Source organism: Weizmannia acidilactici (genome assembly GCF_008974225.1).
GTDB lineage: Bacteria > Bacillota > Bacilli > Bacillales > Bacillaceae_C > Weizmannia > Weizmannia acidilactici.
In genome coordinates this window covers 1-46,856 of the sequence record NZ_BKZR01000028.1, presented here as the reverse complement: position 1 = coordinate 46,856, position 46,856 = coordinate 1, and the positions used below count along the sequence as shown (strand labels likewise).

At 46.0% G+C, this 46,856-nt stretch carries 51 protein-coding genes and 3 pseudogenes; 31 read left to right on the top strand and 23 right to left on the bottom strand.

The annotated features are described in order from the left end of the window. On the bottom strand, positions 1–208 hold a 208-nt coding region (locus GBH70_RS16980), incomplete at its 3' end, for a hypothetical protein (protein ID WP_216643884.1). Between the two features lie 219 nt (positions 209–427). Here GBH70_RS16980 and GBH70_RS11150 point away from each other — a divergent pair. From GBH70_RS11150 to pgmB, 3 genes are all read left to right on the top strand, one after another. Next, complete coding sequence (locus tag GBH70_RS11150; protein WP_151681114.1) at positions 428–1,834, top strand: SLC45 family MFS transporter; 1,407 nt, start codon at positions 428–430, stop codon at positions 1,832–1,834. A 19-nt stretch (positions 1,835–1,853) separates the two neighbouring features. Beyond that, complete coding sequence (locus GBH70_RS11145) at positions 1,854–4,136, top strand: glycoside hydrolase family 65 protein (RefSeq protein WP_269467541.1); 2,283 nt, start codon at positions 1,854–1,856, stop codon at positions 4,134–4,136. Positions 4,137–4,364: 228 nt separating this feature from the next. Further along, complete coding sequence (gene pgmB / locus GBH70_RS11140; RefSeq protein WP_013858479.1) at positions 4,365–5,054, top strand: beta-phosphoglucomutase; 690 nt, start codon at positions 4,365–4,367, stop codon at positions 5,052–5,054. Between the two features lie 232 nt (positions 5,055–5,286). Here pgmB and GBH70_RS11135 read toward each other — a convergent pair whose 3' ends face one another. The 6 genes and pseudogenes from GBH70_RS11135 to GBH70_RS11110 all read right to left on the bottom strand — a co-directional run bounded on the left by GBH70_RS11135 (position 5,287) and on the right by GBH70_RS11110 (position 9,980). Next, positions 5,287–6,267: an aldo/keto reductase gene (locus tag GBH70_RS11135; protein WP_151681112.1), complete on the bottom strand. Its 981-nt coding sequence runs from the start codon at positions 6,265–6,267 to the stop codon at positions 5,287–5,289. Positions 6,268–6,415: 148 nt separating this feature from the next. Further along, positions 6,416–7,156, bottom strand: a complete 741-nt coding sequence (locus tag GBH70_RS11130; RefSeq protein WP_151681111.1) for an SDR family oxidoreductase — start codon at positions 7,154–7,156, stop codon at positions 6,416–6,418. Between the two features lie 108 nt (positions 7,157–7,264). Further along, positions 7,265–7,498: a cupin domain-containing protein gene (locus GBH70_RS17815; protein WP_371862169.1), complete on the bottom strand. Its 234-nt coding sequence runs from the start codon at positions 7,496–7,498 to the stop codon at positions 7,265–7,267. A 22-nt stretch (positions 7,499–7,520) separates the two neighbouring features. After that, on the bottom strand, positions 7,521–8,156 hold the full coding sequence (locus GBH70_RS11120) for an SDR family oxidoreductase (RefSeq protein ID WP_151681110.1): 636 nt from the start codon (positions 8,154–8,156) through the stop codon (positions 7,521–7,523). A 119-nt stretch (positions 8,157–8,275) separates the two neighbouring features. Beyond that, a pseudogene (locus GBH70_RS11115) lies at positions 8,276–8,886 on the bottom strand (NAD(P)H-binding protein). Positions 8,887–8,990: 104 nt separating this feature from the next. Beyond that, entirely contained in the window at positions 8,991–9,980 is a 990-nt protein-coding gene (locus tag GBH70_RS11110) for an aldo/keto reductase (protein ID WP_151681109.1), read from the bottom strand. A gap of 163 nt (positions 9,981–10,143) precedes the next feature. Between GBH70_RS11110 and GBH70_RS11105 the strand changes: the two genes are divergently transcribed. Further along, entirely contained in the window at positions 10,144–10,689 is a 546-nt protein-coding gene (locus GBH70_RS11105) for a TetR/AcrR family transcriptional regulator (protein ID WP_151681108.1), read from the top strand. Positions 10,690–10,795: 106 nt separating this feature from the next. Here GBH70_RS11105 and GBH70_RS11100 read toward each other — a convergent pair whose 3' ends face one another. Further along, positions 10,796–11,203: a MerR family transcriptional regulator gene (locus GBH70_RS11100; RefSeq protein ID WP_151681107.1), complete on the bottom strand. Its 408-nt coding sequence runs from the start codon at positions 11,201–11,203 to the stop codon at positions 10,796–10,798. A 134-nt stretch (positions 11,204–11,337) separates the two neighbouring features. Here GBH70_RS11100 and GBH70_RS11095 point away from each other — a divergent pair, with 134 nt between their 5' ends. From GBH70_RS11095 to GBH70_RS11075, 5 genes are all read left to right on the top strand, one after another. Continuing rightward, complete coding sequence (locus GBH70_RS11095) at positions 11,338–12,189, top strand: aldo/keto reductase (RefSeq protein ID WP_151681106.1); 852 nt, start codon at positions 11,338–11,340, stop codon at positions 12,187–12,189. Between the two features lie 279 nt (positions 12,190–12,468). Beyond that, positions 12,469–13,077: a TetR/AcrR family transcriptional regulator gene (locus GBH70_RS11090; RefSeq protein ID WP_151681105.1), complete on the top strand. Its 609-nt coding sequence runs from the start codon at positions 12,469–12,471 to the stop codon at positions 13,075–13,077. A gap of 20 nt (positions 13,078–13,097) precedes the next feature. Beyond that, complete coding sequence (locus GBH70_RS11085) at positions 13,098–13,979, top strand: ABC transporter ATP-binding protein (RefSeq protein WP_151681104.1); 882 nt, start codon at positions 13,098–13,100, stop codon at positions 13,977–13,979. Positions 13,980–13,984: 5 nt separating this feature from the next. Continuing rightward, positions 13,985–14,788, top strand: coding sequence for an ABC transporter permease subunit (locus GBH70_RS11080; RefSeq protein ID WP_151681103.1), 804 nt, complete (start codon positions 13,985–13,987; stop codon positions 14,786–14,788). A gap of 27 nt (positions 14,789–14,815) precedes the next feature. Beyond that, positions 14,816–15,610, top strand: a complete 795-nt coding sequence (locus tag GBH70_RS11075; protein ID WP_151681102.1) for an ABC transporter permease subunit — start codon at positions 14,816–14,818, stop codon at positions 15,608–15,610. A 147-nt stretch (positions 15,611–15,757) separates the two neighbouring features. On the opposite strand, the gene GBH70_RS16790 is transcribed toward GBH70_RS11075, so the two are convergent. Then, positions 15,758–16,066, bottom strand: coding sequence for a hypothetical protein (locus GBH70_RS16790; RefSeq protein WP_172967479.1), 309 nt, complete (start codon positions 16,064–16,066; stop codon positions 15,758–15,760). Between the two features lie 211 nt (positions 16,067–16,277). Between GBH70_RS16790 and GBH70_RS11065 the strand changes: the two genes are divergently transcribed. The 3 genes from GBH70_RS11065 to GBH70_RS11050 all read left to right on the top strand — a co-directional run bounded on the left by GBH70_RS11065 (position 16,278) and on the right by GBH70_RS11050 (position 18,704). After that, entirely contained in the window at positions 16,278–16,709 is a 432-nt protein-coding gene (locus GBH70_RS11065) for a MarR family winged helix-turn-helix transcriptional regulator (protein ID WP_151681101.1), read from the top strand. 19 nt (positions 16,710–16,728) lie between these two features. Beyond that, on the top strand, positions 16,729–17,541 hold the full coding sequence (locus GBH70_RS11060) for a class I SAM-dependent methyltransferase (protein WP_151681100.1): 813 nt from the start codon (positions 16,729–16,731) through the stop codon (positions 17,539–17,541). Positions 17,542–18,311: 770 nt separating this feature from the next. Next, a complete protein-coding gene (locus GBH70_RS11050) occupies positions 18,312–18,704 on the top strand; it encodes a CBO0543 family protein (RefSeq protein ID WP_216643883.1) in 393 nt (130 codons plus the stop codon). A 515-nt stretch (positions 18,705–19,219) separates the two neighbouring features. Here the strand turns inward: GBH70_RS11050 and GBH70_RS11045 are convergent. The 5 genes from GBH70_RS11045 to GBH70_RS11025 all read right to left on the bottom strand — a co-directional run bounded on the left by GBH70_RS11045 (position 19,220) and on the right by GBH70_RS11025 (position 22,920). Further along, positions 19,220–19,510, bottom strand: a complete 291-nt coding sequence (locus GBH70_RS11045) for a pentapeptide repeat-containing protein (protein ID WP_151681098.1) — start codon at positions 19,508–19,510, stop codon at positions 19,220–19,222. A gap of 24 nt (positions 19,511–19,534) precedes the next feature. Continuing rightward, a complete protein-coding gene (locus tag GBH70_RS11040; protein ID WP_151681097.1) occupies positions 19,535–20,518 on the bottom strand; it encodes an aldo/keto reductase in 984 nt (327 codons plus the stop codon). A gap of 71 nt (positions 20,519–20,589) precedes the next feature. Continuing rightward, a complete protein-coding gene (locus tag GBH70_RS11035) occupies positions 20,590–21,570 on the bottom strand; it encodes an aldo/keto reductase (protein ID WP_151681096.1) in 981 nt (326 codons plus the stop codon). A 253-nt stretch (positions 21,571–21,823) separates the two neighbouring features. Next, a complete protein-coding gene (locus GBH70_RS11030) occupies positions 21,824–22,150 on the bottom strand; it encodes a carboxymuconolactone decarboxylase family protein (protein WP_151681095.1) in 327 nt (108 codons plus the stop codon). Between the two features lie 26 nt (positions 22,151–22,176). After that, positions 22,177–22,920 carry an SDR family oxidoreductase gene (locus tag GBH70_RS11025; protein WP_151681094.1) on the bottom strand — a complete coding sequence of 248 codons (744 nt, stop codon included), beginning with the start codon at positions 22,918–22,920 and terminating at the stop codon, positions 22,177–22,179. 170 nt (positions 22,921–23,090) lie between these two features. On the opposite strand from GBH70_RS11025, the gene GBH70_RS11020 reads away from it, so the two are divergent. After that, on the top strand, positions 23,091–23,627 hold the full coding sequence (locus tag GBH70_RS11020) for a TetR/AcrR family transcriptional regulator (protein WP_259370050.1): 537 nt from the start codon (positions 23,091–23,093) through the stop codon (positions 23,625–23,627). A gap of 3 nt (positions 23,628–23,630) precedes the next feature. On the opposite strand, the gene GBH70_RS11015 is transcribed toward GBH70_RS11020, so the two are convergent. Both GBH70_RS11015 and GBH70_RS11010 read right to left on the bottom strand, forming a co-directional pair. After that, the gene (locus tag GBH70_RS11015) at positions 23,631–24,230 is read right to left on the bottom strand and encodes a glycerol-3-phosphate acyltransferase (protein WP_151681117.1); all 600 of its coding nucleotides are present in this window, start codon (positions 24,228–24,230) and stop codon (positions 23,631–23,633) included. After that, positions 24,230–25,327: a glycosyltransferase family 2 protein gene (locus tag GBH70_RS11010; RefSeq protein WP_151681093.1), complete on the bottom strand. Its 1,098-nt coding sequence runs from the start codon at positions 25,325–25,327 to the stop codon at positions 24,230–24,232. The genes GBH70_RS11015 and GBH70_RS11010 overlap by 1 nt, the downstream gene beginning before the upstream one ends. A 433-nt stretch (positions 25,328–25,760) precedes the next feature. Here GBH70_RS11010 and GBH70_RS11005 point away from each other — a divergent pair, with 433 nt between their 5' ends. The 7 genes and pseudogenes from GBH70_RS11005 to GBH70_RS10985 all read left to right on the top strand — a co-directional run bounded on the left by GBH70_RS11005 (position 25,761) and on the right by GBH70_RS10985 (position 29,809). Then, a complete protein-coding gene (locus GBH70_RS11005) occupies positions 25,761–26,636 on the top strand; it encodes an SDR family oxidoreductase (protein WP_151681092.1) in 876 nt (291 codons plus the stop codon). A 174-nt stretch (positions 26,637–26,810) separates the two neighbouring features. After that, positions 26,811–27,221 carry a YfmQ family protein gene (locus tag GBH70_RS11000; protein ID WP_151681091.1) on the top strand — a complete coding sequence of 137 codons (411 nt, stop codon included), beginning with the start codon at positions 26,811–26,813 and terminating at the stop codon, positions 27,219–27,221. Positions 27,222–27,560: 339 nt separating this feature from the next. Then, the gene (locus tag GBH70_RS16785; protein ID WP_172967481.1) at positions 27,561–27,707 is read left to right on the top strand and encodes a hypothetical protein; all 147 of its coding nucleotides are present in this window, start codon (positions 27,561–27,563) and stop codon (positions 27,705–27,707) included. A gap of 146 nt (positions 27,708–27,853) precedes the next feature. After that, positions 27,854–28,371, top strand: a pseudogene (locus tag GBH70_RS10995) (PaaI family thioesterase). Between the two features lie 66 nt (positions 28,372–28,437). Further along, positions 28,438–28,542, top strand: coding sequence for a DUF1232 domain-containing protein (locus GBH70_RS17640; RefSeq protein ID WP_308689680.1), 105 nt, complete (start codon positions 28,438–28,440; stop codon positions 28,540–28,542). Next, a complete protein-coding gene (locus GBH70_RS17635; protein ID WP_308689682.1) occupies positions 28,530–28,748 on the top strand; it encodes a hypothetical protein in 219 nt (72 codons plus the stop codon). Before GBH70_RS17640 ends, GBH70_RS17635 begins: the two co-directional genes overlap by 13 nt. 125 nt (positions 28,749–28,873) lie before the next feature. Further along, complete coding sequence (locus GBH70_RS10985; RefSeq protein WP_151681090.1) at positions 28,874–29,809, top strand: DMT family transporter; 936 nt, start codon at positions 28,874–28,876, stop codon at positions 29,807–29,809. Positions 29,810–29,825: 16 nt separating this feature from the next. Here the strand turns inward: GBH70_RS10985 and GBH70_RS10980 are convergent, their stop codons facing one another. The 5 genes from GBH70_RS10980 to GBH70_RS10960 all read right to left on the bottom strand — a co-directional run bounded on the left by GBH70_RS10980 (position 29,826) and on the right by GBH70_RS10960 (position 34,441). Further along, positions 29,826–30,140 carry a DMT family transporter gene (locus GBH70_RS10980; protein ID WP_151681089.1) on the bottom strand — a complete coding sequence of 105 codons (315 nt, stop codon included), beginning with the start codon at positions 30,138–30,140 and terminating at the stop codon, positions 29,826–29,828. Continuing rightward, entirely contained in the window at positions 30,140–30,481 is a 342-nt protein-coding gene (locus GBH70_RS10975; RefSeq protein WP_151681116.1) for a DMT family transporter, read from the bottom strand. The genes GBH70_RS10980 and GBH70_RS10975 overlap by 1 nt, the downstream gene beginning before the upstream one ends. Before the next feature lie 149 nt (positions 30,482–30,630). Beyond that, a complete protein-coding gene (locus GBH70_RS10970; RefSeq protein ID WP_151681088.1) occupies positions 30,631–31,413 on the bottom strand; it encodes a TSUP family transporter in 783 nt (260 codons plus the stop codon). A gap of 636 nt (positions 31,414–32,049) precedes the next feature. Continuing rightward, complete coding sequence (locus tag GBH70_RS10965; protein ID WP_151681087.1) at positions 32,050–33,513, bottom strand: MFS transporter; 1,464 nt, start codon at positions 33,511–33,513, stop codon at positions 32,050–32,052. A 37-nt stretch (positions 33,514–33,550) separates the two neighbouring features. Beyond that, a complete protein-coding gene (locus GBH70_RS10960; protein WP_151681086.1) occupies positions 33,551–34,441 on the bottom strand; it encodes an ATP-binding protein in 891 nt (296 codons plus the stop codon). Positions 34,442–35,091: 650 nt separating this feature from the next. On the opposite strand from GBH70_RS10960, the gene GBH70_RS10955 reads away from it, so the two are divergent. Together GBH70_RS10955 and GBH70_RS10950 are read left to right on the top strand one after the other, a co-directional pair. Beyond that, positions 35,092–35,658, top strand: a complete 567-nt coding sequence (locus tag GBH70_RS10955) for a DUF2238 domain-containing protein (protein ID WP_172968305.1) — start codon at positions 35,092–35,094, stop codon at positions 35,656–35,658. 17 nt (positions 35,659–35,675) lie between these two features. Then, entirely contained in the window at positions 35,676–36,242 is a 567-nt protein-coding gene (locus GBH70_RS10950; protein ID WP_151681084.1) for a DUF2238 domain-containing protein, read from the top strand. A gap of 99 nt (positions 36,243–36,341) precedes the next feature. On the opposite strand, the gene GBH70_RS10945 is transcribed toward GBH70_RS10950, so the two are convergent. Next, entirely contained in the window at positions 36,342–37,370 is a 1,029-nt protein-coding gene (locus tag GBH70_RS10945) for a sugar ABC transporter substrate-binding protein (RefSeq protein WP_151681115.1), read from the bottom strand. A gap of 35 nt (positions 37,371–37,405) precedes the next feature. Beyond that, positions 37,406–39,112, bottom strand: coding sequence for a methyl-accepting chemotaxis protein (locus tag GBH70_RS10940; RefSeq protein WP_151681083.1), 1,707 nt, complete (start codon positions 39,110–39,112; stop codon positions 37,406–37,408). A gap of 196 nt (positions 39,113–39,308) precedes the next feature. On the opposite strand from GBH70_RS10940, the gene GBH70_RS10935 reads away from it, so the two are divergent. From GBH70_RS10935 to GBH70_RS10895, 9 genes and pseudogenes are all read left to right on the top strand, one after another. Next, entirely contained in the window at positions 39,309–40,028 is a 720-nt protein-coding gene (locus tag GBH70_RS10935) for a YebC/PmpR family DNA-binding transcriptional regulator (RefSeq protein ID WP_151681082.1), read from the top strand. Between the two features lie 362 nt (positions 40,029–40,390). Continuing rightward, on the top strand, positions 40,391–40,600 hold the full coding sequence (locus GBH70_RS17245) for an STAS domain-containing protein (RefSeq protein WP_253693776.1): 210 nt from the start codon (positions 40,391–40,393) through the stop codon (positions 40,598–40,600). 228 nt (positions 40,601–40,828) lie between these two features. Then, positions 40,829–41,403: pseudogene (locus GBH70_RS10925) on the top strand (non-oxidative hydroxyarylic acid decarboxylases subunit B); the annotation flags it as partial. Then, positions 41,404–41,754, top strand: coding sequence for a prenylated flavin chaperone LpdD (gene lpdD / locus GBH70_RS10920; RefSeq protein ID WP_151681080.1), 351 nt, complete (start codon positions 41,404–41,406; stop codon positions 41,752–41,754). It begins immediately after the preceding pseudogene. Positions 41,755–41,868: 114 nt separating this feature from the next. Beyond that, positions 41,869–43,113 (top strand): acyl-CoA dehydrogenase, encoded by a 1,245-nt coding sequence (locus GBH70_RS10915; RefSeq protein WP_151681079.1) that lies wholly within the window; start codon positions 41,869–41,871, stop codon positions 43,111–43,113. Next, complete coding sequence (locus GBH70_RS10910; RefSeq protein ID WP_151681078.1) at positions 43,091–43,864, top strand: SDR family oxidoreductase; 774 nt, start codon at positions 43,091–43,093, stop codon at positions 43,862–43,864. The genes GBH70_RS10915 and GBH70_RS10910 overlap by 23 nt, the downstream gene beginning before the upstream one ends. A gap of 71 nt (positions 43,865–43,935) precedes the next feature. Then, positions 43,936–45,549, top strand: a complete 1,614-nt coding sequence (locus tag GBH70_RS10905; RefSeq protein WP_253693773.1) for a long-chain-fatty-acid--CoA ligase — start codon at positions 43,936–43,938, stop codon at positions 45,547–45,549. A gap of 72 nt (positions 45,550–45,621) precedes the next feature. Next, positions 45,622–46,185, top strand: coding sequence for a TetR/AcrR family transcriptional regulator (locus GBH70_RS10900; RefSeq protein ID WP_151681076.1), 564 nt, complete (start codon positions 45,622–45,624; stop codon positions 46,183–46,185). 11 nt (positions 46,186–46,196) lie between these two features. Beyond that, complete coding sequence (locus GBH70_RS10895) at positions 46,197–46,601, top strand: acyl-CoA thioesterase (RefSeq protein ID WP_151681075.1); 405 nt, start codon at positions 46,197–46,199, stop codon at positions 46,599–46,601. Positions 46,602–46,856: the final 255 nt, after the last annotated feature.

Genomic DNA, 46,856 nt, shown 5'->3' with positions numbered 1-46,856 from the left:
CATATATAATAAAGATGTTCGATGCAGAAGACCCAAAATGATGAACATGTTCATTTTTTATTGCCTGTAATGCAATCGATTGCGCAATCCCCTGCCATGAGGTTTTAATAAGATTAAATCTATAACTACTAGCAGGAACTAAGAAATCTGGAAGAAAATTTGTTGGGGCTTCCAATAAATATGGAAAGCGATAGTACATTGGTGGCAAAAATGCAACCGGTTGCGCATTGAAAAGGGGGAATTACGATGAGGATTACCCAAAAATAAGGGAATAAAACTTATGCTGGAACGAACCAATATGGATCTTCAAAGTCTGTAATAAATATGGAAGGTGTCTCTGCGTTTACGGGGGAATGCAACCGGTTGTGAACGCAACCAGAAATATCCGGCCTGAGCGCAGGCTTTTAAATAGAATGGAGGAATGATCATGCGAGCAACGGTGAATACCGACGAAAAAAGTATTGGACGGGTAAAATCATCTGCAACTGTTAAAGACGGCAAGAAAATTGGCAGCCACCAATTGCCGGCGCTGCCAATCAGCACGATTTGGATGATTAGTTTTGGTTTTTTAGGTGTGCAAATGGCCTTTTCGCTGCAAAGTTCGAATATGGGGCGCATCTTTCAAACGATTGGCGCCGATCCGACAAAATTAGGTTTCTTCTTCATCCTGCCTCCGCTTGCTGGACTTGTTGTCCAGCCGTTGGTCGGTTATTTCTCTGACCGGACATGGATACCGAAACTGGGCCGCCGGATCCCTTATTTGTTGGTAGGGGCCGCTGTGGCTGTGATAGTTATGTGTTTGCTTCCGAATGCCGGAAGTTTTGGCTTTGGGTTCGGATCAATGACAGCGTTGACATTTGGAGCGGTGACTATCTTGTTTATGGATTTATCTTCCAATGTAGCCATGCAACCGTTTAAGATGATGGTCGGCGACATGGTAAATGAAGAACAAAAAGGTTTTGCTTATGCTGTCCAAAGTTTTCTCTCTAACAGCGGTGCAGTACTGGCCTGTATTTTTCCGTTTGTTTTAACGGCATTGGGCGTTTCAAACAGTGCTCCAAAAGGCGTGGTGCCGCAATCGGTTGTGGTCTCGTTTTACAGCGGAGCCGTTATTTTAATTGTGTGCAGCCTGTTTACGGTTTTTAAAGTCAAAGAATATTCCCCGGATGAGTATGCCGTTTATCATGGCATCCAAAATCAAGCACAAAAAGAAAAAATGGGCATGTTTCAATTGCTCCTCAATGCGCCGAAAGAGTTCTGGACGATTACTGTCGTACAATTTTTCTGCTGGATGGGTTTTCAATATTTGTGGACGTATGGAGCGGGGGCAGTGGCCAAAAACGCTTGGAATGCAGTGGATCCGTCAAGCACGGCCTATCAGGAAGCAGCCAACTGGTTCGGCGTTTTATCAGGCGTGTATTCCCTTGCCGCGGTATTTTGGTCTCTTGTGTTAACAAAGGTACCGAAAAATAAACAGAAACCGGCTTATGCGTTCAGCCTAGTGCTTGGCGGGGTTGGTTTCGGTTCAGTTTTCTTTATCCACAACCCGGGCACATTACTTGTTTCGTTTATCCTGATCGGCATTGCATGGGCTGCGATGATGGCATTCCCGTTCACGATTCTGACCAATGCATTATCAGGAGAGAATATGGGAACCTATCTCGGGTTGTTTAACGGCAGCATCTGTTTGCCACAAATTGTGGCTTCCTGCTTAAGTTTTGTGATATTCCCGGCGCTCGGGTCCTCTATGCCGGCGATGATTTTGTTGTCAGGCGTGCTGCTGGTTATTGGGGCGGCTTCTGTTTCGCTGATTAAAAAAACGCAAACAAAGTAAATTTTTATGGAAAAGGGGAATGAATATGAAACGTATTTTTGAAGTACAGCCATGGAATGTTGTCAGCCATGATTTTAACCGGGCAGAAAAAAGGCTGCAGGAATCCATGACCAGTTTAGGCAACGGCTATATGGGCATGCGCGGGTTTTTCGAGGAGAACTACAGCGGAGATACTTTGCCGGGCATTTATTTAGGCGGTGTATGGTTTCCGGACAGGACCCGTGTAGGGTGGTGGAAAATCGGTTATCCTGAATACTTCGGCAAGGTGATTAATGCCATCAATTTTATTAAAATCAATATTGCGTTAAACGGAGAATTTATTGATTTGGCTAAAGATGAGATTACCGGATTCGAACTGAATCTCGATATGAAAAACGCACGTCTTACCCGTTCTTTTACTGTGGAAAAGGGTACGGTAAAAGTTGTGGTTACCTTTGAACGTTTCTTGAGTGTTGCCCAAAAAGAATTGTCAGTCCAGCGGGTTCGCCTAAAAAATCTCGGATCAGATGATGTGGACGTTAAGATCATTTCAGCCATCGATGCGGACGTTAAAAATGAAGATGCAAACTACGGCGAACGCTTTTGGGAAGTATTGCAAACTGATCAAAAAGAACAATCCGGATCACTGGTTGCCATTACGAAAGCCAACCCGTTCGGAACCCCGCGCTTTACGGTCGGGGCGGAAATGCACCATCGGACAGCTTTGCAAGCGAAAGTAGCTGCACCGGCTCATGATAAAGAAGTTGTAAATGGATTTAGCGGTAAATTGGTAGCCGGTTCGGAAATCGATTTTGAAAAGCGCGTGATCGTGGTTACCTCTCGGGATTATCATACTCAAAATAATTTGGTTTCTGCGATGAACGCGATCAGCGAAAAAACTGACAATCTATCCTATGATGAATTATTCGATGCCCATCGTGCGATTTGGGCAGAGCGCTGGGAAAAGTCGGACGTCAAAATTGAAGGCGATGTTGCAGCACAGCAGGGGATCCGTTTTAACCTCTTCCAGATGTTTTCAACGTATTATGGTGAAGACGCCCGCCTTAACATTGGTCCGAAAGGATTTACAGGTGAAAAATACGGCGGTGCCACGTATTGGGATACTGAAGCTTTTGTCCTGCCGTTTTACTTGGGGGTGGCAGAACCAAAAATTTCCAAAAATCTGTTGAAGTACCGTTACCAGCAGCTCGATGGCGCTTATCATAATGCTAAAAAGCAAGGATTAAAGGGCGCTTTGTTCCCTATGGTCACTTTCGATGGCATTGAGTCCCACAATGAATGGGAAATTACGTTTGAAGAAATTCACCGGAACGGGGATATTGCCTTTGCCATTTATAACTACACCCGCTATACCGGAGACAAGTCCTATGTTTTAAACGAAGGCAGCAAAGTGTTGACAGAAATCTCCCGGTTCTGGGCTGACCGCGTGCATTTTTCCAAACGCAAACAAAAATATATGCTGCACGGCGTCACCGGTCCTGACGAATATGAGAATAATGTGGATAATAACTGGTATACCAACTACATGGCCCGATGGACTTTGGCATACACTTTGCAGGTCCTGGAGGAAGTTTCTCAGGAACAGGCAGCTGTTTTAAATGTGACAGAGGAAGAAAAACAGTTGTGGCAGGATATTGTAGACCGCATGTATCTTCCGGAAGATGAAGAACTCGGCATTTTTGTCCAGCATGACGGTTTCCTTGATAAAGATATTAAGCCTGTGAGCGAAATTCCGGCTGATGAATTGCCAATCAATCAGCACTGGTCATGGGATAAAATACTGCGTTCGGCGTATATCAAACAAGCGGATGTATTGCAAGGAATCTGGAATTTTATTGATGAATTTACACCGGAACAGAAAAAACGCAACTTTGATTTTTACGAACCTTTAACCGTGCATGAATCGAGCCTGTCTGCTTCTATCCATGCGATTCTGGCTTCCGATCTGCACGATGAAAACAAGGCGGTGGAAATGTATGAACGGACATCACGCCTTGACTTGGACAACTATAACAATGATACCGAAGACGGGCTGCATATCACTTCAATGACGGGGAGCTGGCTGGCTATTGTGCAGGGATTTGCCGGCATGCGTGTCCGGGATGGCAAGCTGCACTTTGCCCCGTTCCTGCCGAAAAAATGGGACAAATACCAATTCCGCCTGTTGTTCCGAGGCCGTCTGATTGAAGTAGGTGTGGATACAAATGGAGTGTCACTTGAATTGCTGGAAGGCGAACCCTTGACGGTCGGTTTGTATGGAAAAGACGTTGAACTGGTTGCACAATCTTCGGTTTTTGTTTAAATGATTCTCCTTTATGCGAAGATATCGGAGGCATTTTTCCAAAATATTTTCATCCTAAGGCTCGGTTAAATGTTATTGTTGATGGCCGCGGGAGACTCCTGCGGGATAAGCGGGCCAGGCTGGCCCCCTCTTGCTGAGGTATCGGGCAAGAATTGGCAAACGGGCGGATATCGCGGCCATCAACATTGTACACTAACGTAAAAATAGAAAAAGTCTGGGAGATTCCAAATGAGAAGTTTTCATGATATTAAAGGATTTGCTTTTGACCTTGATGGTGTATTGACGGATACCGCCCGTTTCCATGCACAGGCATGGAAGAAAACGGCAGAGGAAGTCGGCACGAAATGGACAGATGAACTGGCTGCGGGTTTAAAAGGAATCAGCCGGATGGATTCCCTGGAAATGATCCTGAAGGCCGGAAACTGTGAGCATTCTTATACACACGAACAGAAAGCACAATTGGCAGATGAAAAAAATGAGTATTATAAAAAGCTGATCGATACATTAACGCCGGAGGATATTTTGCCGGGAATGGCTGAATTTTTAATGGAGGTCAAGCATAAAGGGTACAAGCTTGCCGTCGCTTCGGCTTCCAAGAACGCACCCATCATTTTAGAGAGATTGGGCATCGCTGATATGTTTGATGCGGTTGTTGATCCGGCTGCTTTAAAATCCGGTAAGCCTGACCCTGAAATTTTTGTCCGCGCTGCAGAGTTGATGAATCTGCAACCTTGTGAAGTGATCGGCTTGGAAGACTCTATCGCGGGTATCAAGTCAATTAATGGTGCGGGGGAAGTATCGGTCGGGATCGGGGACAAAGATGAACTTTATGAAGCGGCTATCCACTTTGCCTCAACCGCGGAGGTCAGCCTTTCTGCCATTCAAGGTGATCCATATTTTTCTAGATCAAATTTGTAAAATATCCATTGTTCATCTAAGAAAAAGAAATGGATATTTTTTCAGAAAAGGGGCAGTCCCAAAGTCCTTTTTAAACAAGAAAACCCGTTGAGATATTAATTTTTCTCGACGGGTTTTTTCATTTAAAGCAAAATTTCCCCTGTGGAAACGGTCCTGAGAAACTATGTCACGACCGTTAGAGCAAAATTTCTGCTTAAAAGGGGCTTCTGGGACAGTCCCTTGGTAAATGCTATCAGTCCAATCCAAGAACAGGCTGCGGCACGTACGGCTCTTCCAAATATGCCACTTCTTTAGGGGTTAACTTGACCGAAAGTGCAGCGACCGCATCTTCGAGATTGGATACTTTCGTTGTGCCAACGATCGGGGAAGTGACCGGTTCTTTTTGCAGCACCCAGGCCAGCGCAATTTGGGCGCGGGGAACACCGTGTTTTTCTGCAATTTCCTTCACGCGCTCAACGATTACGCGGTCTGTATCGGCGTTCCGGTCATAGAATTTTTTCGCAGTGTCATCCAATTCGGAACGATGCGTTTTTTTATCCCAATCCCGCGTCAATCTTCCTTTGGCAAGCGGGCTCCACGGCATGACAGCGATTTTTTCTTCCTTGCAAAGCGGCAGCATTTCCCGCTCTTCTTCGCGATATAAAAGGTTGACCTGGTTCTGCATGGAGACAAACCGGGTCCAGCCATGTTTTTCCGCGACATGCAGCGCCTTCATGAACTGCCATGCATACATGGAAGAAGCGCCGATGTATCTTGCCTTCCCGGCCTTGACGACATCATGCAGAGCTTCCATCGTTTCTTCGATCGGGGTATTGTAGTCCCAGCGATGAATTTGGTATAAATCGACATAATCGGTTCCCAGCCGCTTCAAGCTTTTATCGATTTCACTCATAATGGACTTCCGGGAAAGTCCGGCACCATTCGGACCTTCATGCATACGGAAATACACTTTTGTGGCAATGACAATTTCATCGCGGTTGGCATAATCTTTGAGCGCCCGCCCGACGATTTCCTCGCTTGTTCCTTCCGAGTAAAAATTCGCCGTATCAAAAAAGTTGATTCCTAGATCAAGCGCTTTTTTAATGATCTTTCGGCTGTTTTCCTCATCCAATGTCCACCCCGGATATCCTCGGTCCGGTTCGCCAAAGCTCATGCAGCCAAGGCAAATCCTTGATACATCCATGCCGGTATTACCGAATTTCACATATTCCATTTGATTGGCCTCGCTTTCCAAAATGAATGTTCATACATTAATGGACATCTGTATATCATTATAAATCTCAACAGAGTGCTTACAATGGTTCATTGAAGTTCAATTGTATATTATTCATGAAGATTTCCATGCTTCAAAATGCCTCGGTTTACCGCTCTTGGCGTGTAGGGCGGATAATCATTTCATTAATGGCGGTATCTCCCGGCATTTCAATAGCAAACGCAATGGCGCGGGCAATTCTGTCCGCCGCGATGGCGCCTTTATAAATCTCATCAATGCCGGGTTTGAGATCCATATCTGTAATGGCACTTGGCAATTCCGTATCCACAGCCCCCGGCGAGATAATGGTGGTGCGGATATTGTTGGCATACTCTTCTTTCCGAAGGCCTTCTGAAATCGCGCGCACAGCAAATTTCGTTCCGGCATAGACTGTGCTGCCTGCCCCGACAAAATGGCCTGCCACAGAAGAAAGATTAATAATATGGCCGGATTTACGTTCCCTCATGGTTGGGAGTACAGCCGCAATGCCGTAAAGAACGCCTTTAATATTGACGTCGATCATCTTATCCCAATCTTCCACTTTTTTCTTGTATAAAAATGAATGCGGCATAACCCCGGCGTTATTGATTAATACATCGATTGTCCCGAATTTCTTCAATGCAAATGCAGCCAATTCTTCCACTTGTTCATACTTCGTTACATCTGTCACTTTGTAAACAGCCTGTCCGCCATTGCTTTGAATTTCTTCCTGCAGCTTTTTTAACCGGTCCTCGCGGCGGGCTGCCAGCACCAGCTTCGCGCCTTTCACTGCCAGTTCTTTTGCTGTCGCTTCCCCGATTCCGCTTGAAGCACCTGTAATAATAACTACTTTATCTTGAATATTCGACATCTTCACATCTCCCCTTTAATTTAATGGTTATATGCTTCATCCGTTACGGGTTCCAGCCACTCGGTGTCCCCGTTTTGGACATTTTGTACTGATCGCGATATGCGTAAACTAGCTGTCCGGTGCAGCGCCGTGCCAATGTTTTACACCTGGTGCAATCTTGACGACATCCCCGGTATGAAGTTCGCGGGCCGGTTTGCCTTCTTCCTGATAATAACCTCTGCCGCCCGTTACAAGCAGAATCGTGATCAGCCAAGGAGCTGTTCTTTGGCTGATGATAAAAAAGTAAGCCAGTAAGACGGTCCCAAATACGCCCCACCGGTAGCCGCTTTCCTGTTTCTTCATGTTCGTGATCCTCCGGCGATTTTTAGTAAAAAGCCGGTTTGTCGCCATCCGTATTTGGTTTATTGATGCCGACACTGTGGCGGACTTCCAATCCCGGTGTTACGGCTAATTTCACCACAAAAGCGGCAATGCTTTTTCGGGAAATTTCTGTTCCTTTGAACGGCTCGCCTTTTTGTGTAATTTCATAATCCACTTCGTCTTTATTTGTGAACCAGGCTCCCCTGATAATGGTGTAATCAAGATCGGATGCTTCTATGATATCGGCCGCTTTTCGGAATTCAAAAAGGTTGCTGCCGCACATTCTTTTATTCCATTCCCCGAACTTGCCCGGCACTTCGTCATAAATGCCTAAAGCATTAATCGCGATGAGTCTTTTTACACTTGTTTTTTCCATCGCTGCCACAATATTTTTGGTTGCTCTTACAATATCTGAGCCTATGTTAGAATAAACGACATCCTGCCCGGCCATCGCTTCTTTCAGTTTTTCAAGATCATTGACATCCCCTTCAATGATACGTTCCCGTTCCGGATTAACCATTTTCAGCCTGTGTGCATTGCGCAAATAAAGCGTCAGCTTCACGTCGGTTTCTTTCAGGAAAAGATCCCTTGCAAGACGTGAAATCCGGCCGTTTGCGCCCAAAATTAAAACATTCGTCATATAAGCCCTTCTTTTGTTTGTTTTTTTTGAAATGAACATTTATATAAAATTAAACATCTGTTCATAATTATAAGCAGAATTGGTATGCTTACAATTGTTAAATAACCGTAATTTGTATATTAATGAACAATCCATATAAAATTGTATATTTTTATTGGATAATCAAAGTTGCCGCATGCATTAAACCCAAAGTTATGAATTTGGTTTACTAACCCCAGGCTTTGGCGGACCCCCAATTCCGGGTTTAAAGCCAATTTCACAACCATGTCTGCAACACTTTTACGCGACACATCATGCCCTTTAAATGGCTCACCTTTTCGGGTAATTTCATAGCCGATTTCATCTTTGCTGGTAAACCATCCCGGCTTTAAAATTGTATAGTCGAGGTCTGAGGCTTCAATGATCTCGGCTGACGTTCGTATGGATCCAAGATACTGCTGTACCGCTCTCCTGGGACTTCACCATAAATTCCCATCGAACTGATCCAAATAAGACGTTTCAGGCCGGTCGTATCCATTGCTTTGACAACAGTTTTTGCCATTTGTTCCAATCTGCCGGCAAGATTGGCATAAACCACATCTTGCCCAATCATGGCTTCTTTTCGTTTTTCAATATCCAACACATCGCCTTCGATAATGCGGACGCGGTTAGGCTCAAGATGCTGCAGCCTCTTTGCGTTGCGCAAATAAAGCGTCAGCTGTGCATCAGTTTCGTTGAGGAATAATTCAATCGCATGGCGGGCAATGGACCCGTTTGCGCCAAGAATTAATACATTCGTAAAAGGTATGACCCCTTTTCACTTGTTCTAGAGTAGAGTAAAAACTGTGCCATTTATTATTTACCCGTCCGGTTTGCATAATCCGAACCTGCCTGATAGCGGTCCCCCGAAATTTTGATTTTTGAAAGCACATCGTTCAGATCCTTCAGTTCTTCAGGCGTCAGCTCAACGTCTGCGGCGCCCAAATTTTCTTCAAGGCGTTCCAGTTTGCGCGTGCCCGGAATCGGGACAATCCACGGTTTTTGGGCAAGCACCCATGCGAGCGCAATTTGGGCCGACGTTGCGTTTTTGCTTGCTGCAACCTTTTTGATGAGGTCAACCAAAACCTGGTTGGCTTCAATGTTCTCCGGTTGGAAGCGGGGGACGATGCTGCGGAAGTCAGACTCCGCGAATGTGGCATTTTTATGAATTGTTCCGGTAAGGAAGCCTTTTCCGAGCGGGCTGAACGGTACAAAGCCGATCCCTAGTTCCTCAAGTGCAGGGAGCAGTTCTTCTTCAGGGCTTCTCCACATCATGGAGTATTCGCTTTGGACGGCAGTGACCGGCTGAACCGCATGTGCGCGGCGGATCGTTTCCACTCCTGCTTCAGAAAGCCCCCAATTCCGGATCTTTCCTTCTTTAATGAGATCTTGAATGACGCCGGCCACTTCCTCGATCGGCACGTCCGGGTCAACGCGATGCTGATAGTACAGGTCAATCGTTTCAACCTGAAGCCGTTTGAGCGAGCCTTCGACGGACTTTCTGATGGTCTCCGGTTTGCTGTCAAGTACCTGCTTGCCATCTTTCATTTGGATGCCGAATTTGGTGGCAATGACGACTTTTCCCTTGTAAGGAGCAAGTGCTTCGCCCACCAGTTCTTCATTGATATACGGGCCGTATACTTCGGCGGTATCAAAGAAAGTCACCCCGCGGTCAATCGCTGCATGGATCAGCGAAATCATTTCTTTCTTATCTGCTGCCGGACCATATCCATGGCTCATACCCATGCAGCCAAGGCCGATTGTCGAAACTTCGAGCCCGCTTTTTCCTAATGTACGTTTTTGCATAATGGATCACCCTTTCAGGAGAAAGTTGAACATTGATATATTATTAAACATTTGTTTATAATTATAAACAGAAATAAGAGGTATACAATTGTTAATTGAGCTTAAATTGTTTATTAATGAACAAATCCATAAAAATTGTTCATAAAGCAGGGTGAATGTTTAGATGCCGAAAGTCGACAGGAGAATAATCAAATCACAGGAAGCGATTAAAAAAGCGTTGATTGAACTGATGGCTGAAAAAGGTTTTGATGCCGTGACCATACAGGATATTGCAGACAGGGCGGATGTCAGCCGGGGCACCGTTTATCTTCATTACGTAGATAAGTATGATCTGCTCGATAAGTTGATCGAAGAGCATATTCACGAAATGAAAAGAATCTGTGAAACGACAGCTGAAATGGAGTATGATGAAGCGAATCTGCCATGGTTCGAATACATTGAAAGCCATTATCAATTCTTTTCAACGATGATGGCGAGCAAAGGGGCGCGCCATTTCCGCACCCGTTTCCATGAGTTTTTGATGGAAGAGTTCAAGGATGAAGTGAATGTAAAAGAAGGAAAAAACCAGGGATTAAACGAAGATGTCATTCTACAATTCATTGTATCGTCATATGTAGGGATCGTGGAATGGTGGATTACGAATGGGATGCCTTATCCGCCGGAAGTGATGGCGCAGCAAATCGGGATTTTACTGGAGCGGAATTTGTAAACCCGGCAGATTTAAAAAAATGTTATATAAGCAGAGAAAACCCCGCCGGGAAAAATTGTGTTTGTCGGCGGGGCTTGGGGGATAGCCCTTTTCTATGAATGTATCATCATCTTTCCATTTTTTCCCATTTCCCGGGATTCGTGTCATCCGGTATCACATGATTGATAATATCAAGGTAATGCTTCGCTTTTTCTTCCATATATTCAGCTGTTCGTTTCGCTTCTTCTAGCCGTTGCAGCGCAATTTCTTTTTGTTTCAGGATGATTTCATAGCGTTCTTCAATCGTAGCATCGCCTTCCAAACACAAATCTACATAAGTTTTGATGTCTTTCACGGACATTCCGCATTGTTTTAAATATTTTACGCCTGTAAGCCAATTGATGGATTCATCATCGAAAAGGCGGTTATTGTTTTTGTCCCGTTGTACGCTTGGGACCAAGCCCTTATCTGTATAATATCGGATAGTATGTTCAGTCAATTCAAGCAGCTGGGCCACTTCTTTCACTGTATACATGGCAATCCCTCCCCTTGAAAAAATTTTTCTGAATCACTTGACTTCGTGTTGCTCGAAGGTGCTAGGCTAATACTAGCACACGGATGTTAAAGTTGCAAAATGCGTCATCACATTAAAAGACAGGAGGATTTCAAATGCAAAAAGTCACTTTAAACAATGGCGTTGAAATGCCGATTCTTGGTTTCGGGGTTTATCAAATTGAGGATGCAGATCAATGTGAACAAGCCGTTTATGACGCCTTGATGACGGGTTACCGCCTGATTGACACGGCTGCCGCTTATATGAATGAAGAAGCGGTCGGCAGAGCCATTAAACGGAGCGGTGTGCCGAGGAAGGAATTGTTTGTTACGACAAAACTTTGGATTCAGGATGCCGGTTATGAGAGCGCCAAGAAAGCATTTGCGAAATCTCTGGAAAAACTGCAATTAGATTATTTGGATTTGTATTTGATCCACCAGCCGTTTAATGATTATTACGGCGCCTGGCGTGCGATGGAGGAATTGTACCGGGAAGGGAAAATCCGGGCAATCGGCGTCAGCAACTTCCAGATGGACCGCCTTGTCGATTTGATCTCCCATAACGAAGTTGTCCCTGCTGTGAACCAGATCGAGACCCATCCTTTCTGCCAGCAAATCGAGAGCGAGAAAGTGATGAAAGAGTACAATGTTCAGATCGAGTCATGGGGGCCTTTTGCTGAAGGTAGAAATAACATGTTCCAAAATGAAGTTCTGGTTTCACTGGCTGAAAAACATAACAAATCCGTTGCCCAGGTGATATTGCGCTGGTTAACACAAAGAGGCGTCGTTGCGATTCCAAAGTCTGTCCACAAGGAAAGAATCATTGAGAACTTCAATATCTTTGACTTTGAATTGGACAAAGAGGATATGGAAAAGATTGCTGCATTGGATACGAAGCAAAGCGTCTTCTTTTCACATCGCGATCCTGAGATTGTTAAATGGCTTACGAACGTGAAATATGATCTTTAAGCGGGCCGACTGTTTTTTAGCGGATATTCCTGATGCCATGCTGATTTGCCCTGCCTCCGGTTGCTGACAGCAGGGTAAGAGCATTTTGCCCTGCCTTTCCAGGTTATCGAGCGCCCTTCGTGTTTCTTCCATTGGTGTGTTTTCATCAAAGTTGTAGACAATAAACAAAACAACCAAAATGGATTCAATATTTTTGTCTGTATTTTATTGACCGATTCGGTTTATGGATCTATAATAACATAAACCGAATCGGTCAATTTATTTATTCGAGGTGGTTTGATGGAGAAATTTTTGAGTTTGCCCGAAGAAAAGCAAAACAAAATTGTGGATGCCGCACTTACCGCTTTTGGAAAGAACGGATATAAAAAAACATCGGTGAGCGACATTGCTGCTGAAGCCGGCATTTCAAAGCCGATGATCTTTCATTACTTTGGCACCAAAAAAGACTTATACCTTTATTTAATCCGGTTGTGTGGGGACACAATAATGAAAGGAATTAATGAAAAATTTGACCCGGGCGTCACTGATTTCTTTGACAGGATTAAGCTTGCGGGTGACATAAAATTGCAGGTGATCAAAAAGCACCCTGCTATTTTATCTTTTTTAACAAGTATGTTTTTTGAAAAGGATGAAGAAGTAAGACCTGATATTAATGCCTTTCTGGGCGATAAAGAAATTGAAAGCTTCCGCAATAAGGTTGCGATTGACGGGATTGATGCTTCTAAATTTAAAGACGGTGTGGATCCAAATAAAGTCTTGAAAATGCTGGTTTGGATGTCTGAAGGTTGGTTCAATCATTTTCAAACGTTGGAAAATCCGAATATCGAAGCTTCATACGAAGAATTGATGGACTGTATGGAACTGCTTAAAAATGCTTTTTATAAATAAAAGTTCAGGGGGAACCACGCATGAATGTAATTGAAATCAAGAATCTTACGAAACAGTATGGCAGGTCTAGGGGGATCATTGATGTGAATTTAAATGTTGAACAGGGCGAGATTTTCGGTTTCATTGGCCCGAATGGCGCGGGAAAATCGACAACAATCCGGACATTGCTTGGTCTGATTCATCCCACAAGCGGTCAGGCAACGATCTTCGGCAAAAGTTGTTTCGAACATCCAGAAGTCAGAAAAGAATTGGGCTATCTCCCTTCAGAAGTATTTTACTACGACAGCATGAGAGTGATTGACCTGCTCAAATACTCAGCCAGTTTTTATAAAAAAGACTGCACAAAACGGATTCATGAACTTGCGGAAATCATGGACCTTAATCTGAAAAAGAAAATTAATGATCTTTCATTTGGCAATAAGAAAAAAGTCGGGATTGTACAGGGTCTGCTGCACGAACCGAAACTCATCATCCTTGATGAACCGACAAGTGGGCTTGACCCGCTCATGCAGCAGAAGTTTTTTGAACTCATCAGGGAAGAGAACAAAAAAGGTGCAACGGTGTTCTTTTCCTCGCACATTCTGACCGAAGTCCAGAAATTATGCGACCGGGTTGCCTTTATCAAAGAAGGGCGGATTATTAAACTGGAGAAAATCAGCACGCTGCAGGAGAACAACTACAAGAGAATCAGCATTGAAGTGAAATCAAAGATTCCGCAAGAGATCCAGCATGTGGATGGTGTGAGTGACTTTAAAGTGAAGGGGAATGCCGTAAACTTCATCTACAGGGGTAATATGAACGCCATGATCAAAATCATTGCAGAAATGGATCTCGCCAATATTTCCATCGGAGAACCGGACCTTGAAGAAATTTTCATGCATTACTATGAAAAGGAGAATTGAGCGATATGAATATGTATTGGCATGAACTCAAGTCTCTAAGAAAATCAACCATTCTATGGGCATGCGCCATCATTGCACTGGCTGCGCTATTTCTTTCCGTTTATCCCGGGGTGGCAAAAGATGCGGAGGATTTTAAAAAATTACTGACCGGGTATCCGCCGGCGATAAGAGCCATGCTCGGCGTAAATCTGGACTATTTTTCATCTATATTGGGGTTTTATTCGATGGTTTTTTCCTTTATTTTGTTGTGCGGCGCGATCCAAGGTATGCATGTCGGAATTTCGATTTTGTCGAAAGAATCACGGGAGCGGACAGCAGATTTTTTGCTTGTCAAACCCGTTTCACGTCCGGCCATTGTCAGCGCCAAACTTTTGGCCTCGATCACGATGCTTCTGGTTACGGATATCGTATTTTATGCAGCTTTATCCATCCTGGTCCGGCTTGTAAATACAGGAAGTTATGATGAGAAAACTTTCTTTTTGATCAATTTAACCCTATTATTTATGCAGCTTATCTTTTTTGCAATCGGGATGTTCATATCGGTGTTCTTCAATAAACTCCGGTCGGCACTTCCCATTTCACTTGGTGTTGTTTTCGGGTTTTATATTATCGGAGTGCTGATTTCGACCGGGAAAAACGAGAAACTCGTCCGCTATCTGTCGCCTTTCAATTACTTTAATACGGCTTATATCATAAATCATACAGCGTATGAGTTTTCATATCTCATTACAGGGGCGGCCATTTTTCTGATTGCAATCGCAGCTAGCTACGTTATTTATACCAAAAAGGATATCCATGCGGTAAACTGAAACGCATGCATGAGGAGGAGCCTGACAATGAATATTTTTTTAATGGAAATGAAGGCAACCCTGAAAGCATTGCTCATCTGGAGTATTTGTATGTTTCTCGGGATTCTCAGTGGAATGACCAAGTATACGACTTATTCTTCCGGAGGGGCCGCAAGCGAAGCTTTAAACAAGCTACCGCATTCCATGAAGGCGCTATTTGGGATGTCGTCCTTTGATGTGACATCGATGGGCGGTTTCTACGCATTCCTTTTTCTGTATATTGAACTCGCGGCTGCGGTCCATGCTGTGCTGCTGGGAAGCGGTATTATTGCAAAAGAAGAGCGTGATAAAACGACGGAGTTCCTGATGGTAAAGCCGGTATCAAGAAACACCGTTATCACCGCAAAGCTTTTTGCCGCGCTGGTGAATGTAATCATCATCAATCTTGTTACCTTAGTTTCCTCGATCCTATTGGTTTCAGCTTATAATAAGGGAAAAGATATTACGGGAGAAATCGTCCTGTTTCTTTTGAGTATGTTGATCATCCAGCTGGTATTTCTAACGCTTGGAGCGATGCTTTCGGCTGTGATGAAAAATCCAAAAGCTTCAGGATCAATTGCTGCTGCAATCTTGTTTGGCTCGTTCGTGATCAATGAAATCACAAATTTGGCCGATCACCTTGACGCGTTAAATATTCTTTCTCCCTTTAAATATTTTCCTTATCAAGATATTGTGAACGGGGACGGCCTAAATGTCATTGAGGTGGTACTTACGCTTCTTCTCGTTGCTGCTTTTTCTGTATCGACCTATTTCTTTTACCAGAAACGGGATTTAAATATATGAATAGCACAAATTTCACATCCCTTTAGCAATGATCATCAGCAAAAAAGGGGGTATCCCTGGTCTATTTACCGACTTTTGCGGCACCCCTTTTTTCTTTTATGACCCACCCGGATCTCATCTAGTTCTTTTTTTCGATTTGTTAATCGCTCATACCTTGAAATATGGGCTTTTACCCTTGCCACCAGTCCATTCGGATTGAACTGGCCTACCCGTTCCGAATCCAGACTTGTAGCCGGCTCGTTCCGCTGTCAATTCCGATTTTACGATCACCCCGTCCGCATCTGTATTCAGGACAAGATCATCCGCCTTTAAATTCCGGATTGAAGAACTGTCACCAAACGCCAGCCCGTTCGCCAAACCGGTAACGAAAAACACCAAAAATATGGCAATCATAATGAGGATGATCAAAGTGTATCGAAGTTTTGAATGCTTGAATTCTTTCAATGCCAAAAACATGTTTACCTTCCTTGTTTTTTGAGACCATCCGGGAACCATCCCGATTTCCATCTCTTTCGTTGACGACACCATCTTAACAGGAAGATCTTAACGCGCTCTTATCCACTTCTTAAATAGATTTGGTAAATATAAATTTACATTTTATTAAAATATATATTGATTTTAACCACATTTAGTAATAATATTATTACTAATAGAAGAGGTGAAGGGCATGATTGAAGAAATTGCAAATGAATACATTGCTTTAATTCCAAATGTATTCCGCAGTTTCAGCGAATTAAACATGGATGCGACAGAATTATCGCATATGCAGAACCATGTCATTGAATTTATGTACATGCAAAAAAAGCCTTTGAATCTAAAAGACATCAGCACCGGGCTGGGGATTGCAAAGCAACAGCTGACAAAAATCATAAAGGATTTAGAAATGGACGGTTATCTCGTGAAAGAGTCTGATCCGGGGGATAAACGTGCCGTATTGGTTTCATTAACGCAAAAAGGCAGGGAAATCCAAGATAAGAAATGGTTAAAGGTATACGAAAACTTCAGCAATCATTTGGCGAAGCTAAGTGACGAGGAGAAGCTCGATTTAAAATTTGCACTCCATAAAACGAATGTATTGTTAAAAAAGATAGGGGATTGAAGAGAAGGAAAAAATACCCATGGCTGACAAAAATCACAAAATTCATTTACATGAAGAAAAAGAAACGTTGCTAATTACTTTGTATGCAAAAGCTTTGGACAACCGATTAAAACACCCGATTTTACATGATCAAAAAGCAGAAGAAATATTGGGCATGATTGACTATGATTTTGAAAAGCTAAAGGATTTTGGCAATGAGATCATGGTCGCCAGGGCGAAACAATTTGATGTATGGCTGCAAAAATTCCTTAAAACCAATCCAAATGCAACGGTATTGAATCTTGGCTGCGGGTTGGATACAAGAATTTCAAGGATTCACCCGCCATCAACTGTCCGCTGGTTTGACATCGATTATCCGGAAGTGATTGAAATCCGCAAAAAATTCTTTTCCAATCAACCCGGATATGAAATGGTTCCGTCTTCCGTTACCGATCCGGGTTGGTTGGAAAACATTCCGGACAATAATCCTGTGATGATTATTGCGGAAGGGATGCTGGAGTATCTTACAGAAACGGAAGTCAAAACCTTGCTGAACCGGCTGACAGATCACTTCTCCAATGGGCAAATTGCGTTTGATGTGATGAATACATTTGCGGTACATGCCGGAAAGAAAAACTTACATGAAACAACAGGTGCCGAACATAAATGGGCAGTTGACCATATTGGGGATTCCGATAAACTCAATCCTGACATGAAAAGAATGGCGAATGTCTCTGTCATGGGGACAAAGTACATCCGCAAGCTTCCTCTGAAATCCCGCCTGCTTTTTCGTTTCATGTATTTCATTCCGAATTTCAGAAATATGATGCGCCTGCTTTTGTATAAATTTTGAAGCTCATGCTATATCTAAATCGGGTTTATACAGAAAAACTCGCCAATCTCATTGAATGGCGAGTTCGCCTTGCTTTTTTACGCGGGATCCTAAAACCTTATAAAACATCCTTCCTCGTACCGATCACGCCATGCACGGGGATAAAGACGTCATAACCAGCGCATTAATAGCCCTCCAATGCCGCCAATCTCTTTTCCCCGACAAGAGCCACCTTTTCCAGGGTTAAAACTTGTTCACGAAGAGCTTCCACGCCTTCGCCCATTATCCGGAACGGGCGGCGCCTTTCTCTCGTTGGAAGCGCTTTGATACATCCTTGTTTTTTTTTAACTGCGCGATCGCACCATACAATGTCCCCGGTTCCATGGGGTTCCGCTAAATGTCCTGATGTCTTCCATCATGGCATATCCAAGCTTTGGACCGTCTGCCAGGCCCGGAAGTAAAGGTATAATGCATCAGAAAAACGGACTAATTCATTTTTTTCATTAGAGTGCCTCCACCATGATTCAGTTATACTTCGTAAGTACAACGGGAATAATAAATACCCGGTTTCTAAAGTCAATATTTTTCTTAAAGAAGTCCCGACAGCGCTAAAGGTTCTGCCAAAAAAATAACCGGTTCGCCGCTTTAAACGTTTTTCTCAGTATGGTTCGGCTGCCTAGTGGAAACCATTAGAAGTAAACAATCATGGAGGCTGAAATATGTCTAATCATTTACTGACTTATTCATTTCTGATTTTATCATTCCTGCTGTTCAATATTGGAGCTTACTTTGTGCCGAAAAGAATCAGCAAAATTGAAGTGCATGCGACCGGATTATTTTATATGATTATCGAGCTTTTATTGGAATTATTTCTAATAAAAAAATTAGATTGGTATGGTTATTTTCATGCGCCTATTCAATGGATGCAACTTTTCGTGATCTTTGGAATGTATGGGGCAGGCGTTTTGATCATTAATGCCTACCCTTTTCACAAAGGTTTCATGTCAAAAGCTTTTTATTATGTTTATATGACGGCCTTCTGGACGTTTTATGAATGGTTGGCTGTTAAGGCCGGTATGCTGAATTACCATCATTGGAAAATCCTTTATTCCGCCATTGTTTACCCTTTCCTTTTTTATTTGGGAATAGCACATATTTACCTCATCAGGCGTCTGCTAAAATAACGCTATTGCTTGTAACCATTTTAGGCTCCCATTTCTTAAAGGGTATGGGAAGATTTGTAAATTTCCGGCTGTAAAAGGACAAGAGGGGGATGATTCATTCGAATTTGAGGTGCTTGGAAAAGAATGAAGCCAATGAAGTAACAGATACACGTTGGGAGCCTAGACAAATGGAAAAACCATGGTTGGAGAAATTGTAGGCGTATAAAAAAGCGATTACAAGACTCTTTAGGGAGATGCAGGTGGGTAATATTGGCCGCTTATAATTTACAATAAAGAAGATTACTTTTGCGGAATCGGGATATTAATTTTTACCATTATGGGGAATATACCGACTATTTGAAAGCTTGACTTCTCAGGCGGATACAAATCATAAATCAGAAATTTAAGAAGCAATCACCTTTTCTAAAACCAAAGGCATAAAAAAACACCGAAATTTCGGTGCTCAGGTTTTTCCATCTAAATTCATTTAAGCATTTTTATATCTCTAGCCATAGTGCTTTTAATGCTTGTCGATTTTAAATCAATGTAACATTTTTCAAATTTGCTTTATATCCCTTTAAAAGCGCATATGTTAATTTATCCATCTTCGCCCCATCAAAAACAGCTTTTTTTACATCAGTTTTGAAGGAAACATTGTAGAATGTCGCATTTCTAAATGAGGTTCCCTTTAATCCGGTATGTTTAAAAATGGTTCCTCTGAAAATTTGATTACCAAAACACACTCCAGATAAATCTGAGCTGTTGAAATTGGTATGATCCATGATGCAGCCATTAAAGCTGGATCCCTTTAAATCAGATTTTATCATCTTTTCCCTTTTAATAAGTATTGCTTATCTCCATTTCCCGGTTAGTACCTCTGTCCGGTCTGTTGCCGGGGCAGGGGTGCGTGACAAACCGGAAATTTCGGTATACATTTCCGGAGTCATGTTAAAATCGGCAGCTGCTAATGAATCTTCCAATTGGCTTACATGACGCGCGCCGATGATCGGGGCTGTCACAGCGGGATTCGCCATGACCCAGGCAACCGCTAATGTTGCAGGTTTCACATCATGTTCCTGTGCATAGCGGGTGAACTTTTCAGCCGTCACAAAATCTTCTTCGGCGCCGTAACGGTCACGGTAGCGGGCATCTTCTATAATCCGGCCGTGTTCAGGACGTTTGTTGACCCCGTATTTACCGGTTAATAAACCGGCGCCAAGCGGGCTGTACGTAATGACGCCTATTTGTTCAGACCTGGCCATCGGCAATATTTCCACTTCAGCCTGGCGTTTTACAAGATTATACATCGGCTGGATCAGTTCAAAGCGCGCCAGCTGTTCTTTTGCGGAAATCCCTAATGCCTTGCTGATTTGCCAGGCCGCCCAGTTGCTGACAGCGGGATAGAGAATTTTGCCCTGCCGTTGCAGGTCATCAAGTGCCCTTAGTGTTTCTTCCATTGGCGTGTTCTCATCAAAATCATGGACAAAATAAAAATCAATATAATCCGTTTTTAAGCGTTTCAGGCTGGCTTCAACCCCTTGTATGATGTGGCGCCGGGATAAGCCCTGTGCATTCACATCGGCACCTGTCGGCCAAAACACTTTCGTCGTCAGCACGATCTGGTCGCGTTCATGCGCGATGCATTCTCCTAAAATTTCCTCGGCGCGCCCCCCGTTGTAAACATCGGCTGTATCGAAGAAGTTGATGCCGGCTTCCCGGCATCGTTGATACATGGCTTTTGATGTTTCTTCATCTGCGTTTCCGCCGAAAGACATCGTGCCGAAACATAAATTTGAAACTTTAATGCCTGTTTTTCCTACTGTGCGGTATTCCATTATAAATCCTCCCGATTGTCAGTAAATTGTATTACAAACGATCATTCTCATCAGCTGCCTCTGGACTAAGATTAACGAAACCCTACGATTTGATGCGGTACATACGGCTCTTCGAGAAATGCCATTTCTTCAGGCGTTAACTTAACCGAGAGCGCCCCTACGGCATCCTCGAGATGAGAGATTTTCGTCGCACCAATTATAGGGGCGGTTACCGGTTCTTTTTGCAACAGCCAGGCAAGGGAGATATGAATGCGGGGAACGCCGCGTTTTTCAGCGAGTGAGGCAACCCGTTCCACGACCAGCCGATCTGCATCAGAGGTCTTATCGTATTTCATTTTCTGGACTTCGTCTGTTTCGGAACGAAGTGTTGTTTCCGACCAATCACGCGTCAATCTTCCGGATGCGAGCGGGCTGTACGGTGTCACCGCTATTTTTTCTTCTTTGCAAAGCGGCATCATTTCCCGCTCTTCTTCGCGATAAATAAGGTTGTAATGATTTTGCATGGACACAAACCGGGTCCAGCCGTTTTTCTCTGCCACGTGCAATGCCTTTTGGAACTGCCATGCCGCCATGGAAGAAGCGCCAATATACCTTGTCTTTCCCGCCTTCACCACATCATGCAAAGCTTCCATCGTTTCTTCAATCGGGGTATTGTAATCCCAGCGGTGGATGATATAAAGGTCTACATAATCGGTTCCGAGCTGCTTCAGGCTTTTATCGATTTCGCTCATGATCGCCTTACGGGAGAGCCCTGCGCCATTGGGACCTTCATGCATTCGTTGATGTACCTTTGTTGCAATGACAATTTCATCACGATTGGCATAATCCTTCAGTGCCCTCCCAAGGATTTCCTCGCTTGTCCCCATTGAATACACATTCGCCGTATCAAAAAAATTGATGCCAAGCTCAAGGGCTTTTTTTATAATCGGGCGGCTGTGTTCTTCATCGAGCACCCATTTATGAATCCACCGTTCAGCTACACCGAAGCTCATACAGCCGAGGCAAAGCCGGGATACGTCCAGGCCTGTATTTCCAAGTTTCACATATTCCATTTGATGATTCCTCGCTTTTCAATAATGTAAAACTATTCAGTAAATGACGGGCAAACAGAGAGGCAAATGGGATTCGTTTTTTCATCATATTGTCTCTTCATTTATCGCTGTAATTCATTGCCCGGAAAGGATCGGGGAGCTGTTTCGTTTAGAAAAACATCGTATAAAATCATTCGCTTTTATTCATAAAAAGCATACCTTCTTTTTCAAGGTATGCTGAACAGGAAGTTAACCAGTTGTATCGGCGCTTTACTCAGTCTTCCGCGTAAATTTCCTTCGCCAGATTGAAGGCGGACCAGGCTTTCGGCCAGCCGGTATAAAAGGCTAAATGGGTAATGGCTTCTGCTATTTCTGCTTTGGTGACGCCATTTTCCTTTGCTTTGTTTAAGTGAACTTTTAATTGTTCAAAGTTACCGCCCGAGATCAGGCAGGCGACTGTGATTAAACTGCGGTCGCGGGCGGAGAGTTCGGCTTCACGCGACCAGACTTGGCCGAACAGCACATCATCATTCAACTCTGCAAATTTAGGGGCAAAATCCCCAAGCAATTCGCGTCCGGCCGTTTGCTTTTGAAATGCCATTTTAAACATCCTTTCCTTTTTAGTGATCAAAGAACTTGCTTCGTCGGGCGGATTAATATTTCACTGATGGCGACATTTTCCGGTGTACCGATGGCATAGGCGACGGCATCCGCAACTTGTTCTGAAGTAAGTCCGAACCCGGGCGTACGTTGGTTATTTTTTACCCGTTCACGATTTTTAGGGTCATTAATCGTTGTATAAAGTTCGGTATCGACTGCGCCTGGTGAAATAATCGTTGACCGGATGTTATTTTCCCTTTCTTCCTGGCGCAGCCCTTCCATGATCGCGCGGACGGCAAACTTAGTGCCGCAGTAAACAGCGGATCCCGGATAAACGAGGTGCCCGGCTACGGAATCGGTCGCAATAATATGGCCGGATTGCTGTTTTTTCATGATCGGCAGTACAGCGGCGATACCGTTCAGCACACCCATGATGTTGATGTCCAGCATTTGCCGCCATTCATTGCGGCGGAGCTCGCTTAAATTGGCAGTCGGCATAATCCCCGCATTATTAAACATGACATCAATGCGGCCGAACTTGTCCATCGCCAGTTTAGCGAGGGCTTCCATATCTTCCGGTTTGGTTACGTCGGCTGCTTGATAATAGATTTCCGCATCCTGCAAAGACTCAGCCAATTGTTTTAACCGCTCCACACGGCGTGCACCGATTACAAGTTTGGAGCCTTCTGTTGCCAGACGGCGAGCAGTGGCTTCACCGATACCGCTTGAGGCGCCGGCAATGATGACAACTTTATCTTTTAATGATGCCATTTGCAATTTCCTCCTTACAAAAAATCAATATTGATTGATTAATCAACATCTGTTTATAATTATAAAAGGAACAGGAAAACTTTCAATGGTTAAAATGATAGAATTTGTTGATTATTGCACAAATAAATCGAAATTGTTGATAAACTCTAGGAAAGTTAGGTGGCGAAATCGTGGATAGAAGAGTCCTGAAATCCCAGGCAGCGATTAAAAATGCTTTAATTGAACTGATGGCTGAAAAAAATTTTGATGACATTACCATTCAGGATATTGCCGACAGAGCGGATGTAAACCGGGGAACCATTTATCTTCATTACGTGGATAAATTTGATCTGCTCGACAAGCTCATTGAAGAACATATTGACATGCTACGGAAGCTGTGCGAGGACACAGCCGATATGAGTTTCACCGATGGGGAATGGGTCTGGTTTGATTACTTTGAAAAAAATTATTTATTCTTCTCAACGATGCTGGAGAGTAAAGGCGCCCCTTATTTCCGTACCAGGTTTCTTCAATTAATTGTCGAAGAGTTAAAGGGGGAAGTGGATGCGGCAGAAGAAAAAAATCAGGGGTTAAGCAAAGATGTCGTCATCCATTTCTTTGGTGCGGCCATTGTAGGGATCGTGGAATGGTGGGTGTCAAACGGCATGCCTTATCCGCCCCGGGAAGTGGCAGAACAAGTGGGAAAATTGCTGGACCGGAATTTTTAAGGATCAAGGGCGTTTGAGCTTTTCGGCGAGGGCATGTTTGTTTTTCCAAAAAAGCAGGGAAAAGTTGCCAAGCCAAATCCAATGGATAAAGCCGGGGTAGTGTTTCCAAAACAAATAAACTGCCAAAAGCAGGAACCCGACGGTCGTTTGGATGCCATCTTCATTGCTTGTGGTTTTTTTACCCTTTTTCATGATTTTCGTGATAACGTACAGGGACGCAAGGATCAGGGCATAGGTAAGCGATGCGCGGAACTTCGTCAAGGCGCTCCAAACGCCGAAGCTGACGGCAAGGCTTTTTCCGCCGTTCCCTTTTAAAAAAGGGGAAAAGGCATGGCCGAAAACAGGGGCAAGGGCAACGGGAACCAGCCCATATCCCGATACGGCGCCGGATTGGATGATAAGGAATACCGGCAAATAGCCTTTTCCAAAATCAAGCGCAATCCCGAGCAGCCCATATCCAGCCCCGGCTTCCTTCCAAAGATTCGCGGCACCGGGATTCCCGTCTCCCGTTGCCCGTATATTGATCTCCAACAAAAAGCCGATCCAGTAAGAAAACATCAGAGAACCGGAAAGAAAACAGATCACGGTTAATAAAAGCGTCATCATTTGTGCCCCCTTCCGACATGGATGTACCTGCCTTTCCAGACCACTTTTTTGCGAAAAACAGCCTGGTAAAGGGAGTATCCGACAACAATAAGGGAAAAAATAGTGGATAGAAAATGGCAAACGGGGTGGAGAATGCCGAAGTTCCCCGCATGCCGGTTGAAAAAATAGATTTGGGCTGCATACAAGAGATAGCCTGCGCATAAAGGGAAAAAGCCGGGCGTGCCGATCAAAAAGAAACAGAGCTCGGATAAAAGCAGGCCAAGAATCCATAAAATAATGGCGGCGAGCGTAAAAGAATGGATGGCGGACGTGCTCAATACCGCGCCTTTTGCGAAACCTTCCAGTTCGCTTTTGATCCCGTCCGGGTACATGCGGAAGGAGACAAGCCCGCTGCCAATAAGATTTGTGACCCGGATCCCGGCATTTTGGAACCGGGCACCTAAATTGAGATCATCCAGCATTTCGGCGTGGATGCTTTGGTGTCCGCCGATTTTTTCGTAATCTTTTCTTGTGGCTACAATACAGGCGCCATAAAGACCTTTTTGCCGGTTTTTCCTTTCAAACGGCGAGGTGAACGCGAATATTCCCAATAAGTTCAGGATCATCGCAAATTTTTCGTGAAATTTTTCAGTGTGATGGTACGGAACGACGGAGATGACGCCGCCCTGTCTTTTTTGTTCCGCGATGAGGGATGCAATGGCGTTTTCAGCAAGGCGGATATCCGCATCCAAAAATACCAAAAAATCTCCACTTGACCTCAAATAGCCGTTCCACACGGCCCAAGTTTTCCCCGTCCAGCTTTCCGGAAGATCAGGCGCGAAAAAAACGGCAGCGCCGCATCTCTCGGCTATTTCTTTTGTCTGGTCTTCGGAATGGTCATCCACGACAATGATTTCATCCGGTTTTACTGTTTGCCTCCATAAGGATTCCAATAATGCTGGCAAATGCTTTTCCTCATTTCTCGCCGGGATGATGACCGAAATCGTTTCATGGCTGTATCTCTTGCCGCTTTTTTGCGGAACGGAATTTTTTCGGAAAAGCACCATTCCGGACAGCAAGCCGAAAAGAATGAGGAATGAAAAGATGGCAGGCATTTTCACCACTTCCTGATCAAGGAAATCTTGTTAATTTTATTTTACAGCAATTATATGTGGGTGAGGGTTGGATTTTTCTTTTTCGGCAGCTGACTTTAGGATTGCGAGAGCAAGTATTTTCCAACTTTAAAAATTACCGACAAACGGAGTATGCATAGATTGATCTCCATCCCCGGCATCTCTGAATCATAGCGTTAAAATAGTTTAGGTGATGAAATGCTTCATTTATACTGTTTGATGAAATTGGACAGGACTTTTATTTCAAAGCTGTTGACACATAGTGGCATCTCCTGATACTTTGTTAGGCCGCTCATATTTTTGAGCTGTTTTTTTGAGGGGATCAAAGCGGCAGGCTCCGGATTGATAGTTTGACAAACCACACATGTTGTAATTAAAATGGTTACAAGATGATAAAGGAGGAGTCAGATCAGATATGAAAATACTCGTCACGGGCGCAACAGGGAAACTTGGGTCAAAAGTGGTGGAAATACTCTTAAAAACCGTGCCGGCAGATCAGCTCGCGGTGAGCGTCCGCAATCCGGAGAAGGCAAAAGGGCTGAAGGAAAAGGGGGTCGATGTGCGTCACGGAGATTTCGATTACCCGGAAACATTGGACACAGCTTTTAAAGGGATCGACCGGATGCTCATGATTTCTGCGGACGGGGATAACGAAACAAGAATCCGGCAGCACACGAACGCGGTGGCAGCAGCTGAACGGGCAGGGGTCGGATTCATTGCATATACAAGCCTTGTGAATGCGGCGAAAAGCAAAATGTTTCTTGCCCCGGTGCACAAAGTGACGGAAGAAGCGATTTTAAAAACGGGCATCCCGTATTCTTTCCTGCGCAACAACTGGTATTTGGAAAACGAAATCGGCAGTGTCCAAGGCGTCTTGGCAGGCGCGCCATTGGTAACATCAGCCGGAAAAGGCAAAGTCGGCTGGGCCCCGCAGCGCGATTATGCGGAAGCAGCGGCAGCGGTCTTGTCGGGCAGCGGGCACGAAAACACGGTTTACGAGCTGTCAGGAAAACTGTTGACATACGGTGAACTGGCCGCTGTGCTTGGCGGGATTATAGGAAAAGAAGTACAGGTGCAGCATGTGGATGACGCCGCATATGCCGAAGCCATGAAAGCAGCGGGCGTTCCGAATGCGGTTGTCCCGATGCTGGTTGACATCCAGAAAGGCATCCGTGAAGGCGCGCTCGAAGTTGAGAGCAACGACTTTGAAAAATTGCTCGGCCGCCCGGTTACACCGGTCCGCGATGCGCTGGCGGAGATTGTGGAAAGGATATCCGGCGTGGAGAAATAACTGGTTTTGAATTCCGAATAAGCATCTTGCTGTCTCCTTATCGAATAGGGAGGCAGTTTTTTTATTCAACAAAATGTAACATGATCGTCACAAATATCAGAGTTTCCACTATTGAAACAGTTTTTAACTGGTTTTACAATAAGGATGTAAAAATATACAACGGAGATGGGAAAAATGGCAACGTGGGCATGGGTGCTCGGCATATTTGCGATTGCGATTGTCAAACTATTGGTGTCTTGTCCTCCAACTTTTGTTGCAGACTGGTTTGTCGGAAAATTTGAGGTGCATCCGAAGCTTGATGAAGAAAATGTGACAGTCAACATCGACGGAAAATATTTGGAAGGCGACGAAAAACGTAAAGTCATCAACGAGTTCAACAAGGCGATTTTTTTGGAAAAATATTATGTCCTTCCGGAAAAAAGCGGGACGCCGTTGATTATTGATGCGAAGATCGGGAAAAAGGACGCCCGGTTTATGGTGTATCGCCACAAGGATCATATCGATGTATTCAAGCAAGACAACAAGAAAACCGTGGCATACAGCCTGTATTCCGAGAGTTTCCAAAAAAATCCTGTTACCATATAACTGCATATTTTTGAAAACCCATTAAGAATTCTTGATGGTTTTTTTAATGCGCCGTGCATGGCGATTCGCTAGACAGTCCGTTATGGGGGTAGATAGCCACCAACCATTAGCCAAGAAAAGGAGAGGCGTTTTGTTTCTTAGAAGGCTCCTAATGATCATAAGCCAAGAAAAGCAGTCACGTTTTTTCTAAACAGCGCATCAACTGGTAATGATTACAATACTCTTTGGTTTGCAGGGTCGCATATAGAAAAACATATGATTAATTTTATTCATTAAGAATAAAATTAGAATTTTCCGGTGATTTTTAGATAGAGTGCCTATACGCAAACAAGAGATTCGTTGATCCGACTGAGGCACCGCGACTGCCGTTTTCAGCTTGATCAAAGGAAAACCATTCAAAAGCAGTTGGATGTGGCGTTTATTGCAGAAGTGACCGGCTTAAGTGAGGAAGAAGTGCTACAACTAAAAAGGACGTTTATAGATTAAGGTGTGTTCCCGCTGAGAAGCTTTTCCGGCGGGTTTTTTTACGGGCTGCAATGCTTCGAATATTCTTATAAGGATGGTACAATTACCCGAAAGCATATTATAATTTTATGTATAAACAAAACAATGAAAAAACGGAGGGGGAGAGGATGGCGGAAAAAATCACAAAGGCGGTACAGGATTTTTATCCGGATTCGTTTGCCTCGTGTTACGGTTGCGGGCGGTTGAACGAAAAGGGCCACCATTTCCGCACGGGCTGGCTGGGGATAAAACCATTACCATTTACACACTGCAGCCTGAACATACAGGGGGGATTCCCGATTTTGCTTACGGCGGGCTGCTGGCATCGCTGATCGACTGCCACAGCGCCGGCTCTGCTTCGTTGTATTTGCAAAGGAAGAACGGAAATGAATTGGGGGACGGCACGGAGCCGCCAAGATTTGTCACAAGCACTTTAAAAGTCGATTATAAAAAGCCGGCTCCGCTTGGCGTGCCGCTCAAAGCCATTGGCACCGTCACAGAAATCCATCCGAAAAAATATCAAGTCAACACAGAAGTAGTCGCGAACGACAAACTGGTTGTAACTGGGGAAGTGACGGTTGTCCTGTTGCCGAAAATTTCAGGCAGGAACAGCGGAGCGGATGAAATGTTTGGGCACAGGCCTTGAAAAAACAAATTTTCATTCTTTCCTTCGCATACAAGGATGAAAGGGTCATGTGGTATGCCATAGCTTTTGCTGGATGCCTGCCGCCCGGTTGAACTGATCCTGGATTTCATTCCGATTCTCGGCTGGCAGGATGATGTAATCATGGTGCCTGCGGAAATATGGCTGTTTTGAAAATGACTCCGGAAGAAGTGATTCGCGTCTGCACAAAAAAGTCGGAAGCACGGATGGATAGCGGAAAGCCGAAGAACTGGCTTGCCGGGGCGGTGATCCTTATGATTTTGGGGTTGCCGCCCGTCTGGTCAGCCGGGGAAATTTTTGATAGGATTCGTTTCATTTTATCGTTGATGATTGCTAATTTCGAGACTTCTGCGAGATAAGCGCCCCTGTGCTGAGGTACCGGGCGGGGAGGCTCGCGTCTTGCGGAAAGCAGGAGGATTCCGCAATCACAAGATTGTATACTAATATAGCTTTCTGATAAAAATTAGAAAAAGATGGGAGAGTAATGGAAAAAGTAATACAGAATACCGCATCGGAGAACACTTCTTTTAGGGCGAGGGGGATTGCGCTTGTTTTAACGGGAGCAGTGCTGTGGGGCGTTTCCGGAACTATTGCGCAGTATTTGTTCCAACACTTGCATGTTCATATGCAATGGTTAACTGTCTTGAGGTTGCTTGTATCCGGGGTGCTCTTGCTCGGGGTTTGCTACAGAAAAGAAAAATCCCGCATCTGGGCGGTTTGGGCGGATCCATCCGCAAGAAGGAGCCTTGTCTGTTTTGCTATATTTGGTATGCTCGGTGTCCAATACACGTATTTTTCGGCCATCAAATATGGCAACGCGGCTACGGCAACGGTCCTGCAAAGCCTTGAGCCTGTCGTCGTGACGTGCTACTTGGCTGCCCGCTTCAGAAAAATGCCGGACCGGAAACAGCTGCTGGCAGTGGCGCTGGCTTTTGCCGGAACGTCTTTGCTTGTGACGCACGGCAGTTTTACGACCCTTTCCATTTCGGGCAGGGCGCTTTTCTGGGGAGTGCTGACCGCATTTGCCGCTACTTTTTACACCCTCCAGCCGCACAAACTTCTCATGCAGTGGGGGTCGGTTGTAACCGTCGGGTGGGGCATGCTGGTCGGGGGAATCGTCTTAAGTTTTATCCACCCGCCGTGGCAGGCAGCGGGGGAATTTTCCCTGGCCGCTTTTTTGGCGATTGCCTTTGTCATTGCTTTCGGGACGCTGACCGCATTTTTTTGCTATTTGGAGAGCCTGAAATATTTAAGCGCCGCGGAAACGAGCGTGCTTGCGACAGCCGAGCCTCTGACCGCCGCTTTTCTTTCTGTCGTATGGCTGCATGTTTCAATAGGGTTTTTTGAGTGTATCGGGTCACTCATGATTATCAGCACGATTTTTATTTTGTCTTTTAAAGAAAAACGCAAGGCTTCATGAACAAGGGGCGGCGGTGTCACGAAACCAGCTTCAAACCGACCGCCGCGCCTAAAATCATCGTAATGAAGACGATTCTTCTCCAGTCTTTGGATTCGCCGTAAAAAATCATGCCCAAAATTGTTCCGCCCGCGGCGCCGATTCCGGTCCAAACGGCGTAGGCCGTTCCCATCGGCAAAGTTTTCATGGTGAGGGACATAAATAGGAAACTCCCACCGAAAGCAAGGACCATGAGCAACACAGACTGCCAATTGCGGCGGCGGTTCAGCATATTCATCGCGGCAACACCAAGCATTTCACATATCCCTGCAACAAGTAAAGAAAACCAAGCCACTATGAATCCGCCCCTTCCTCGCTGTTCTCGTTTTCCACAAGCCTTAAACCGATAATGCCTGCCAGTAAAATCAAAATCAGCACGATTTTTACAGGGCTGAACGGTTCACCGAAAAAGACTATGCCGGCAAAAACCGTTCCCGCAGTGCCGAGACCGACAAAAGCGGCGTAAACCGTTCCGACCGGGAGTTTTTTCCCTGCGGCAATCAGTGCGTAAAAACTGGCCGCAATCGAAATCAGTGTGCCGATCCATTCCCAAATATTGTCTGCATGTTTTAAACCGATGACCCAAAATACTTCAAAAAACGCACCGATGAAGACAGTGAGCCAAGCTGTATTGATTTCAAATCACCTCCGCTTAAAAAAGCCCGGGGAGATTGCGCGGTAGCAGCATCTCCCGGGCTTTTCCCGTGGCACAAGTAAGTTAAGTTTGCGGGCTCGGGATGCAGGACGAAGCCCGGTTCACAAAAGTGCCGGAAGTTTTGCCTCTATTAGCCGAAAATAAAGGAATGTACATAATCATACGTATTTTTCGCCAGCAGCAGGAACGTTACGGCAATGAACAGAATCCGGACGTAGTTGCTCCCCCGTTTGATCGCAAACTTTGATCCAACAACGGAACCGGCGATTTGTGCAAGCCCCATCGGTATCCCATAAGCATAATGGATCTGGCCTAAACATATGAACATGATCAATGCCGCAATATTGCTTCCAAAGTTCAAAAACTTGGCGTTTCCGGCCGCTTTTAAAAAATCAAATCCGATCAACAGAAAAGCAAACATTAAAAACGAACCGGTGCCCGGGCCGAGGAATCCGTCGTAAAACCCGATGAAGAAAATCAATACCGTAAACAGAATATAGCGGCGGACCGATAATTTTTTATACGTCAGGATCTTTCCCCAGTCTTTTTTGATGATGGTATAAATGCCGACTGCCGCTAGCATCACGAGCATGAGCGGTTTCAGCACTTCCGGGTCGATCAGATGGACCGTATAAGCACCCAGCATCGAGCCGAAAAAGGTGAGCGGGAACAGCTTATAAATCGAGGATAAATCGAGTTTTCCGGAACGGTAAAAAACGAATGTGCTCGTAAAAGACCCCATAGTGCCCGCCAATTTATTGGTCGCAACTGCCGCGGAAGGCGAAAGCCCGGTAAACATCAGGGCAGGCAGCGAAATGAGGCCGCCCCCTCCGACAACCGAATCAATAAACGCTGCACAAAAACCAAACGCGATTAAAATAAATAACAAAGATGGATCCAGCCCAAAAAACATACATCAGCCCTTCTTTTATTGTCACTGATGTTATCGTAGCGAAAAATGTTAAGATTGTAAATAGCCGCTCAGCTTTGGGCCCTGAATTGCCGGTTCATTTGACATTTGCCAGACAAGCAGCAGGGCAAGCGCGGCATATAACATTTTTTCATATGGGGTCCCAATTTTACGCTGTATATTACCTGTTGATGATCGCGAAGTTTACGAGACTCCTGCGGGATAAGCGAGTAATAAGAGATCCAGTGTGCTTGAGGGACGAGCGAGGAGGCTCGCGGCGTGTGGGAAGTGAGTGAATTTCGCGATCATTAACATTCTCAGATAACTTTAAAAAAGGGGGTGTCCCCTGGTCAATCTATCGACTTTTGGGACAGCTCCGTTAGAGAAAAGTTTTCCCGAAAGAAATGGTTCAGAGAAGCTTTGTCAGGATCGTTAGAGGAAAATATTCCCGAAAAAATAGTTCAGAGAAGCCTCGTCAAGACTGTTAGAGGAAAATTTTCTCGAGGAAACGGTTCAGAGAAGCTATGTCACGACCGTTAGAGAAAAATTTCCCGAAGAAATGGATCTGAGAAGCTTACTCAAGATCATCTGATAAAAATTTCCGCTTAAAAAGGGGCTTTGAGGTCAGCCCCTTTCACATTAAACAGTCTGCCGGGTTTGCCCTTTTCTTTTTCTTGCCTGGAAAAGCCGCCAGCCTGTCAGGACGGCGCCGAGGAGGCAGATGCCCGCTGACCCGATAAAGACAACATGCATGCCGTCTATGAAAATATCGGGGCGGTTCAGGATGAGTGCGGTAACGCGGCGGCCGGCTTCGTGGCTCATCACGCCGAACAGCGTGCTTGTGGCGATTGAAATCCCGACGACCATCCCGACATTCCGGACGAGCGCATTGATGCTGCCGGCAATGCCGAGCTGCGTCCGTTTGACCGTCGACATGACGAGCGAATTATTCGGGGATTGGAACAGCCCGCTGCTGATGCCGAGCATGGCCGTAAGCATACATACAAGTGCGACGGCGCTCCCCTGATGGAGGCTGGCAAGGCCGATCTGCGCTGCGACCATTAACAGCAGCCCGATAAACGTCAGCAGCTCGGAACCGATTTTATCGCTCAATGCCCCGCTCAATGGCGCAACGACCACCATCGTGATCGGGAACAGCATGAGCACAAGCCCGGACTCGGACGGCGTCAAATGCAAAATATCCTGCGTATAAAACGGCGAGACGATGTTAAAGCAGAAGTTGCTGGCAAATACAAGAAAGCCGCAAAAAATGCTGAGCGAAAACAACGGGTTTTTGAAAAGTTCAAGCTGCATCATCGGATCTTTTTTGCGGGATTCCACGAATAAGAAAATGGAGAATAAGATCACACCGCCGATTAACGCAGCAATGATGCGTGGATCCCTAAACCCTGTCTGCTGGCTTAACAGCAGGCCGGCAAAAATGAAAACGATGCTTGCCGCAAACAAAAGGCTTCCCGGAATATCGAGTTTGGCCCGCGTTTTGATGAGGTCGCGCGGCAGAAAAAGCCAGCCGAGGATAATGGCAATCAAACCGATCGGTACATTGACCCAGAAAATATACGGCCATCCCAAGCCCGACACGATAAACCCGCCGATGCTCGGCCCCGCGATGCTTCCGAGGGAAACAAATGTTCCAATCAGACCGAGCGCCCGTCCGCGTTCGGTGGCGGGAAAAATTTCCGTAATAATGCCCTGGTTGGTGGACATCGTCATCGAAGCTCCCACGGCCTGGACAACCCGGGAAGCGACGAGGGAAAAAAGCGATTGGCTGAGGCCGCAAAGCAGCGAGCCGGCAATAAAGATAACGCAGCCGAGCTTAAACAGCTTAATTTTGCCGAACATATCGCCAAGTTTCCCGAAAAATAGAATCAGTGCGCAGATCGTCAGCATATAGCCGGTTACGACCCATTCCGATTCCGCAATCGCCAGGTGCAAATTTTTGGATATGGAAGGCAGGGCAATATTGACGATGCTGCCGTCCAGCGTGGACATAAAAGTAAATAAGTTTAGAACGATTAAAATGACCCACCGTTTGCTTTGGACAGCCGGGTCATCCTGATAGGTTTTGACAGAGGAAGGCAAAAGAACACCTCATTTCTTCATGAAAATGTGCAATGCTTTATTCTAAACAGTGAAAAGGATTTTGTAAACTTGGATGCTTATCATTTTTCCAGATCCGGATATATCCCCGGCAGTCCTGGTGAAAGTCCGGCTTAAAAAGAATCCCCGGTCGCGGCTGCAGTAAGATTTTTTTCGTTGTTTCTGAAAGGGCAGGGAAAATAAGTGTAATGGTCGTTTCTTTTCTTTTTTCGCTGTCCACCTGAACGCTTCCGTTCATCGTTTCCACAAGGCGGAAAACGACCATCATGCCATGTCCGGTTCCTTTCGATTCTTTCGTCGAGAAATAAGGTTCCCCCAGCCTGCTTTTTTGCGCTTCATCCATGCCGACACCTTCATCTGCGATGATAATCGAGACTTTGGAACTGTCCTGCTTTGTATAAATGGAAAGGACTCCCCCGTTTGGCATCGCTTCAATGCCGTTTTTCATAATATTGATGAGGATCTGCTGAAGGAACCCCGTATTGCCGACCATCTTACAGGAATGTAAGTGCGGGCGAATGTCAACAGCATTCATGTTCGCGAGCGGTTCCAGAATACGTATTGCCTTTTCAATCTCTTCTTCCAAATTCAACACTTCAAGTTTTTCCGGTGTCGGTTTTGCAAATGTCAAGTAATACCGGATAATCCCTTCTGCCTGATCCAGCTCGCTTACGGCAATCGATATGTATTTTTTCTTGTCTTCCGGTATATCTTTGGATTCCATCAATAATTGTAAAAAGCCGCGTGTTGCGGTCAGCGGGTTTCTGATTTCATGCGATATGCTTGCCGCCAAATGGCTGACCACTTCCATTTTTTCCATCCGGATCAACCGGCGAAGGACAAGGTGCTGCTTCCGGATGTGTTCAACCATATAGCCGACGATAAACATGCCGTCTGACTGGATCGCCACATATGCGAAGAAAAAGGCAGTGTAATCGGCAAATGGAAGAATAGGTTCACACCAATTATACTCCAGACTGTTATCCCAATCATGAGTGATGTCGACAGTAAAATTTTCTTTGGTATTGACAGCTGCATAAACTGTTTCTTCAGTAACATGATCACGATATAGAACAAAACGATGTTAGAAATCGCAAACCATGAGTGCTCAAACCCTTTAAATAACCGCAGCCCGATCATAAGCACGATCATCCAGTATCTTGTAAATCTATTCGCATATAAGCAATCGATTACAAACGGAATATATCGCAAGTCGAAAATGATGCCGCCATGAATGGTCACCGGCATCAGCATGCAAAGGGAGATTGAAACGGTTAAAGAGTAACAAATCAAAATGTTAACCGCGTTTTTATTCGGTTTAGGCTGGCTTGTCCAATACTGAACAAAAAGGAGAGAAACGAAGATGACGAGAAGATTTAATTAAAAAATATGATGTACTTTCCACAACCACGCCTCACTTGAATATGCACTGCCATCATTATAGCAATGATTCAGCGGAACCTTTATAAAAAGATGATATTTGTTTTTTTTACCAGCCATGAATGGATTTAGAAAAGCGGGGCATCTTAATCATGGATCATTAGGATATGGGGTGGGAGATTGAAACGCATTGTCATTATACTGTTCAGTGTTGTATTTATCATTGGAATGGCCGGACTGATGATTTATTTCATTATCAAGCATGATTCCCTGCGCTGGGTGATTGCACTTGGCGGCATTGCGTTAAGTGCGCTGCCGCTCGGATTGTTATTTTTGAAAAATAACCGAATCAATACGCCGACGGTCATTGGCTGGTACATATTTGTTTTCTGCTCGATCGGCCTCGGTTCGATCGGGGGTTTTTACGACCGTTTTAAGTGGTGGGATACGTCAGTCCATTTTTATAAAGGCGTATTTGTGGCCTGTGTCGGCATTACGCTCTATAAAATGTTTATCCCGGAAACAGCCAGGCGAAATGTATCCCGGTGGATTCCCATGCTTTTTGTGCTGTCTCTTGCCGTCATTGCCAGCGTGCTTTGGGAAGTGTATGAATTTTTGGGGGATGTGATCGCCTCCCATACGATGCAGCGCGGAGGAAATACAGATACCATGTATGATCTTTTGGCAGGCCTTTTTGGCGGAATCGCAATTGCGGTTTATACTGGCATCAGGAAGCAAAACGTTTAAGAAGGAAAGTGGAAAACATGAACCGGAAAATCGTGCTCGGAATCAGTTTGGCTTATGTGGTGTGGATGGGTATATTAGCCGCCACACAATATGTTTCAGGGGAATCATGGAAGGCGGCGGTGGCAATCAGCGGCGTTCTTTGCGGCGCAGTTCCCCTCGTCCTTGACCTGTTTACAAAGTTTCGGTTCCATTTGCCCATCACCATTTCCTATTTTCTTTTTTTAATTGGTTCCCAGTATCTCGGCTCGATCCAGGGATGGTACGGCCTTGGCTGGTGGGACACATTGATGCACTTTGTGAGTGGATGCATTCTTGGGTTTACCGCAGTGGCTTTATATGAACGATTGGTGCTGCGAAATGCGGGCAGGGAAATCTCCGCGTGGTTTGTATTTTTATGTGTGCTCGGGTTTGCTTCTTTGGGCGGTGTGTTATGGGAAATGTATGAATTTACCGCAGACCGGCTTTTCGGATCTACCTTGCAGGGGAGCGGAAATAAAGATACGATGACCGATCTGATAGCGGATATGCTCGGCGGATTGGCTATTGCCTTGTGGTCAGGTATCCGGACCAAGATGAAGTACTAAGTTTTGTTGGAATTGGACCGAAACATGGCGAAATGGTGCCGCAACCACTCCCTCCAAACAAAAACCCCGGCTTTGAAAATCAAAGCGGGGGTCCCGTTTTCATTGGTAAACTTCCTGTTTGGTATAAAATTTGTCTTGGATCACTGTATCTTTAATATTGCGCTTTGTGACCGCAATCGGTTCGAGTAAAATCGTAGGGACATTGATTTTTCCGTTGTTTATGGTAGTGTCAGTGGTTACCTTTTTCCCTTCTGCCACATGGACGGCCAGTTTTGCCGCCTCCGTTGCAATTTTAGAAATCGGTTTGTACACGGTCATTGTTTGCGTTCCTTTTAAAATGCGGTGGATGGCCGGCAGTTCCGCATCCTGGCCCGATACCGGCACTTTCCTGGCCAAGCCAGCTGTATCAAGTGCTTCAATCACCCCGCCGGCCGTCCCGTCGTTTGCGGCAATGACCGCATCAATCTTGTTTCCGCGTTTTTTCAAAAGCGCCTGCATATTTTTTTTCGCCGTTTCCGGATCCCATTCGTTTGTATACTGATCGTACACCAGTTTCACTTTTCCTTTATCGATCAGGGGCTTGAGCACGTTCATGGCCCCCTGCCGGAACAGAATGGCATTATGGTCGGATTCCGCGCCGCCGACATAAGCAAAATTCCCTTCAGGCTGGTGCTTCAAAATTTCCTTCGCCTGCAGTTCCCCGACTTTTTCATTGTCAAACGAAATATAATAATCGACATTGGCATTTGCAATCAGGCGGTCGTATGATATAACTTTTACGCCGGATTTGTGCGCCATCGTGACAATTTTGGCTGCGATCTCCGCATTATGGGGCACGACGACCAAAATATCCACACCTTCTTCGATCAGCAATTTGGCCTGGTCGATCTGCACATCATCCAGCCCGTTCGCAGCCAGCGTTTTCACTTCCCCTCCGAGATCTTTCACTTGTTTTTCGAATAATTTTTTATCCCTGTACCAGCGTGCATCTTTTAACGTATCAATTAAAAAACCGACATAGACTTGATCCTCATTTTTGATCAATTTGACTTTCCGGCCGTTGCTCGTGTTGTCTGCCGTATTGGAGCAAGCCGGGATAATCAAGGCCGACACGATAAGAAGCACCATCAATTTCCAATATTTTTTCACCCGGTAGGCCCCCTTTAAAGCGTAAATTTCCTGACGAGGCTGTTCATCTGTTCCACCATTGATGCAAGCGTCTTGGCGCTTTCTGCGATCGATTCGATGGAATGGCGCTGTTCCAATACGGAAGCTGAAATTTCCTCAGCACCCGCGGCGGATTCCTCGGTCACGGCGGCAATATGTTCAACCGATTCGCCCATTTTTTGGCTGGACGCTAAAATATGGGAAAAAGCGGCGGAGACTCCCTGGATTCTTTCGGCCATGTCTTCCACCTTGGCTTTAATGATTTCAAACTGTTTTCCGGTCGTTTCAATTTGCACGGAACCTTTTTGGACTTCTTGAAAGCCTTCGGATAAATCCGATGCAATTTTTCCGGCCGCATCTTGAATGGAAAACACGATGGAAGTAATTTCGCCGACAGACTGCGCCACCCCGTCCGCAAGTTTTCGAACTTCTTCCGCCACAACGGCAAAACCGCTCCCTGCTTCACCGGCACGGGCGGCTTCGATGGATGCGTTAAGCGAAAGCAAATTCGTCTGAGCGGCAATGCCTTTAATGACATCGACGATTTTCGCAATCGCATGGGCCTGTTCCTCCAAATGTTTTACATTGGCAACCGATTGCCGGAACGTATCCGTAATCGTATGCATTTGCTGCAAAGACATCTGCATGAGCGCATTTCCGGATGAGGACGCTTCGAGCACTTCATTGGAAAATCCAACGAGTTTTTCATTATGGCTTTGCGCCTCCGCCAATTCTTCATTGAAAGTCTGCGCACTTTGGGAAATGAAAGAAGCGTTTTCAGCCTGGGTGCCTGCCCCGGACGCCATTTCTTCAATCGTTACGGCAATCTGGCCGCTCCCTTCATGCAAGGATTCGGTCGAGGAAAACAGATTTGTGCTGTGCCGGTCGATTTCATCGGAGACTGTCCGAATTTCGGCAATCATGTTCCGGAGATTTTCCCCCATTTCATTCATAGAAGCGGCGAGTTGCCCGATTTCGTCCCGGCCGTCGTACGTGATTTCGGCTGAATCAAGTTTCCCACTTGCGACTTCTTTGCTGCGGTTTACAATGTTTTTCAAATGATGGCTGATCCGCCAGCTGATAAGAATCAGGCAGATGAGGGAAAAGAACAAGGAGCCTGCTGAAGACAAGATGAGCAGCAACTTGACATGTTGCAACTTGTTCTGTGACTTCTGCAATGAGGCTGTACTGGATTCATCTGCAGATGTTTTCAATGTTTCCCCAAGTTTTGCCATTTTCAGTTTCAATTGATTTGTCGATGTGTACAAGGTTTGGAATTTGCTTGTATTCATCTGCTGGACGTTCGGAACGACATTGCTGAAAAAGTATTGGTCAAGCCGGTTGTTCGCGTCTATCATTTGGTTAAAAGTATCCAATTCCCGGCCTGACAAATACGGCTTGATCTGTTTTGCCGTTTGGACAAAGGACTTGCTGTACGTTAAATATTCCGTCAGCATCTTATCATGGGAAAGGATGATGTACTCCGGGATCATCGTATATTTTTCATTAAAAAGCTTAACAAGCGTGCCCGCCTGTATCGCCATTTTGTTTCTTTCTTTGGCACCTTCCATTAAGCGGCTTGTATTTGCCAAAGAGATAGACGTGATCACAACAGCTGTGAGAAAGGCCGCTGCCATCATCAGCATAGCTGCAAAATATTTGCCGCCGATCGTTATGTTTCTCCATCTTAGTTGTTTGAACAAAAAATCCCACCTCCTTGATGCGGATTCTAATTATCCCATCCACCTTTCATATCGGCAGAAAGCAGAGAGAGTTTACATTTGTTTTTTGTTAACATCCTACAATAAAGGCTCGAAAAACACAGGCCGGTTGGTGTATAATTCAAAAATGGATGAGTACGGTATGAAACTGAATTTTATTTGAAAGTGAGTGATCCCAATGGGACGCAAATGGAATAATATAAAGGATAAAAAAGCGGCGAAGGATGCAAACACAAGCCGTATTTATGCAAAATTCGGGCGCGAAATTTATGTTGCGGCAAAGCAGGGGGAACCGGATCCGGTGTCGAACAGCGCTTTGAAAATGGTCCTCGAACGGGCGAAAACATACAGCGTGCCGAAATCGATCATTGACCGCGCGATTGAAAAAGCAAAAGGCGGGTCGGATGAAAATTATGACGAACTGCGCTATGAAGGGTTCGGCCCGAACGGTTCGATGGTGATTGTCGATACGTTGACGAATAACGTGAACCGCACCGCTTCCGAAGTGCGCGCCGCGTTCGGGAAAAACGGCGGCAATATGGGCGTCAGCGGCTCGGTTGCCTATGCGTTTGACAAAACGGCGGTGATCGGCGTTGAAGGGAAAACGGCGGATGAAGTGCTCGAACTTTTATTGGAAGCGGATATTGATGTGCGCGATGTGTTTGAGGAAGATGGCGCCGTCATTGTTTACGCCGAACCGGACCAGTTCCACGCTGTCCAGGAAGCTTTCCAAAATGCCGGTATCTCGGAATTTACGGTTGCCGAGCTGACAATGCTGCCGCAAAACTATGTGACGCTTTCTGAAGCAGACCAGGCGAAATTTGAAAAGTTGATCGATGCGCTGGAAGATTTGGAAGACGTCCAACAAGTGTACCATAATGTGGATTTAGGGGAATAAAATTTGGCGGCCGGGCACGTGCCGGGCCGCCAAAAGAAAAGCGGTAAGATATCTGTTGTGGTATCTTGCCGCTTTTAATTTGTTAAAGGTTAAAAATTGCTTTTTCAGAACCTCACAAGTGCCCTCCGCGTTTTTGCATGTTCGATAAAATCGTCTAAAGCGTGCCGCTATAATGAAATGACCAATTCTGATCCAAATAGAGTGGGTTTTCTGTGAGCGAACATCCGAATATCAATGTAGGCGGACTTCAATCGGGCAATATGATGACGAACGCGCGGATGAACTGATTGAAAAAACGCTGAACAATTTGCCGCAGTATAAAGCGAAATACTTGGTGCTTGATTTGACGGCGCTTGATGTAGATGAAGATCGGCACAGCCTCCGCTTTAATGGGCACGAAAACCATCCTGGTCGGCATTTCCCCTTCCATGAGCCTGGCCATTTCGTCTTCCGGGCTGGATTTCAGCCGGTTTGACTGCTTCCAGACCCTCCAGCACAGCATCCATTACGCGCATCGGAACGGGCTTTTCGATAAACATCGGCGCCCGTTTTTTTGGGGCTGCGGGGCTTAATGTCATTCGAGTAAAAACACCGCCTGATGAACGCTCTCCGTACAGGGAGAACCTATTTGTGAAAAAAGATTGACTGTATAGCGGTTATATACTTTATCATTTGGCTGGGTTGATGGCCGCGGGGGCTTTGTAAATCCGCGGCCATCCACACAGTCTATCATTTCAAAACGATGGATCCGGCTCCGGCCGGCAACCGATCCATTTTTTGTGCAAAAGGCGGGGGAGCATATGAAAATCATTGTGGGCATGACGGGTGCGACGGGAGCGATTTTCGGCATCCGCCTGCTTAAATTGCTGAAAGAGGCAGGTGTGGAAACGCATCTGGTAATGTCAAAATGGGCGAGGGTCAATATCGAAACGGAAACCCCGTACCATATTAAAGAAGTTGAAAAGCTGGCTGATGTTGTCTATTCTTTTAAAGATCTGGGGGCGGCGATTTCCAGCGGCTCATTCCAGGTCGATGGCATGATCGTGGCGCCATGCAGCATGAAAACGCTGGCCTCGATCCGGATCGGGTATACCGATAACCTTGTTACGCGCGCGGCCGATGTGATGTTAAAAGAACGGAAAAGACTGCTGCTTTTAACGCGGGAAGCGCCGCTCAACGATATCCACCTGGAAAACATGCTTGCCCTCTCCAGGATGGGGGCGGTCATTTTTCCGCCGATGCCCGCGTTTTACAACAAGCCGGAAACGATTGATGACATTGTGAACCATATTGTGTACCGCGTTATGGATCAGTTCGGGATCCATGCGCCGGAAGAAAAAAGATGGTACGGGTTGAAAAGCAGGAGGGTGGAACGATGATCCATCTCGAGAAAACGAAGGGGCGCGTCCATCTCGTTTTGGACGCCTGTTTTATGGGCGAAGACATTGTCGTCATGATCTCCGGCGGCGACCGCCCGCACCTCGGCACGATTTCCGCCGGGGCAAGGCTTGAGCCGATGCAGACAGTCCAACTGCAAAACCATAAGGAATTTTATATCACCGAAGAGGTGGCCGTCCGCCTCCGCAAGCATTTCAGGGGCAATTTCGCCGTTCTGTCCGGCACCCATCTTGACAACGCAAGCAAGGAAGAAATCAACTGGATGACAGAAATGGCCATTGAACTGGGAGATGCATTGATTGAACAATTGAAGGGAAAAACTTCTTAAAAGCGGAAAGGCCGGGCAGCCTCCGCTTCACTTTTTCTTGAAATTTTCATACGATTTCGTTTATACTTAAAATAACATACTAACCGGTTAGTTAGCGAAAGGGGGATGGGCAGTGTGAATTTTGATTATTCGCCGAAAGTGAAAGAACTGATTTCAAAGCTTGAGCGTTTTATGGAAGAGAATGTGTACCCGAATGAAAAGGTTTTTGAAGAGCAGCTGAATGTGCAGGAAACAAGATGGGCCGTGCCGCCGGTGATGGAAGAACTGAAAGCAAAGGCGAAGAAAGAAGGATTGTGGAATTTATTTTTGCCGGACAGCGAGTACGGGGCGGGACTTACGAATCTGGAGTATGCGCCGCTGTGCGAAATCATGGGGAGGTCTTTCATCGGGCCGGAAATATTTAACTGCAACGCCCCGGATACCGGGAATATGGAAGTGCTTGTCCGTTATGGGAGCGAAGAACAGAAGGAGAAATGGCTGAAGCCGCTTTTAAACGGGGAGATCCGTTCCTGTTTTTCGATGACGGAGCCGGATGTGGCTTCTTCGGATGCGACCAATATTTCGTGCAGCATTGTGCGCGATGGCGATGAATATATCATTAATGGGCGGAAATGGTGGTCATCGGGGGCCGGCGATCCACGCTGCAAAATCGCGATCGTGATGGGGAAAACCGGCCCAGATGCGCCGCGCCATGAGCAGCAGTCTATGATTCTCGTGCCGCTTGATACGCCGGGGGTGAAGATTGAGAGAATGCTGCCGGTTTTTGGATATGACGATGCACCGCACGGCCATGCCGAAATTACATATGAAAATGTGCGCGTGCCGGCGGAGAACATCATTTGGGGCGAAGGAAAAGGATTTGCGATTGCGCAGGGAAGGCTCGGCCCGGGCAGGATCCACCACTGCATGCGGCTGATCGGGGCAGCAGAGCGCGCGCTTGAAGAATTATGCAAGCGCATACAAAATCGTGCGCCGTTTGGAAAGCCGCTCGCAAAACAAGGCGTCATCCAGCAGTGGGTGGCTGAGTCCCGCATCGAAATTGAACAGGCGCGGCTGTTGACGCTTAAAGCGGCGTATATGATGGATACGGTCGGCAACAAGGAAGCGAAAAAAGAAATTGCGATGATCAAAGCGGTCGCACCGCGGATGGCACTGGCTGTCATTGACCGCGCAATCCAGGCGTTCGGCGCAGCCGGCGTTTCGTCCGATTTCCCGCTTGCAAGACATTGGGCAAACGCCCGTACATTGCGGCTGGCGGACGGGCCGGATGAAGTGCACCTTGCGCAGATTGCAAAGCTGGAGCTGAAAAAATACCAAGAAGGGGGAAGTGCGGCCCATGAACGTGTTCGAATTGTTTAGTTTAAAAGGAAAAACTGCGATCGTGACAGGCGGCGGCAGGGGGCTTGGCGAACAGATCGCGACAGCTTTTGCGGAAGCGGGGGCGGATGTTGTGCTCTGTTCGCGTAAAAAAGCGGTATGTGAAGAAGCGGCAGGCCGGATTGAAGCACTTGGCGCCAAAACGCTCGCGCTTGAGTGCGATGTCACGAACCGCGCCCAGGTCGACCGGGTTGTGGAGGAGACGGTCAAGAAGTTCGGAAAAATCGACATCCTCGTCAATAACAGTGGGGCGACATGGGGGGCACCTGCGGAAGAAATGCCGGCAGAAGCCTGGGAAAAAGTGATGAATGTCAATGTGACCGGTACTTTCCATATGAGCCAGGCGGCTGGGAAAGTGATGATCAAACAGGGGCACGGCAAAATCATTAACATTTCCTCTGTCGCCGGGCTTGGCGGGGTCGATCCGCGCATTATGGATACGATTGGCTACAACACGAGCAAAGGCGCGATCATTACGTTTACAAAAGATTTGGCCGCAAAATGGGGAAGGTACGGCATCAACGTCAACGCGATCGCCCCAGGATTTTTCCCGACCAAAATGGCCCGGGTCATCATCGAGCGCGGGAAAGACCCGATTTTGGAGGCCACGCCGCTGAAACGGTTCGGCTATGACCACGATTTGAAAGGCGCCGCCGTATTCCTTGCTTCCGCCGCTTCGGATTATGTCACGGGGGATGTGCTCCTCGTCGACGGCGGTATGCATGTGCTGTAGAAAACACGTTTATGCTAAATCCCCGCATATTTTGCGGGATTCAAATAAAACAAAAACAGGGAGGATTTGGAGTGGAAAACAAAGTGTGGCACGCTGTTTATCAGGATGAGATCCCGAAAGAAATTGAAGTGCCGGATTATCCGTTGCACCAAATACTTGCATACACAGCCCAAAAGTTCCCGGACCAAAATGCCATTTCTTTTTACGGCAGAAAAATGACATACACCGACCTTTATAAGGCATCGCTTGCTTTTGCTTCCGCCCTCCAGCAAAAAGGGGTTAAAAAAGGCGAACGGGTGGCAATCATGCTGCCGAACTGCCCGCAATATGTAGTGGCCTATTACGGGACGCTCACCGCAGGCGCCATAATCACCCAGGTCAACCCGATGTACGTCGAACCTGAAATCAAGCATATTTTAAACGACTCGGGTGCGGAAACGATGGTTGTGCTGGATGATGTGTATCCGAAAGTAAAAGCCGTCCGGGCGGAGACAGCGCTGAAAAATGTGGTTGTGGCCAGCTTAAAGCCGGCTCCCGTACCATTGGAAGAAGGCGAATTATTTGATGCATTTTTGCAATCGGGCGGGGATTTTACGCCTCCCAGGTTTGACCCGGAACATGATGTGGCCGTGCTACAGTACACCGGCGGCACAACCGGCCGGTCAAAGGGGGCGATGCTGACCCACAGGAACCTCCTTGCCAATTTGATCCAGACTTCTGAATATTTTAAACCGGTCATTGAGCCCGGGAAAGAACGCGTACTGACCGTCATTCCGCTTTTTCATGTGTTCGGGATGACTTGCGCGATGAATTATGCGGTTTATACCGGTGCAGAATCGATCATGCTGCCGAGATTCGAGCTGGAGGAAGTGCTCAAGACGATCAAAGAAACGCAGCCGACATACTTTCCGGGCGTTCCAACGATGTATATCGCGATCACAAACCACCCGAAAGCAATGGAATACGGCATCCATTCCATTAAAACGTGCAATAGCGGAAGCGCGCCGATGCCGATGGGGCTTTTGCGGGAGTTTGAAGAAAAAACGGGCGCCGTCATTGTCGAAGGATACGGGCTCTCAGAAGCATCACCGGTTACGCACTGCAATCCCGTTTTCGGAAGGCGGAAACCGGGCAGCATCGGGGTCGGGCTGCCGTCGACCGATTATAAAATTGTCGATGTGGCAACAGGCATGGAAGAATTGAAGCCGGGCGAAACCGGTGAGCTGATCGTAAAAGGCCCGCAGGTGATGAAAGGCTATTGGAACATGCCGGAAGAAACGGCGGAAGCGCTCCGGGACGGCTGGCTGTACACCGGCGATATCGCGAAAATGGATGAAGAGGGGTACGTTTATATCGTCGACCGCAAAAAAGACATGATCATTGCGAGCGGATACAATGTTTATCCGCGCGATGTCGAAGAAGTGCTGTATGCCCATCCCGCCGTCAAGGAAGCGGTGGTAATCGGCGTGCCGGACCCGTACCGCGGCGAAACGGTCAAGGCGTATGTTGTGTTAAAAGAAGGGCACGAGCTCTCGGAAGAAGCGTTGAAAGAATTTTGCAGCGCCCATCTCGCCCCTTACAAACGCCCGAAAATCATCGAATTCCGGAATGCGCTGCCGAAAACGAATGTCGGGAAAATTTTACGCCGCAAGCTGCGTGAAGAAGAGAAAAAGGTGATGGAATAAGGACGGGAACGTGGAGCCTGGCGTATGGTATAATTTTCTAAATAATAATAATAACGATTGAGAGGATCGGGTATGAAAACGAAAATTACGGAACACAGCATACGCTTATTTGAACAAAAAGGCTTCACGGAAACGTCGATCCAGGACATCGTCGACAGCATCGGCGCGACGAAGGGTACGTTTTACTATTATTTTTCCAGCAAAGAACAGCTCCTGATGGACATCCATTTGGACTATATTACAAAACTTTTGGAAAAACAGGCGGCGATCATGGCTGAGGATAAACCGTGCAAGGAGAAGCTGCATGCACTTGTGTTGATGCTGCTTGAGAGCATCAAAACGGAAAAAGCAAAGGCGATTATCTTTTTCCGGGAGATGAAAAATTTAAGTGGTGAGAAGCTGGAGCTGATTTTGCAAAAACGCGAAGCCTTCCGCCTCGGTTTTGAGCGGCTGCTCCGGGAAGGCATAGAAAACGGGGAGTTTACGGCACATTTGGATGCCAATTTGGCTTCGCTTGCGATTCTCGGCATGGTTAACTGGAGCTATCAATGGTTCAATCCCGGGGGGCGCAAATCGGAAGCGGAAGTGGCGGAAATTTTTACGGACATTGTGCTGCATGGTATTGAAAAAGCATAGGGGGAATGGATTTGCACGAAACCCAATTGAGGCCTCGGTTTTGCGAGACGGATGCGCTCGGGCATATCAACAACGCCAGCTATTTTGTTTATTTTGAAGATGCCCGGCTTCAGTTTTTTGAAAGTATCGGCGCGAGCGTGGAAATCAAGGATTTTAATATCATTTTGGCTTCGGCGAAATGTGATTTCATCAGCCAGGCGTTTTACAACCAGGTGCTTGCGGTTCGTACGGGTGTTTCAAAGATCGGCAATTCGAGCTGCGAGCTGGCCCATGAAATCCTGGACGCGGAAACAGGGCGGCTCATTGCAAGAGGAAAGGCGGTCATCGTCTTTTTCGATTTCGATGCGCAAAAATCGCGCCCGATTCCGGAAGATATAAGGGGAATATTGGAGAAGCATTTGGAAAAGACAGTGTAAATAAGTATATGCTCTGCTTGTGGGAGATCTATTTTAACATTTGAGGCTGCCCAAAAGTGCCATTTAACCAGAAAATTTTTCTCTATTGTCCTTATAGATACTTTAAGAAACGTTAGAAGAGCAAAGTATGTAATGACCGGTCTTTATAGGGCTTCTAAGGACTGTTAGGCAAGGGAATTCTGTCACGAATGAACTTAATAGGGCTTCTAAGGACCGTTTGGCAAGGAAATTCTGTCACGAATGGTCTTAATAGAG

Coding starts and splice junctions, on each gene's coding strand:
- GBH70_RS11150 (WP_151681114.1), top strand. CDS start 428: ATGCGAGCAACGGTGAATACCGACGAAAAAAGTATTGGACGGGTAAAA.
- GBH70_RS11145 (WP_269467541.1), top strand. CDS start 1,854: ATGAATATGAAACGTATTTTTGAAGTACAGCCATGGAATGTTGTCAGC.
- pgmB (WP_013858479.1), top strand. CDS start 4,365: ATGAGAAGTTTTCATGATATTAAAGGATTTGCTTTTGACCTTGATGGT.
- GBH70_RS11135 (WP_151681112.1), bottom strand. CDS start 6,267: ATGGAATATGTGAAATTCGGTAATACCGGCATGGATGTATCAAGGATT.
- GBH70_RS11130 (WP_151681111.1), bottom strand. CDS start 7,156: ATGTCGAATATTCAAGATAAAGTAGTTATTATTACAGGTGCTTCAAGC.
- GBH70_RS17815 (WP_371862169.1), bottom strand. CDS start 7,498: ATGAAGAAACAGGAAAGCGGCTACCGGTGGGGCGTATTTGGGACCGTC.
- GBH70_RS11120 (WP_151681110.1), bottom strand. CDS start 8,156: ATGACGAATGTTTTAATTTTGGGCGCAAACGGCCGGATTTCACGTCTT.
- GBH70_RS11110 (WP_151681109.1), bottom strand. CDS start 9,980: ATGCAAAAACGTACATTAGGAAAAAGCGGGCTCGAAGTTTCGACAATC.
- GBH70_RS11105 (WP_151681108.1), top strand. CDS start 10,144: ATGCCGAAAGTCGACAGGAGAATAATCAAATCACAGGAAGCGATTAAA.
- GBH70_RS11100 (WP_151681107.1), bottom strand. CDS start 11,203: ATGTATACAGTGAAAGAAGTGGCCCAGCTGCTTGAATTGACTGAACAT.
- GBH70_RS11095 (WP_151681106.1), top strand. CDS start 11,338: ATGCAAAAAGTCACTTTAAACAATGGCGTTGAAATGCCGATTCTTGGT.
- GBH70_RS11090 (WP_151681105.1), top strand. CDS start 12,469: ATGGAGAAATTTTTGAGTTTGCCCGAAGAAAAGCAAAACAAAATTGTG.
- GBH70_RS11085 (WP_151681104.1), top strand. CDS start 13,098: ATGAATGTAATTGAAATCAAGAATCTTACGAAACAGTATGGCAGGTCT.
- GBH70_RS11080 (WP_151681103.1), top strand. CDS start 13,985: ATGAATATGTATTGGCATGAACTCAAGTCTCTAAGAAAATCAACCATT.
- GBH70_RS11075 (WP_151681102.1), top strand. CDS start 14,816: ATGAATATTTTTTTAATGGAAATGAAGGCAACCCTGAAAGCATTGCTC.
- GBH70_RS16790 (WP_172967479.1), bottom strand. CDS start 16,066: ATGTTTTTGGCATTGAAAGAATTCAAGCATTCAAAACTTCGATACACT.
- GBH70_RS11065 (WP_151681101.1), top strand. CDS start 16,278: ATGATTGAAGAAATTGCAAATGAATACATTGCTTTAATTCCAAATGTA.
- GBH70_RS11060 (WP_151681100.1), top strand. CDS start 16,729: ATGGCTGACAAAAATCACAAAATTCATTTACATGAAGAAAAAGAAACG.
- GBH70_RS11045 (WP_151681098.1), bottom strand. CDS start 19,510: ATGATAAAATCTGATTTAAAGGGATCCAGCTTTAATGGCTGCATCATG.
- GBH70_RS11040 (WP_151681097.1), bottom strand. CDS start 20,518: ATGGAATACCGCACAGTAGGAAAAACAGGCATTAAAGTTTCAAATTTA.
- GBH70_RS11035 (WP_151681096.1), bottom strand. CDS start 21,570: ATGGAATATGTGAAACTTGGAAATACAGGCCTGGACGTATCCCGGCTT.
- GBH70_RS11030 (WP_151681095.1), bottom strand. CDS start 22,150: ATGGCATTTCAAAAGCAAACGGCCGGACGCGAATTGCTTGGGGATTTT.
- GBH70_RS11025 (WP_151681094.1), bottom strand. CDS start 22,920: ATGGCATCATTAAAAGATAAAGTTGTCATCATTGCCGGCGCCTCAAGC.
- GBH70_RS11015 (WP_151681117.1), bottom strand. CDS start 24,230: ATGACGCTTTTATTAACCGTGATCTGTTTTCTTTCCGGTTCTCTGATG.
- GBH70_RS11010 (WP_151681093.1), bottom strand. CDS start 25,327: ATGCCTGCCATCTTTTCATTCCTCATTCTTTTCGGCTTGCTGTCCGGA.
- GBH70_RS11005 (WP_151681092.1), top strand. CDS start 25,761: ATGAAAATACTCGTCACGGGCGCAACAGGGAAACTTGGGTCAAAAGTG.
- GBH70_RS11000 (WP_151681091.1), top strand. CDS start 26,811: ATGGCAACGTGGGCATGGGTGCTCGGCATATTTGCGATTGCGATTGTC.
- GBH70_RS17635 (WP_308689682.1), top strand. CDS start 28,530: ATGGCTGTTTTGAAAATGACTCCGGAAGAAGTGATTCGCGTCTGCACA.
- GBH70_RS10985 (WP_151681090.1), top strand. CDS start 28,874: ATGGAAAAAGTAATACAGAATACCGCATCGGAGAACACTTCTTTTAGG.
- GBH70_RS10970 (WP_151681088.1), bottom strand. CDS start 31,413: ATGTTTTTTGGGCTGGATCCATCTTTGTTATTTATTTTAATCGCGTTT.
- GBH70_RS10950 (WP_151681084.1), top strand. CDS start 35,676: ATGAACCGGAAAATCGTGCTCGGAATCAGTTTGGCTTATGTGGTGTGG.
- GBH70_RS10945 (WP_151681115.1), bottom strand. CDS start 37,370: ATGGTGCTTCTTATCGTGTCGGCCTTGATTATCCCGGCTTGCTCCAAT.
- GBH70_RS10935 (WP_151681082.1), top strand. CDS start 39,309: ATGGGACGCAAATGGAATAATATAAAGGATAAAAAAGCGGCGAAGGAT.
- GBH70_RS17245 (WP_253693776.1), top strand. CDS start 40,391: ATGAAGATCGGCACAGCCTCCGCTTTAATGGGCACGAAAACCATCCTG.
- lpdD (WP_151681080.1), top strand. CDS start 41,404: ATGATCCATCTCGAGAAAACGAAGGGGCGCGTCCATCTCGTTTTGGAC.
- GBH70_RS10910 (WP_151681078.1), top strand. CDS start 43,091: ATGAACGTGTTCGAATTGTTTAGTTTAAAAGGAAAAACTGCGATCGTG.
- GBH70_RS10900 (WP_151681076.1), top strand. CDS start 45,622: ATGAAAACGAAAATTACGGAACACAGCATACGCTTATTTGAACAAAAA.